Annotated in this window: 56 protein-coding genes, 2 tRNA genes, 1 pseudogene and 2 other annotated features (1 of these 61 running past the window's edge); of the genes and pseudogenes, 51 read left to right on the top strand and 8 right to left on the bottom strand. The window is 37.0% G+C overall.

From position 1 onward, the window contains the following. The 5 genes from rph to BAQ49_RS13805 form a co-directional block, all read left to right on the top strand. Window positions 1-573, top strand: the 3' portion of a protein-coding gene (rph, locus tag BAQ49_RS13825; RefSeq protein WP_001261778.1) for a ribonuclease PH. Its footprint begins 165 nt before the window's first position; 573 of the gene's 738 nt are visible here — the last part of the coding sequence; its start codon lies beyond the left edge, outside the window; it ends in the stop codon at window positions 571-573. Window positions 574-584: 11 nt separating this feature from the next. Further along, entirely contained in the window at window positions 585-1193 is a 609-nt protein-coding gene (locus BAQ49_RS13820; RefSeq protein WP_061674627.1) for an XTP/dITP diphosphatase, read from the top strand. Between the two features lie 13 nt (window positions 1194-1206). Next, window positions 1207-1710, top strand: coding sequence for a metallophosphoesterase (locus tag BAQ49_RS13815; protein ID WP_071745785.1), 504 nt, complete (start codon window positions 1207-1209; stop codon window positions 1708-1710). Between the two features lie 104 nt (window positions 1711-1814). After that, window positions 1815-1888: transfer RNA gene (locus BAQ49_RS13810), tRNA-Gly, on the top strand. A 1-nt stretch (window position 1889) separates the two neighbouring features. Then, window positions 1890-1963, top strand: a tRNA-Arg gene (locus tag BAQ49_RS13805). A 158-nt stretch (window positions 1964-2121) separates the two neighbouring features. Here the strand turns inward: BAQ49_RS13805 and BAQ49_RS13800 are convergent. Further along, the gene (locus BAQ49_RS13800; RefSeq protein WP_071745784.1) at window positions 2122-2481 is read right to left on the bottom strand and encodes a DUF6572 domain-containing protein; all 360 of its coding nucleotides are present in this window, start codon (window positions 2479-2481) and stop codon (window positions 2122-2124) included. Between the two features lie 85 nt (window positions 2482-2566). Between BAQ49_RS13800 and BAQ49_RS32655 the strand changes: the two genes are divergently transcribed. Beyond that, entirely contained in the window at window positions 2567-2803 is a 237-nt protein-coding gene (locus tag BAQ49_RS32655; protein ID WP_131802718.1) for a hypothetical protein, read from the top strand. Window positions 2804-2841: 38 nt separating this feature from the next. Here BAQ49_RS32655 and BAQ49_RS13795 read toward each other — a convergent pair whose 3' ends face one another. Beyond that, on the bottom strand, window positions 2842-3198 hold the full coding sequence (locus BAQ49_RS13795; RefSeq protein WP_071745783.1) for a DUF6572 domain-containing protein: 357 nt from the start codon (window positions 3196-3198) through the stop codon (window positions 2842-2844). 462 nt (window positions 3199-3660) lie between these two features. Between BAQ49_RS13795 and BAQ49_RS13785 the strand changes: the two genes are divergently transcribed. Then, on the top strand, window positions 3661-3861 hold the full coding sequence (locus tag BAQ49_RS13785) for a cytoplasmic protein (RefSeq protein ID WP_071745806.1): 201 nt from the start codon (window positions 3661-3663) through the stop codon (window positions 3859-3861). Between the two features lie 322 nt (window positions 3862-4183). On the opposite strand, the gene BAQ49_RS13780 is transcribed toward BAQ49_RS13785, so the two are convergent. After that, a complete protein-coding gene (locus tag BAQ49_RS13780) occupies window positions 4184-4798 on the bottom strand; it encodes a PH domain-containing protein (protein WP_000473869.1) in 615 nt (204 codons plus the stop codon). 315 nt (window positions 4799-5113) lie between these two features. Between BAQ49_RS13780 and BAQ49_RS13775 the strand changes: the two genes are divergently transcribed. The 7 genes from BAQ49_RS13775 to ysxC all read left to right on the top strand — a co-directional run bounded on the left by BAQ49_RS13775 (window position 5114) and on the right by ysxC (window position 14551). Further along, window positions 5114-5362 carry a hypothetical protein gene (locus BAQ49_RS13775; protein WP_071745782.1) on the top strand — a complete coding sequence of 83 codons (249 nt, stop codon included), beginning with the start codon at window positions 5114-5116 and terminating at the stop codon, window positions 5360-5362. A gap of 197 nt (window positions 5363-5559) precedes the next feature. Continuing rightward, on the top strand, window positions 5560-6558 hold the full coding sequence (locus tag BAQ49_RS13770) for a hypothetical protein (RefSeq protein ID WP_071745781.1): 999 nt from the start codon (window positions 5560-5562) through the stop codon (window positions 6556-6558). A 309-nt stretch (window positions 6559-6867) separates the two neighbouring features. Beyond that, window positions 6868-8145 carry a trigger factor gene (gene tig, locus BAQ49_RS13765; protein ID WP_071745780.1) on the top strand — a complete coding sequence of 426 codons (1278 nt, stop codon included), beginning with the start codon at window positions 6868-6870 and terminating at the stop codon, window positions 8143-8145. 263 nt (window positions 8146-8408) lie between these two features. After that, the gene (gene clpX / locus BAQ49_RS13760) at window positions 8409-9668 is read left to right on the top strand and encodes an ATP-dependent protease ATP-binding subunit ClpX (protein WP_071745779.1); all 1260 of its coding nucleotides are present in this window, start codon (window positions 8409-8411) and stop codon (window positions 9666-9668) included. Window positions 9669-9774: 106 nt separating this feature from the next. Further along, the gene (lonB, locus tag BAQ49_RS13755; protein ID WP_071745778.1) at window positions 9775-11445 is read left to right on the top strand and encodes an ATP-dependent protease LonB; all 1671 of its coding nucleotides are present in this window, start codon (window positions 9775-9777) and stop codon (window positions 11443-11445) included. 182 nt (window positions 11446-11627) lie between these two features. Next, entirely contained in the window at window positions 11628-13958 is a 2331-nt protein-coding gene (gene lon / locus BAQ49_RS13750) for an endopeptidase La (protein WP_071745777.1), read from the top strand. Beyond that, complete coding sequence (gene ysxC, locus BAQ49_RS13745; RefSeq protein ID WP_000869121.1) at window positions 13955-14551, top strand: ribosome biogenesis GTP-binding protein YsxC; 597 nt, start codon at window positions 13955-13957, stop codon at window positions 14549-14551. Before lon ends, ysxC begins: the two co-directional genes overlap by 4 nt. 32 nt (window positions 14552-14583) lie before the next feature. On the opposite strand, the gene BAQ49_RS13740 is transcribed toward ysxC, so the two are convergent. Both BAQ49_RS13740 and BAQ49_RS13735 read right to left on the bottom strand, forming a co-directional pair. After that, complete coding sequence (locus BAQ49_RS13740; protein ID WP_000359781.1) at window positions 14584-15000, bottom strand: organic hydroperoxide resistance protein; 417 nt, start codon at window positions 14998-15000, stop codon at window positions 14584-14586. A 2-nt stretch (window positions 15001-15002) separates the two neighbouring features. Continuing rightward, window positions 15003-15455, bottom strand: a complete 453-nt coding sequence (locus BAQ49_RS13735) for a MarR family winged helix-turn-helix transcriptional regulator (RefSeq protein ID WP_071745776.1) — start codon at window positions 15453-15455, stop codon at window positions 15003-15005. Between the two features lie 417 nt (window positions 15456-15872). Between BAQ49_RS13735 and hemA the strand changes: the two genes are divergently transcribed. The 33 genes from hemA (at window position 15873) to BAQ49_RS13570 (ending at window position 49919) form a co-directional block, all read left to right on the top strand. Continuing rightward, window positions 15873-17204 (top strand): glutamyl-tRNA reductase, encoded by a 1332-nt coding sequence (hemA, locus tag BAQ49_RS13730; RefSeq protein WP_071745775.1) that lies wholly within the window; start codon window positions 15873-15875, stop codon window positions 17202-17204. 17 nt (window positions 17205-17221) lie between these two features. Continuing rightward, a complete protein-coding gene (locus tag BAQ49_RS13725) occupies window positions 17222-18055 on the top strand; it encodes a cytochrome c biogenesis protein (protein ID WP_000009002.1) in 834 nt (277 codons plus the stop codon). Window positions 18056-18070: 15 nt separating this feature from the next. Beyond that, entirely contained in the window at window positions 18071-19000 is a 930-nt protein-coding gene (gene hemC, locus BAQ49_RS13720) for a hydroxymethylbilane synthase (protein ID WP_071745774.1), read from the top strand. Window positions 19001-19002: 2 nt separating this feature from the next. After that, entirely contained in the window at window positions 19003-19755 is a 753-nt protein-coding gene (gene hemD / locus BAQ49_RS13715; RefSeq protein ID WP_071745773.1) for a uroporphyrinogen-III synthase, read from the top strand. Window positions 19756-19775: 20 nt separating this feature from the next. Further along, window positions 19776-20765, top strand: coding sequence for a porphobilinogen synthase (hemB, locus tag BAQ49_RS13710; RefSeq protein ID WP_071745772.1), 990 nt, complete (start codon window positions 19776-19778; stop codon window positions 20763-20765). Next, window positions 20765-22054 carry a glutamate-1-semialdehyde 2,1-aminomutase gene (hemL, locus tag BAQ49_RS13705; RefSeq protein WP_071745771.1) on the top strand — a complete coding sequence of 430 codons (1290 nt, stop codon included), beginning with the start codon at window positions 20765-20767 and terminating at the stop codon, window positions 22052-22054. The genes hemB and hemL overlap by 1 nt, the downstream gene beginning before the upstream one ends. Before the next feature lie 79 nt (window positions 22055-22133). Further along, window positions 22134-23147, top strand: coding sequence for a stage VI sporulation protein D (gene spoVID, locus BAQ49_RS13700; protein ID WP_071745770.1), 1014 nt, complete (start codon window positions 22134-22136; stop codon window positions 23145-23147). Window positions 23148-23219: 72 nt separating this feature from the next. Then, window positions 23220-24245: a spore coat protein YsxE gene (ysxE, locus tag BAQ49_RS13695; RefSeq protein WP_071745769.1), complete on the top strand. Its 1026-nt coding sequence runs from the start codon at window positions 23220-23222 to the stop codon at window positions 24243-24245. Window positions 24246-24379: 134 nt separating this feature from the next. Next, window positions 24380-24611 (top strand) — a binding site (T-box leader). 38 nt (window positions 24612-24649) lie between these two features. Next, window positions 24650-27295, top strand: coding sequence for a valine--tRNA ligase (locus BAQ49_RS13690; protein WP_071745768.1), 2646 nt, complete (start codon window positions 24650-24652; stop codon window positions 27293-27295). A 94-nt stretch (window positions 27296-27389) separates the two neighbouring features. Then, the gene (locus BAQ49_RS13685) at window positions 27390-28691 is read left to right on the top strand and encodes a bifunctional folylpolyglutamate synthase/dihydrofolate synthase (RefSeq protein WP_071745767.1); all 1302 of its coding nucleotides are present in this window, start codon (window positions 27390-27392) and stop codon (window positions 28689-28691) included. Window positions 28692-28855: 164 nt separating this feature from the next. Next, on the top strand, window positions 28856-29791 hold the full coding sequence (locus tag BAQ49_RS13680) for a stage II sporulation protein B (RefSeq protein ID WP_071745766.1): 936 nt from the start codon (window positions 28856-28858) through the stop codon (window positions 29789-29791). A 212-nt stretch (window positions 29792-30003) separates the two neighbouring features. Further along, window positions 30004-30579 carry a Maf family protein gene (locus BAQ49_RS13675; RefSeq protein ID WP_071745805.1) on the top strand — a complete coding sequence of 192 codons (576 nt, stop codon included), beginning with the start codon at window positions 30004-30006 and terminating at the stop codon, window positions 30577-30579. A gap of 49 nt (window positions 30580-30628) precedes the next feature. Next, a complete protein-coding gene (gene radC / locus BAQ49_RS13670) occupies window positions 30629-31306 on the top strand; it encodes a DNA repair protein RadC (protein WP_071745765.1) in 678 nt (225 codons plus the stop codon). A gap of 158 nt (window positions 31307-31464) precedes the next feature. Continuing rightward, a complete protein-coding gene (mreB, locus tag BAQ49_RS13665) occupies window positions 31465-32484 on the top strand; it encodes a cell shape-determining protein MreB (protein ID WP_000466738.1) in 1020 nt (339 codons plus the stop codon). Between the two features lie 41 nt (window positions 32485-32525). Further along, window positions 32526-33377: a rod shape-determining protein MreC gene (gene mreC / locus BAQ49_RS13660; RefSeq protein ID WP_071745764.1), complete on the top strand. Its 852-nt coding sequence runs from the start codon at window positions 32526-32528 to the stop codon at window positions 33375-33377. Window positions 33378-33391: 14 nt separating this feature from the next. After that, entirely contained in the window at window positions 33392-33937 is a 546-nt protein-coding gene (gene mreD, locus BAQ49_RS13655) for a rod shape-determining protein MreD (protein ID WP_071745763.1), read from the top strand. A 35-nt stretch (window positions 33938-33972) separates the two neighbouring features. After that, entirely contained in the window at window positions 33973-34659 is a 687-nt protein-coding gene (gene minC, locus BAQ49_RS13650) for a septum site-determining protein MinC (RefSeq protein WP_071745762.1), read from the top strand. 2 nt (window positions 34660-34661) lie between these two features. Further along, window positions 34662-35459, top strand: coding sequence for a septum site-determining protein MinD (minD, locus tag BAQ49_RS13645; RefSeq protein ID WP_000503308.1), 798 nt, complete (start codon window positions 34662-34664; stop codon window positions 35457-35459). Window positions 35460-35593: 134 nt separating this feature from the next. After that, window positions 35594-36340 (top strand): M23 family metallopeptidase, encoded by a 747-nt coding sequence (locus tag BAQ49_RS13640; protein ID WP_071745761.1) that lies wholly within the window; start codon window positions 35594-35596, stop codon window positions 36338-36340. After that, window positions 36333-37193 (top strand): M50 family metallopeptidase, encoded by an 861-nt coding sequence (locus BAQ49_RS13635; RefSeq protein WP_071745760.1) that lies wholly within the window; start codon window positions 36333-36335, stop codon window positions 37191-37193. The genes BAQ49_RS13640 and BAQ49_RS13635 overlap by 8 nt, the downstream gene beginning before the upstream one ends. Before the next feature lie 67 nt (window positions 37194-37260). Further along, window positions 37261-38649, top strand: a complete 1389-nt coding sequence (locus BAQ49_RS13630) for an Rne/Rng family ribonuclease (RefSeq protein WP_071745759.1) — start codon at window positions 37261-37263, stop codon at window positions 38647-38649. Window positions 38650-38726: 77 nt separating this feature from the next. Continuing rightward, window positions 38727-38805 (top strand) — a sequence feature (ribosomal protein L21 leader region). A 14-nt stretch (window positions 38806-38819) separates the two neighbouring features. Beyond that, entirely contained in the window at window positions 38820-39128 is a 309-nt protein-coding gene (rplU, locus tag BAQ49_RS13625; RefSeq protein WP_000270907.1) for a 50S ribosomal protein L21, read from the top strand. 11 nt (window positions 39129-39139) lie between these two features. Then, window positions 39140-39484 (top strand): ribosomal-processing cysteine protease Prp, encoded by a 345-nt coding sequence (locus BAQ49_RS13620; protein WP_001973720.1) that lies wholly within the window; start codon window positions 39140-39142, stop codon window positions 39482-39484. A gap of 3 nt (window positions 39485-39487) precedes the next feature. Beyond that, a complete protein-coding gene (gene rpmA / locus BAQ49_RS13615) occupies window positions 39488-39778 on the top strand; it encodes a 50S ribosomal protein L27 (RefSeq protein WP_000944957.1) in 291 nt (96 codons plus the stop codon). A gap of 63 nt (window positions 39779-39841) precedes the next feature. Continuing rightward, window positions 39842-40390 carry a sporulation initiation phosphotransferase B gene (locus tag BAQ49_RS13610; RefSeq protein ID WP_071745758.1) on the top strand — a complete coding sequence of 183 codons (549 nt, stop codon included), beginning with the start codon at window positions 39842-39844 and terminating at the stop codon, window positions 40388-40390. Then, entirely contained in the window at window positions 40390-41676 is a 1287-nt protein-coding gene (gene obgE, locus BAQ49_RS13605) for a GTPase ObgE (protein WP_000497121.1), read from the top strand. The genes BAQ49_RS13610 and obgE overlap by 1 nt, the downstream gene beginning before the upstream one ends. A 260-nt stretch (window positions 41677-41936) precedes the next feature. Next, window positions 41937-42644, top strand: a complete 708-nt coding sequence (locus BAQ49_RS13600; protein ID WP_071745757.1) for a response regulator transcription factor — start codon at window positions 41937-41939, stop codon at window positions 42642-42644. Continuing rightward, window positions 42634-43716, top strand: coding sequence for a HAMP domain-containing histidine kinase (locus BAQ49_RS13595; protein WP_071745756.1), 1083 nt, complete (start codon window positions 42634-42636; stop codon window positions 43714-43716). The genes BAQ49_RS13600 and BAQ49_RS13595 overlap by 11 nt, the downstream gene beginning before the upstream one ends. 93 nt (window positions 43717-43809) lie before the next feature. Continuing rightward, complete coding sequence (locus BAQ49_RS13590; RefSeq protein WP_000114521.1) at window positions 43810-44586, top strand: ABC transporter ATP-binding protein; 777 nt, start codon at window positions 43810-43812, stop codon at window positions 44584-44586. Further along, on the top strand, window positions 44561-46483 hold the full coding sequence (locus tag BAQ49_RS13585) for an ABC transporter permease (protein ID WP_071745755.1): 1923 nt from the start codon (window positions 44561-44563) through the stop codon (window positions 46481-46483). The genes BAQ49_RS13590 and BAQ49_RS13585 overlap by 26 nt, the downstream gene beginning before the upstream one ends. Window positions 46484-46532: 49 nt before the next feature. Beyond that, on the top strand, window positions 46533-48446 hold the full coding sequence (locus BAQ49_RS13580; protein ID WP_071745754.1) for an ABC transporter permease: 1914 nt from the start codon (window positions 46533-46535) through the stop codon (window positions 48444-48446). Between the two features lie 96 nt (window positions 48447-48542). Next, a complete protein-coding gene (gene pheA, locus BAQ49_RS13575; protein WP_071745753.1) occupies window positions 48543-49394 on the top strand; it encodes a prephenate dehydratase in 852 nt (283 codons plus the stop codon). 21 nt (window positions 49395-49415) lie between these two features. Next, on the top strand, window positions 49416-49919 hold the full coding sequence (locus tag BAQ49_RS13570) for a GNAT family N-acetyltransferase (RefSeq protein ID WP_071745752.1): 504 nt from the start codon (window positions 49416-49418) through the stop codon (window positions 49917-49919). 30 nt (window positions 49920-49949) lie between these two features. Here BAQ49_RS13570 and BAQ49_RS13565 read toward each other — a convergent pair whose 3' ends face one another. From BAQ49_RS13565 to BAQ49_RS13555, 3 genes are all read right to left on the bottom strand, one after another. Beyond that, window positions 49950-50597: an MOSC domain-containing protein gene (locus BAQ49_RS13565; RefSeq protein ID WP_071745751.1), complete on the bottom strand. Its 648-nt coding sequence runs from the start codon at window positions 50595-50597 to the stop codon at window positions 49950-49952. 90 nt (window positions 50598-50687) lie between these two features. Next, window positions 50688-51230 carry a transcription repressor NadR gene (locus BAQ49_RS13560; RefSeq protein WP_071745750.1) on the bottom strand — a complete coding sequence of 181 codons (543 nt, stop codon included), beginning with the start codon at window positions 51228-51230 and terminating at the stop codon, window positions 50688-50690. After that, the gene (locus BAQ49_RS13555) at window positions 51230-52372 is read right to left on the bottom strand and encodes an IscS subfamily cysteine desulfurase (RefSeq protein ID WP_071745749.1); all 1143 of its coding nucleotides are present in this window, start codon (window positions 52370-52372) and stop codon (window positions 51230-51232) included. The genes BAQ49_RS13560 and BAQ49_RS13555 overlap by 1 nt, the downstream gene beginning before the upstream one ends. Before the next feature lie 153 nt (window positions 52373-52525). Here BAQ49_RS13555 and nadB point away from each other — a divergent pair, with 153 nt between their 5' ends. The 4 genes and pseudogenes from nadB to exsA form a co-directional block, all read left to right on the top strand. Beyond that, window positions 52526-54055: an L-aspartate oxidase gene (gene nadB / locus BAQ49_RS13550; RefSeq protein ID WP_071745748.1), complete on the top strand. Its 1530-nt coding sequence runs from the start codon at window positions 52526-52528 to the stop codon at window positions 54053-54055. 19 nt (window positions 54056-54074) lie between these two features. Further along, complete coding sequence (gene nadC, locus BAQ49_RS13545) at window positions 54075-54908, top strand: carboxylating nicotinate-nucleotide diphosphorylase (protein ID WP_071745747.1); 834 nt, start codon at window positions 54075-54077, stop codon at window positions 54906-54908. 30 nt (window positions 54909-54938) lie between these two features. After that, window positions 54939-56045, top strand: coding sequence for a quinolinate synthase NadA (gene nadA, locus BAQ49_RS13540; RefSeq protein ID WP_071745746.1), 1107 nt, complete (start codon window positions 54939-54941; stop codon window positions 56043-56045). 342 nt (window positions 56046-56387) lie between these two features. Further along, window positions 56388-57671: pseudogene (exsA, locus tag BAQ49_RS13535) on the top strand (spore coat assembly protein ExsA); the annotation flags it as partial.

Raw genomic sequence — 57671 nt, 5'->3', positions numbered from 1 at the left:
AAAGGCTGGGTAACAGCAGAATACTCAATGATTCCACGTGCGACAGAGCAACGTACAATCAGGGAGTCAAGCAAAGGGAAAGTAACAGGGCGTACAATGGAAATCCAGCGTTTAATTGGACGAGCATTACGTGCGGTTGTTGATTTAGAAGCGCTTGGCGAAAGAACGGTTTGGATTGACTGTGATGTAATTCAAGCGGATGGCGGAACGAGAACAGCTTCAATTACAGGTGCTTATGTAGCGATGGTATTAGCTTTTGAAAAATTATTGCAAGCAGATAAAGTATCTAAAATTCCTGTAAAAGATTATTTAGCGGCAACGTCAGTAGGTGTTGTTGAAGAACAAGGTGTCGTTTTAGATTTAAATTATGCCGAAGATTCTAAAGCAGATGTTGATATGAACGTTATTATGACTGGAAAAGGTCAGTTTGTTGAAGTACAAGGAACTGGAGAAGAAGCGACGTTTAGCAGAGCGGAATTAAATGAACTACTGGATGCTGCGGAACAAGGGATCTTCCAACTTGTTGAAAAGCAAAAAGAAGCGTTAGGTGACATCGTATCTCATATAGAGTAGAGGTGGAAAATATGAAGCAAGTTGTTGTAGCGACGAAAAATCTTGGGAAAGTACGTGAGTTTGCTGAGTTATTTGAGAGATTTGACTTAGAAGTGAAATCTTTACACGATTTTCCTCATATTGAAGAAGTCGAAGAAACTGGTGAAACATTTGAAGAAAACGCAATTTTGAAAGCGGACAGTCTTAGTAGACAGTTGAATTCCATCGTAATTGCGGATGACTCTGGTCTTATTGTAGATGCCTTAAACGGGAAACCAGGTGTATATTCAGCTCGTTTTGCTGGAGAGCCGAAAGACGATCAGGCGAATATCGATAAAGTGTTACAAGGGTTAACTGACGTCGATTTAGAAAAACGTACAGCTCGTTTTTACTGTGCGCTAGCGGTTGCTTTCCCTGAAGCAGATAAAGAGCCTGTTATTGTAAACGGAACGTGTGAAGGAAAAATCTTAGAACAGCGCCGCGGGGAAAATGGTTTTGGATACGATCCGATTTTTTATGTAGAAGAATATAAAAAGGCAATGGCTGAGCTAAGTTCGGATGAGAAAAATGCCATTAGCCACCGTGGACGCGCTCTTCGTAAATTAGAAGAGAAAATCCCAGAATGGTTTTTAGAAGAATAAGGGAGAGAGATTGATGAAAGCTTTAATCGTAAGCGATAGTCATAGCTCTGTGAAGGAATTACAGCAGTTAAAAGAGAAATATGAAGGGAAAGTAGATATCATGATTCATTGTGGTGATTCAGAGCTAACGCCTGCTCACGAAGAGCTACAAGGTTTTCATGTTGTAAAAGGGAATTGTGATTATGCTAACTTTCAAGATGAAATTGTAACTGATGTAGATGGAATTTGTTTCTTAGTTGTACACGGTCATCGTCATAATGTGAAAATGACGTTACAAACGTTAGCGTATCATGCAGAAGAAGTAGGAGCGCAAGTAGCGTGCTTTGGACATTCTCATGTATTAGGGGCAGAATTACTTGATGGGATTTTATTTATTAATCCAGGAAGTATTTTGCTCCCGCGCTCTCGTGTGGAAAAGACATTCGCTTTATTAGAAATGGATGAAAATCAAATAGAAGTTCGTTTTGAAACATTAGACGGACAACTAGTTGAACAAGCAGTTTTTAAAAGAGGATAAGAAAAATTATCCTCTTTTAAAAAAGGTGTTGACTTTATGTATGGTTATACATATAATAAATATTGTCGATAGGGCAACAGTGCTATCGAAGAAAAATAAAATATGCGGGTGTAGTTTAGTGGTAAAACAAGAGCCTTCCAAGCTCTGGTCGAGAGTTCGATTCTCTTCACCCGCTCCATGTCCCAGTAGCTCAGCCGGATAGAGCATACGCCTTCTAAGCGTACGGTCGGGAGTTCGAATCTCTCCTGGGACGCTAAAAAAACCTTGTTATCTTTTGATAACAAGGTTTTTTGTTTGTCTACAAATTGATGTATGTGCAAGAGGTTTAAAAATATTATAACGGGATATATGATAATGAGTATATGTAACAGATTAAAGTGCATTAAAAAGAGCGTTTAAAAACGCTCTTTGCTAGTCAGTTATATTATTTGTTTGTTCAGGCTCATCAAATGGTTTATGCACGTATTGAAAACCGTATCCAGCTTCAACGAGAACCTCATCAACCTTTTCTAAAAATTCTTTGCCCCATTCAGTAAAAAGATATTTCCCGAATATCTTAATAACAAAACCATACCCTTTTACTTCAGGATACCTTTCGTAAACCTCGTCACTTTCTATAAAGCCCAAATACAAATTGATTTTTTCTTGCAGTAATTCAATATGTTTTTCCTCATCAGACCAGTCTAATTCATCAGCGATGACTAAATAGGCTATTTTTTCTTCTTTATTGTAGCCCATAAAATCAACTTTTTCTAATTCGTATACAGACATAAGTACACCTCTTATCTATTGTTTTCTTCTAATTTCAACTTTAGTTGGAGGTATTTCTGTACCGCCTACAAAAGGTGGTTTCCCTTTGCCTACAACTGTTGCGCCATATTCTTCAATTTCAGGAATCGCAATTTTTTGTTTTTTAGTAAGGGGAGCAGTTGGTGAACCTTTTGCTTCAACTATTCTTATATCTTCTAGATCTTTATTGGCTCCTAGAAAATCAAGTCTTGTCTTTGTTCCTGTTTTATTAGTCTTTAAAGTTATTTGTTCTACTACTGTATCTACCTCTTTTGAGAAGTCCTTATGTACTTCTTTTTCTTAAATAAAAAGAGTACCATTTATGCGCCCTATTCCTCTTATTTAATTTAAAGAATCAATAGGCTTATGGTGGAACTTAAATCCATATCCAGATTCTCCTAATTGTTCACTTACAATATTATAAAACTTTTTCCCGTAAAAACTAGGTTCATTCTGCGAATACACTTGTATAATGAATTGTGTTCTACCTATTGTACTTGGAACTTTTTCATAGATTTCATCACTTTCAATGAATCCTAAATATGTATTGATTTTGTCTTGTAAAAGTAAAATGTGTTCATCGTCAAGTTCTTCGCTTTTATTCCACTCTAAAGCATCAAAGATTGTTAAGTATACATTATCTTTATTATCCTCATCTATTAAAACTAAATCGACTTGATCCGTATCATGTAATGCCATATAAAGGCCTCCTTATTCTTCTTTTCTTATTACATTTATTTTCGTGGGTGGAATCTCTTCTAAATGTTCAAATGGTGGTTTGTTCCTACTTTTAACTATTGCACCTGATTCCGCAATTTCGGGGGAAGGCTTTTTTCTGATTTTTAGTAAGAGGTGCAGTAGGTGACGATTTTAACTCTACTAAGTCAATCTTACCATTTGCGCCCTATTCCTCTTATTTAATTTAAAGAATCAATAGGTTTATGATGGAACTCAAATCCATATCTGTATTATCCCAATTGTTCACTTAGAATGTTATAAAACTTTTACCATTCTAGTACGATTGAACAGCCGTTATCGGAACTTATCCCCGACAGTGTGTTACAATTAGTCGAAGTGGAAAGCGAGGATCTCCAATTGACTGGACGTGTGATTGATTGGACAGTTTTAGAAGGTTGTATAAAAAAGGGAGATGGCGCAAAGATGGCGAAATCTAAAGAGAATGATTTAACGGAGAAATTGGCAGAAGGTCACCGAAAATATGGTGACGGCAACTTTACAGTACAGAACATCGGTGATGAAACTAACCCGAATTGGACTGTCGTAAAAAATGTGAGGAAGGGATCGGCAGGCATTCGCGAAGAGGCAGATATATTAAGACTGCAATCAAAATATATAAAATAGTGCGGAAAGGTACGCCGAGATTCGCATTTTAAGACGATTGTTTTTTATTCCGTGGATAGGGAAATAGCATCTAAATGCGTCAGAATTTTCGATAGGGAATCGATAGAACAAAAAGCATTCAACATTGGCGTAGAACTACTATATAGCGTATAATATTAATTAATAAAAACGGTCAGTTGACCGCACAAATGAACGTTCAGCAAGCGATGAAAGAATTGTTTATATATCATAGGTAATTGACGGGTCGGGAGTTCGAATCTCTCCTGGGACGCTAAGGAAACCTTGTTATCTTTGGATAACAAGGTTTTTTGTTTGTTTTAAATTAGTTATTAATAAACTTTTCAAATACAAAACCATAATCTTTCACATTATATTGTTTCTTTGTATCAACAAGCCAGTTAAAAGCGATCTCGTTCATCTCTTTAAATTGCTCTGCTAAGTTTACTTGTGCGTTTGAAATACGGCTGAAAGCGTTAGATGCCATATCTAAACTTTTATGTGCATATTGTAATGTAATGTCGTTGTCGTATGAAATTTCTTCGATTTTAAGTAAAGCCTTATATAAATCTTTTAATTCTTCAATATGTTTTTTATGAACATCAATTGAGTAATGCTCATCTCCCATTTGAAACTTAATTTCTACATCCAAATCAATCGTTCCCGCAGTTTCAAGTGCTACGTTTTTAATTTGATATTTACTATAACTAAAGCGGCGCAGTGTACGTTTTTTGCTTGTTGCACTTGTACCGTCTAGGTGGATTAATCCTTTGTTTGTGAAACAATATTCATCTGATTTTGATTTAATAAGAAAATATATTTTCTCCCCATCTTCATGCATGACGTAATCATCAGCATCGACCTTATCATAATCTTTCGGAGTGATAACGGAACCTACATCGCTTAGTCCTAAAACATCAGCTGCCATTTTTTTGAACATATAAAATCCCCCTTGTAAATTAAATTCTTAATTGTACAAAAATATATTAACATGATTTTAAACTTATTTTGAAATCTTACAATTCTGTAAGGTAACTGTAAGGAAGTTCGATGGTAACAAATTACGAATCCTCTATAATGAAGGTAACAACGATAAAACGAGGAGGAAGAAATGATGAAAGGATTAATCGTAACAGGTTTAACAGTAGCTTTTGGGTTTGTAGCGTATGAGAAATTAACGTATGTAGTTGATGTTGTAAAACATTTAATCGCTTAGAGAAAACTGCCATGAGAGGGAAAGGGAATGAGTGAATGAATGGAATGGTTATTTGGAATTATAGGTACTTGTAGTGTAGTTTTATTGTTCTTTGTCCCGAGTGGTATACTTAGTTCGACAACGAGTTTGTTCTTCTTAAGTTTGTTTGCTTGTACGATGCTTATCATTATGTTTTTAATGAAGCGAAGTAAACCAATCTTCTACTTTAGCATGATTGTTATGGCAATTATTGTTCTCCAAATTATTACCCTTGTTATATCCCCCACAATTATAAATGCTTTCCATTAATGATGAATCCTCTGCTTCTGTTGCTGAGGGTTTTTGTTTGTGGAAAATGAATTTCATTTAAAAAGTTGTTGATTTCCTAATATGAAAATTAAATATTCCTATATTTCAAACGAATGGTTTTGGAATGTTGTGTTCTCATTACGCATTTGATATATTTACTTTGAAGATAATTAAAATCTAGAAAAAGAGGCGAACGTATGGATAAAAAAGAAAATACGGTCGTATTGTTTCCGCAACTATCAGAACGCTATATTGATGAAGGTTTTTTAGCGTTGAAAGAGCGGAAATTCGAAGATGCATTGCGCTGCTTTGAAATATTACGTCAGTATAATGCGGAAACGGAACAAACAGAATTAGCCTCAGTTATTTGTTTGTTAGAATTAAAGCATATGGAAGAAGCGAAAGATAAATGTGAGCAGTTACTTGAAACAGGAGCTGTATTATTTGGTGACATTCTTGAAACGTATGTGACTATTTTAGTTCAAACAAATGATTATGAAGGCGTTATTGAAACCGTTGAAAAAGTTTTGCAAACGAAAGATATAATGCCTGAGCAAAAGGAAAAATTAGCACAGCTCGCTTTATTTGCAGAAGGTATGCTAGATGAAGCAGACATGTCGCTAGTGGATTCGAATTTCGAATTAGAAGAATTTACCGATGAGCTTTTTGGAGAAAACTTTGGTCAAAAGCTAAGAGTGATCCAAAAACTTTCATTAAAAGACCTGGATCTCGCACTTCCTGCTTTAAAGAAATTTTTAATAGAGGAAAAGCAGCACCCTTATTTGAAAACTTCTATTTTGTATAAGATGGTAGAAAATCAAATAGAAGAAGAAATAGAAGTAGAGAAGTTTGGAAATACGATAAGAGTGATACCAGCATTTACGGGTCATAATGAGGAGCAATCCGATAAAATAATACATAAATTATCAAGCCAATTAGAGCAAAATTATCCGGATATATTTAGTGCGATGGTCACTTACTGGAAAGAATTACAAATTAGCATTTTCCCATTCCCTCTATTAATGGATAAAGTAGAAATTTGGGCTGCCGTCTTAGAGAGAATTGGAAGAAAGCGTTTCGGATTGGCTATTGATGAAGAAGAACTTATGACAGCATACAATATCGAGTTAGAGGAATTTCATATCGCCTATCAATGGTTACTACGCATTGAAAGAGAAGGATATTTGCCCGTATAATTATGAAAAAGAATCGTTCAGTTATTGAAACGAGCATATTCTATGTTATAATGTAAGGGTTGCAAAAGGCAGAAATCTGCCTGTTTGTAAGAGAAGAGGAGTATAATTCTCTTACTTAATATGTTTCATATTAGTCTCGAACAAAATATACCGTAGTTGTCTTTTAGACAATTAGTAGATTGGAACATTATATCTGAAAGCTTTTGCTAGAGGGTTATTTGTACATTTGTTATTTCAAAAAAGAGATAATGAATATTTTAATCTATAGAGGTATGTGCATACATTATTATAGTTGGAGGGAAAGAATAAATGTCTACAAAATGGGAAAAATTAGAAGGTAACGTTGGCGTTTTAACAATCGAAGTTGATGCTAAAGAAGTAAACAACTCTATCGACGCTGCGTTCAAAAAAGTAGTAAAAACAATTAACGTACCAGGTTTCCGTAAAGGGAAAATGCCTCGTCCGTTATTCGAACAACGCTTTGGTATCGAGTCTTTATACCAAGATGCTTTAGATATCATCTTACCAAAAGCATACGGTGAAGCAATCGATGAAGCTGGTATCTTCCCAGTTGCTCATCCTGAAATCGACATCGAGAAGTTCGAAAAAAATGCTAACCTTATCTTCACTGCAAAAGTTACAGTGAAACCTGAAGTTAAATTAGGTGAGTACAAAGGTTTAGCAGTAGAAAAAGTTGAAACAACTGTAACTGACGAAGATGTAGAGAACGAAGTAAAAGCTTTACAAGAGCGTCAAGCTGAACTAGTTGTTAAAGAAGAAGGAACTATTGAAAATGGTGATACAGCTGTAATCGACTTCGAAGGTTTCGTTGATGGCGAAGCATTTGAAGGCGGAAAAGGCGAAAACTATTCTCTTGCAATCGGTTCTGGTACTTTCATCCCAGGTTTCGAAGAGCAAGTAATTGGTCTTAAATCTGGTGAGTCTAAAGACGTTGAAGTATCATTCCCAGAAGAGTACCATGCTGCTGAATTAGCTGGCAAACCAGCAACATTCAAAGTAACAATTCACGAAATCAAAACAAAAGAACTTCCTGAGTTAAACGACGAGTTCGCTAAAGATGCTGACGAAGAAGTTGCAACTCTTGATGAATTAAAAACAAAACTTCGTACAAACTTAGAAGAAGGCAAAAAGCACGAAGCTGAGCACAAAGTACGTGACGAAGTAGTAGAATTAGCTGCTGCAAACGCTGAAATCGACATTCCAGAAGCTATGATCGACACTGAGTTAGATCGTATGGTTCGTGAATTCGAGCAACGTTTAAGCCAACAAGGTATGAACCTTGAGCTTTACTACCAATTCACAGGTACTGACGCTGACAAATTAAAAGAGCAAATGAAAGAGGATGCACAAAAACGTGTAAGAATCAACCTTGTTCTTGAAGCTATCATTGAAGCTGAAAACATCGAAGTTACTGAAGAAGAAGTAACTGCAGAAGTTGAAAAAATGGCTGAAATGTACGGTATGCCAGTAGACGCTATCAAGCAAGCTCTTGGAAGTGTAGACGCTTTATCTGAAGATCTTAAAGTGCGTAAAGCTGTAGACTTCTTAGTAGACAACGCTGCATAATAAAATAACAAGGCGCGATTTTAATCGTGCCTTGTTTTATAAATATAGAAATATATTTATAAAACTTTTCGATGAAGAAGGAAAAGTTTCTTCATAAGTCGAATATACATACTTCAAAAGTTTTAAAATTTTTTATTTGTACATAACTAGTCATATTATTTGTATTTCTCGCCACGTAGTGACATAATATGTATTTACATACGATACATTTATCGTGTACATACGAAGGCAAGAGGTTAGCACTTTGTAAGGGGTGTGAAAATATGTTTAAATTTAATGATGAAAAAGGTCAATTAAAATGTTCTTTCTGTGGTAAAACACAAACGCAAGTTCGAAAGTTAGTTGCAGGTCCAGGTGTTTACATTTGTGACGAGTGTATCGAGCTTTGTACTGAAATTGTACAAGAGGAGCTTGCGAAGGACGAAGAAGTAGAATTCAAAGATGTACCGAAACCGGTAGAAATTCGTGAAATCTTAGATGAGTATGTCATCGGACAAGATAACGCGAAAAAAGCACTAGCGGTAGCGGTATATAACCATTACAAACGTATTAATTCTAACAGCAAAATTGATGATGTAGAATTAGCGAAGAGTAATATTTCACTTATTGGGCCAACTGGTAGTGGTAAAACATTATTGGCACAAACATTAGCGCGTATTTTAAATGTTCCATTTGCAATCGCGGACGCAACATCTTTAACTGAAGCTGGATACGTTGGGGAAGATGTAGAAAACATCTTACTAAAACTAATTCAAGCGGCTGATTATGATGTAGAGAAAGCGGAAAAAGGAATTATTTATATTGATGAGATTGATAAAGTGGCACGTAAGTCCGAAAATCCATCAATTACACGTGATGTATCTGGTGAAGGTGTACAGCAGGCACTTCTGAAAATTTTAGAAGGTACTGTAGCGAGCGTTCCACCTCAAGGTGGTCGTAAGCATCCGCATCAAGAGTTTATTCAAATTGATACAACGAACATCTTATTCATTTGTGGTGGAGCGTTTGATGGCATCGAGCCAATTATTAAACGTCGCCTTGGTGAAAAAGTAATTGGATTTGGTTCTGAGAAGAAAAATGCTGATGTAAATGAGAAGCATGTTTTATCTCACGTATTACCAGAGGACCTTTTAAGATTCGGTTTAATCCCAGAGTTTATTGGTCGTCTTCCAGTTATTGCGAACCTAGAGCCGCTTGATGAAGATGCTCTTGTAGATATTTTAACTAAACCGAAAAATGCACTTGTTAAGCAATTCCAAAAATTGTTGGAGCTTGACGATGTTGAGTTAGAGTTTGAAGAAGGTGCACTAGTTGAGATTGCGAAAAAAGCAATTGAACGTAAAACAGGTGCTCGTGGCCTTCGTTCTATTATTGAAGGCTTAATGCTTGATGTAATGTTCGAACTCCCATCTCGTAAAGATATCGAGAAGTGTATTCTTACAAAAGAAACAGTAGCTGATAATGCACCGCCAAAATTGGTGTTACAAGACGGTACTGTACTTGATACAAAAACATCTGCATAATGCGAAGAAGAAACAGCAATTTTTATAATTGCTGTTTTTCTTTATGTTTAGCACTATTCCTCCCAGGAAATACTAAAAGATAAAACATAGCGGGAGGAAATGAATTATGAGCTGGACAAATATATTTTTACTTGTTCAACTTGTTTTTGGTGTAATTGTCGGATTGTACTTTTGGCATTTACTTCGAAATCAGCGAACACAAAAAGTTTCAATTGATCGAGAATCGAAAAAAGAATTAGAGCAGCTTCGTAAAATGCGTGAGGTTTCTTTAACAGAGCCACTTGCGGAAAAGGTGCGTCCTATATCCTTTTTAGACATTGTGGGGCAAGAAGACGGGATTAAGTCGTTAAAAGCGGCTCTTTGTGGTCCTAACCCGCAACATGTGATTATATATGGTCCGCCAGGTGTCGGAAAGACAGCGGCAGCACGCCTTGTATTAGAAGAAGCGAAACGAAACCCAAAATCTCCATTCCGTACGAATGCAACATTTATCGAACTTGATGCGACGACAGCTCGGTTTGATGAACGTGGTATTGCAGATCCTTTAATTGGTTCAGTCCATGATCCAATTTATCAAGGAGCGGGTGCAATGGGGCAAGCTGGTATCCCGCAGCCGAAAAAAGGGGCTGTAACAGATGCACATGGAGGTATTTTGTTTATTGATGAGATTGGTGAATTACATCCGATTCAAATGAACAAAATGTTAAAGGTGTTAGAAGATCGGAAAGTATTTTTGGAAAGTGCGTACTATAGTGAAGAAAATTCGATGATTCCAACGTATATACATGATATTTTTCAAAAAGGTTTACCAGCCGATTTTCGCTTAGTTGGTGCAACGACGCGTTCGCCAGAGGAAATTCCTCCTGCAATTCGGTCGCGGTGTTTAGAAGTGTTCTTCCGGGAGTTAGAAACAGAAGAAATTCAAAAAGTAGCGAAGAATGCAGCTGACAAAGTGGAAATGCAAATAGGTGAGAACGGTATTGAAATGATTGGAATGTATGCAAGAAATGGACGGGAAGCGATTAATCTCGTACAAATTTCTGCTGGTATGGCGATAAATGAAGAACGTTCTTTCATTAAAGATGAAGATATAGAGTGGGTTGTTCATTCGAGCCAACTTACACCAAAGTACGAAAAGCGCATTTATCCAATTCCAAGGATTGGCCTTGTGAACGGGCTTGCTGTATATGGACCGAATACAGGCGCTTTATTAGAAATTGAGGTAACAGCAATCAAGGCGAAAGATAAAGGATCAGTAAATGTAACTGGTATTGTGGAAGAGGAAAGTATTGGTAATCAAACGAAATCAATCCGCCGTAAAAGTATGGCGAAAGGTTCTGTTGATAATGTGTTAACAGTACTCCGTTCTCTAGATGTACTTCCAGAAGGCTACGATATACATATTAACTTTCCAGGCGGTATCCCGATTGATGGTCCTTCGGCAGGGATTGCTATGGCAACGGGTGTTTATTCAGCGGTGCATCGTACATATGTGAATAATGAAGTAGCGATGACAGGTGAAATAAGTATCCACGGAGAAGTGAAGCCTATTGGTGGTGTGTACGCAAAAATAAAAGCCGCGAAAAAAGCGGGAGCTAAAAAAGTCATTATTCCGGCTGAAAACATGCAACCATTTTTGTATACAATAAAGGGAATTGAAATCATTCCTGTCCGCAAATTAAAAGAAGTATTTGAATTAACATTTATGCAGGAAAATATGCATCGTGAGATTGATGTACAGACTGCTTTGGACGAAACAGATGCACAATCAATGTAAGAATAAACGATAATAAAATTTGCCAGACTTCGTTTAAGTTTGTATGCTTAAGCGGAGTCTTTTTTCTTTTCATAAGGGAGAAAAACAAGATATTTACAATTGCGGAGAATCTCTGCAATTGCATCTAGATGTATTGTAATATAAAATAGTTGAACAGGAGTTTAATTTATTATGGAGGTGCTATGTCTAGTATGAATACGAACGAAAGAATTGTGCCCCTCCTACCATTAAGAGGCGTTCTCGTATATCCAACGATGGTTCTGCATCTTGATGTAGGACGTGATAAATCGATACAAGCACTAGAGCAGGCGGCAATGGATGAAAATATCATCTTTTTAGCAATGCAAAAAGAAATGAATATCGATGATCCGAAAGAAGATGACATATATAGTGTAGGTACAGTGGCGAAAGTGAAGCAAATGCTAAAATTGCCGAACGGTACGCTTCGTGTCCTTGTGGAAGGTTTACATAGAGCAGAAGTAGTAGAGTTTATCGAAGAAGAAAATGTAGTGCAAGTTTCTATTAAAACGGTAACGGAAGAAGTGGAAGATGATTTAGAAGAGAAAGCTCTTATGCGTACGTTACTAGAGCATTTCGAACAATATATTAAAGTTTCGAAAAAAGTTTCAAATGAAACATTTGCAACGGTAGCTGATGTAGAAGAACCGGGAAGACTAGCTGATTTAATTGCTTCTCACTTGCCGATTAAAACGAAGCAGAAACAAGAGATTTTAGAGATTGTATCTGTAAAAGAACGACTACATACACTTATTTCAATTATTCAAGATGAACAAGAGTTGCTTAGCCTAGAAAAGAAAATTGGACAAAAAGTGAAACGTTCAATGGAGCGCACACAAAAAGAATATTTCTTACGTGAGCAAATGAAGGCGATTCAAACAGAACTTGGTGATAAAGAAGGTAAGGGCGGAGAAGTTGAAGAACTTCGTGAGAAAATTGAACAGTCAGGAATGCCTGAAGAAACAACGAAGGCTGCGCTGAAAGAATTAGATCGTTATGAAAAGTTACCAACAAGTTCTGCGGAGAGCGGTGTTATTCGCAATTATATTGACTGGTTATTAGCCCTTCCGTGGACAGAAGCGACAGAGGATATGATTGATCTTGTTCATTCTGAAGAGATTTTAAATAAAGATCATTACGGCCTTGAAAAAGTAAAAGAGCGAGTGCTTGAATATTTAGCTGTACAAAAATTGACTAACTCATTAAAAGGCCCTATTCTTTGTTTAGTAGGACCTCCTGGGGTCGGAAAAACTTCGTTAGCTCGTTCTATCGCAACATCATTGAATCGTAACTTTGTCCGTGTATCCCTTGGCGGTGTACGTGATGAATCTGAAATTCGTGGTCACCGCCGTACGTATGTTGGAGCAATGCCAGGACGCATTATTCAAGGTATGAAAAAGGCGAAAACAGTTAATCCAGTCTTCTTATTAGATGAGATTGATAAAATGTCTAACGATTTCCGTGGAGATCCATCAGCAGCATTACTTGAAGTGTTAGATCCAGAACAAAACCATAACTTTAGTGATCATTACATTGAAGAGCCATATGATCTATCGAAAGTTATGTTTGTAGCAACTGCTAATACACTTTCAAGTATTCCAGGTCCGTTGCTTGACCGTATGGAAATCATTTCGATTGCTGGCTATACAGAACTTGAAAAGGTACACATTGCTCGTGAACATTTACTGCCGAAACAATTAAAAGAGCATGGCTTACGAAAAGGTAATTTACAAGTACGTGATGAAGCGCTTCTTGAAATTATTCGTTATTATACACGTGAGGCTGGTGTTCGTACACTAGAGCGTCAAATTGCAAAAGTTTGTCGTAAAGCAGCAAAAATCATTGTTACAGCAGAACGCAAGCGAATTATTGTAACGGAGAAAAATGTTGTTGATTTACTTGGTAAGCACATATTCCGTTACGGACAAGCTGAGAAGACAGACCAAGTTGGTATGGCGACTGGTTTAGCTTACACTGCAGCTGGTGGTGATACACTGGCTATTGAAGTGTCTGTAGCGCCAGGTAAAGGGAAATTAATTTTAACAGGGAAACTTGGGGATGTTATGAAAGAATCAGCACAAGCAGCGTTTAGCTATATTCGTTCTCGTGCAGAAGAGCTGCAGATCGATCCGAATTTCCATGAGAAAAATGATATTCATATTCATGTTCCAGAAGGAGCAGTTCCAAAAGATGGACCGTCAGCAGGTATTACGATGGCAACGGCACTTATTTCGGCACTAACAGGTATTCCTGTAAGTAAAGAAGTAGGTATGACAGGTGAAATTACACTTCGTGGTCGTGTATTACCAATTGGTGGTTTAAAAGAAAAAACATTAAGTGCTCACCGCGCAGGCTTAACAAAAATTATTTTGCCAGCAGAAAACGAGAAAGATTTAGATGATATTCCAGAGAGCGTAAAAGAAAACCTTACGTTTGTGCTTGCATCTCATTTAGATGAAGTATTGGAGCACGCATTAGTAGGAGTGAAACAATGAAAGTAACAAAAGCAGATATTGTAATTAGTGCTGTTAAACCAGAACAATATCCAGACAGTGATTTACCAGAAATTGCATTAGCAGGTCGTTCAAATGTCGGGAAATCTTCCTTCATTAATAAAATTTTAAATCGTAAAAAGTTAGTACGTATTTCTTCTAAACCAGGAAAAACGCAAACACTGAACTTTTTCTTAATCAATGAGATGATGCATTTTGTTGACGTTCCAGGTTATGGATATGCGAAAGTATCTAAAACGGAGCGCGCGGCATGGGGCAAGATGATTGAAACTTACTTTACAACACGTGAGCAATTAGACGCAGCTGTATTAGTAGTTGATTTACGTCACCAACCAACAAAAGATGACGTGATGATGTATGATTTCTTAAAGCATTATGAAATCCCAACAATTATTATTGCAACGAAAGCCGATAAAATTCCGAAAGGGAAATGGCAAAAGCATTTAAAAGTTGTAAAAGAAACGCTTGCTGTTGAAATTGGCGATGAAATCGTTCTATTCTCTTCTGAAACAGGACTTGGAAAAGAAGAGGCATGGAAAGCAATTCATAAAATGACAAAAACAAAAAACGCGTGACGAATGTCGCGCGTTTTTTTCTTTATACACTTTTAGCGTACGTTTAATGTTACTTCAATATTCCCTCGTGTTGCTTTAGAGTACGGACACACCCCGTGAGCAGCTTCTACAAGTTCTTGTGCTTCGCTATGTGAAACGCCGGCGACATGTACATCAAGTACAGCAGATAGACCGAAACCACCATCTGTATCTTTTCCGATAGAAACGTGAGCAGTTACTTCTGTACTTTCCACTTTCACACGTTTTGTACGAATGACAAGTTGTAATGCACTATCAAAGCAAGCGGCATAACCAGCAGCAAATAGTTGTTCTGGATTTGTTGCCTCTCCGCCTGCACCACCTAGTGCTTTCGGCATTTTTACATCAAGGTTTAATATGCCATCATCTGAAACTACTTTCCCGTTTCTTCCACCTGTTGCTGTTACTGAAGCAGTATATAATTTATCCATGTTTATTCCCCTTTTCTATCATTAATGGTTTTCATTGTTTCAATTAGTGTATTTAATTGAATTAATAAAGAACGATATTCTCGCTCTGTAATTCCTAAATTTGTAGCCATCGTTGTCGGTAATGAGCAAGCCTTTTCTTTTAAATCTTTACCTTGTTCTGTTAATTCAATACAAACTTTTCGCTCGTCTTCTTTTGAGCGAACACGTTTTACAAGTTTTAATGATTCCATTCGTTTTAACATAGGTGTTAACGTACCAGAATCTAAAAATAGGCGTTCGCCAATTTCTTTCACTGTTAGTCCATCTTGCTCCCATAGTACGAGTAACGTAATGTACTGGGGATACGTAATGCCCATTTCTTCTAAATAGGGCCGATAAAAACGGGTAACCTCTTTAGAACAAGCGTAAATAGAAAAACAAAGTTGGTTATCTAGATGTAAAGGATTTTCTTTCATAAGCAACTCCTTATATTTTTAAATTGTGCACAATTTAATTTTGTGAAATCAATATAACGAAAAATAAATACAATGTCAAATGCATTGCATTGAGAAAGTGAGTACTATATTTTGGAACAATCATACATATTTTCCTTCATGATGAAAGAAGATAGAAAAGATGATGTTATAATTAATATGGAATAGTTTCCAACACTTGATTATGAGGACTTTTTTTGGTAACGTACAAATAGAGTTGTTATTTTATAATCATTATAAAGTAGAGAGTTCTTTGTTAATTTTACTGAAGCTCCTTTATTACATATGGAGAATAAATAAAAAATAATCAGTTGTTCACACGATTGTCAGATTCATAAGAGGAAAGTTGTATTATGATAGTAGATAAAGTGATAAAACGGGTGAAGGGGGACATGCTGCGTGCATATTCTTGTTGTTAGTGTAAATTATCGAACAGCCCCTGTAGAATTTCGTGAGAAACTCACATTTCAGGCAGCAGAGCTAGAGCAAGCAATGACTACATTACAAAATCAAAAGAGCGTGCTAGAAAACGTCATTGTATCAACTTGTAATCGCACTGAGATTTACGCTGTTGTCGATCAATTACACACGGGACGGTATTACATTAAGAAGTTTTTAGCTGATTGGTTTCAGCTTGAAATAGAAGAGGTCGCACCATATTTAACTATTTTTGAACAAGATGGTGCAATAGATCATTTATTCCGCGTAACGTGCGGTTTAGATTCTATGGTAGTTGGAGAGACGCAGATTTTAGGTCAAATAAAAGATAGCTTTTTAGAAGCGCAACAAGTAAAAGCGACAGGCACAATTTTTAATGAATTGTTTAAGCAAGTGGTTACGTTAGCAAAACGTGCGCACTCAGAAACAACAATTGGTGGAAGTGCGATGTCTGTTAGTTATGCTGCTGTTGAGCTCGGAAAGAAAATATTTGGCGATTTAACAGATTGTCATATACTTATTCTTGGTGCGGGTAAGATGGGTGAACTTGCACTGCAGAACTTATACGGAAGCGGTGCTCGTAAAGTAACAGTTATGAATAGGACGCTTACGAAAGCGGAAGTGATGGCTGAGAAATATATGGGACATGCAAAGCCTTTAAGTGAATTGCAATGTGCATTATTAGAAGCGGATATTTTAATTAGTTCAACGGGTGCATCAGAATATGTTATTACGAAAGAAATGATGACGAAAGTAGAGAGAATGCGCTCTGGTCGTCCGTTATTTATGGTTGATATTGCAGTGCCACGTGATATTGATCCTGCGATTGACAAATTAGAAGGCTCTTTCTTATATGATATCGACGATCTGCAAGGTGTAGTTGAAGCAAACCGTGCTGAACGTTTAAAAGAAGCAGAGAAGATTCAATTTATGATTGAAGAGGAAATGGTTTTATTTAAAACGTGGTTAAGTACGCTTGGTGTTGTGCCGTTAATATCGGCTCTTCGTGATAAAGCGCTAGCAATTCAAAGTGATACGATGGAAAGTCTTGAGCGGAAAATACCAAACCTAAGTGATCGTGAGAAAAAAGTAATTAGTAAACATACGAAAAGTATTATTAATCAATTGTTAAAAGACCCAATTTTAGTAGCTAAAGAACTAGCTGTTGAAGAGGGAGCCGACGAAAAATTAGCTTTATTTGCGAAGATTTTTGATTTAGAAGTAGAAGAAGCGGGAAATACGGAAGAAGTAGAACATAAAAGAGCGTGGACACCATCCGTTCCATCTTTATAATTTGGAAGGATGATCGGATGAGTTTTTTAAATAACAGTATTATTTATCATATTGCAATTATTTTATATGCTTGTAGCATTAGTTTATATTTTATAGATTATTTCCAAAGTAACCGAAAGGCGAACCGATTTGCTTTTTGGTTACTTTCGATTGTATGGGTATTGCAGTCTATTTTTATGTTGCTTAGGGCGACAGATTCAGAAACGAATCCCATTTTGACTTTATTATCAGGGATTTATTTTTATGTTTGGTTATTGATTACGATGTCGTTAGTCATCAATCGATTTATGCGCGTTGACTTTCTAGTCTTTTTTACAAATGTTGTTGCATTTGGCGTAAGCGCTTTTTCGATTTTTACACCGCTCGGAAAGATGTCGCCAGTACTTGCAGAGCAATTGGTTTCAGAACTTGTATACGTGCATGTCGGAATGGCGATTATTTCTTATGCAACGTTTACTGTATCGTTTATTTTTTCTATTATGTATTTACTGCAATATCGCCTATTAAAAAAGAAAAAGTGGAATGCGAGATTAAGAAGGTTAGGGAACTTGCCGAAGCTTGAATCTACGTCTTACGGATTAAATTTATTTTCTGTGCCATTCTTCTTACTAGCAATTTTATTAGGATGCATATGGGGATATACAAAATTGGACAATTTCCATTGGTATGATACGAAAGTAATCGGTTCGTTTGTTGTTCTATTTGTATATTGTGCGGGCTTGTATTTACGAGCGGCAGATGTGTTGCAAGGTAAGAAAATTGTACTGTGGAATGTAGGGGCATTTCTCGTAATGCTAGTTAACATTTTTCTATTAAGTAGTTTATCTAATTTCCACTTTTGGTATTTATAATGAGGAGAGAGAATTATGCGCAAAATTATTGTAGGTTCACGAAAGAGTAAACTAGCATTAACACAAACAAACTGGTTTATTGATCAGTTAAAAGCACTTGGTTTACCATATGAATTTGAAGTGAAAGAAATTGTCACTAAAGGTGATGTGATTTTAGATGTTACTCTTTCAAAAGTAGGCGGAAAAGGTTTGTTCGTTAAAGAAATTGAACATGCGTTACTTACGAAAGAAATCGATATGGCTGTACATAGTATGAAAGATATGCCGGCCGTACTTCCAGAAGGATTAATGATTGGTTGTACACCAAAGCGTGTTGACCCTCGTGATGCTTTTATTTCTAAAAGCGGAGAATCGTTTAAAGATTTAGCAGAAGGTGCAATCTTAGGGACGAGTAGTTTGAGACGTAGTGCACAACTACTAGCTGCGAGACCAGATTTACAAGTGAAGTGGATTCGCGGAAATATCGATACACGTTTACGTAAATTAAAAGAAGAAGATTACGATGCGATTATTTTAGCGACAGCTGGATTACAAAGAATGGGCTGGGACGATGAAGTTATTACAGAACATTTAGATGAAACGTTATGTGTACCAGCTGTAGGACAAGGTGCATTAGCGATTGAATGTCGTGAGGACGATAAGGATTTACTTCAGTTGTTAGCACATATTAATGATGCAGTAACAGAAAGAACAGTGGCTGCTGAACGAGTATTTCTTCATAAACTTGAAGGTGGATGCCAAGTTCCAATCGCTGGATATGCAACTCTTAAAGAAGATGATGCAATCGAATTAACAGCGCTTGTCGGTTCTATGGACGGTTCTGTTTTGTTGAAAGAGACAGTAGTAGGCACTGATCCGAAGCAAGTTGGATTAGAGGCTGCAGACCGTTTAATTAAACAAGGAGCAAAAGAGCTCATTCTTGCTGCAAATAAGGAGCAACAATAAATATGAACGCTCTCGCTGGCAAAACAGTATTGATTACACGTGCCCAGCACCAAGTGAAACAAATGAGTGTAGCAGTGAAAGAAAGGAGCGGAATTCCATTGGAAATTCCGCTTTTGCGTATGGAAGGTATGTCTCATAGGGAAATTCAACATATAGCAGGACAGCTACATTCGTATGACTGGGTTATTTTTACGAGTAAAAATGGTGTAGCTTTTTTTCTAGATAGTTTGAGAAAGAAGCTCCCCGGACCGATTAAAATTGCTGCAGTAGGCGTGAAAACAAAGTTAGAGTTAGAAAAGCGAGGCTATCAAGTAGATTTTGTTCCCACAGCATTTGTTGCAGAAGTATTTGCAGAAGAGTTTGTAAAAAAACTAAGTGGAAACGAATGTATTTTATTTCCGAAAGGGAATTTAGCAAGAGATGTTATCCCAGTTAAACTCCGGGAAATGGGTGTTTCTCTAGAGGAGCTAATCGTATACGGTACGAAAGAAAATGTAATGAAAAAGCAAGAGCTTATAGTAGCATTAGAAGAAGGGAAAGTAGACATTATTACATTTACGAGCCCTTCAACTGTCACTAGTTTTGTTCGTTTACTTGAGGGTACAAACTGGAGAGAATGGACAAAAAAATGTACAATTGCTTGTATAGGGCCTATTACGGAAAAAGAGGCGAGCCTTTATTTTTCGCATGTTATTGTGCCAAAAGAGTACACTGTAGAAGCATTACTACAATGCATTTGTGAATCTATAAAATAAAAGAATGGGGATAGAAATCTATGAACTCTTTACAATTTAATCGTCATCGTCGCTTAAGACAAAGCGGTAACATGCGTGCGCTTGTGCGTGAAACGTTTTTACATACGGAAGATTTTATTTACCCTATTTTTGTATTAGAAGGTGAAAATGTTCGTAATGAAGTTCCTTCTATGCCAGGCGTATATCAAATGTCTTTAGATTTATTGCAAGCTGAAATGCAAGAGGTTGTTGACTTAGGTATTCGTTCTGTTATTGTATTTGGTTTACCTGCTGAAAAGGATGAAGTTGGGTCATCAGCATATTGTGATCATGGAATTGTGCAACGTGCAATTAAGCAAATTAAAGGTGATTTTCCTGAGCTAGTAGTAGTTGCAGATACATGTTTATGTCAATTCACAAGCCATGGTCATTGCGGTGTGATTGAAGATGGTATTATTTTAAATGACGAGTCTCTTGCAGTTCTTGCGAAAACAGCTGTAAGCCAAGCGAAAGCGGGAGCGGACATTATTGCGCCGTCAAACATGATGGACGGGTTCGTAACAGCAATTCGCCATGCATTAGATGAAAATGGTTTTGGTCATGTGCCAGTTATGTCGTACGCTGTGAAATATTCATCAGCATTTTACGGACCATTCCGTGATGCGGCGCACGGTGCACCACAATTTGGTGATCGTAAAACATATCAGATGGACCCAGCGAACCGTATGGAAGCGTTCCGTGAAGCAGAATCAGATGTAATGGAAGGGGCAGATTTCTTAATTGTAAAGCCAGCTCTTTCTTACTTAGATATCGTTCGTGATGTGAAAAATAACTTTAATTTACCAGTCGTTGCTTATAACGTAAGCGGTGAATATTCAATGATTAAAGCGGCGGCGCAAAATGGTTGGATTAATGAAAAAGAAGTTGTACTTGAAAAATTAATTAGCATGAAACGTGCAGGAGCAGATTTAATTATTACGTATCATGCAAAAGATGCAGCAAGATGGTTACAAGAAGGAGGTGCTAAATAATGAAAAAGTTTGATAAGTCGATTGCGGCGTTTGAAGAGGCACAAGACTTAATGCCTGGTGGCGTAAATAGCCCTGTTCGTGCCTTTAAATCTGTCGGTATGAATCCGTTGTTTATGGAGCGTGGAAAAGGTTCTAAAGTATATGATATCGATGGAAATGAATACATCGATTACGTATTATCGTGGGGTCCTTTAATTCATGGTCATGCAAACGATCGTGTTGTGGAAGCCTTAAAAGCTGTCGCTGAAAGAGGTACAAGCTTCGGTGCACCAACAGAAATTGAAAATAAATTAGCAAAACTTGTTATTGAGCGCGTACCATCAATTGAGATTGTACGTATGGTTAACTCTGGAACAGAAGCGACAATGAGTGCACTACGTTTAGCTCGTGGTTATACAGGCCGTAACAAAATTTTGAAATTCATTGGTTGTTACCATGGTCATGGCGATTCGTTATTAATTAAAGCAGGCTCTGGTGTGGCGACGCTAGGTTTACCAGATAGCCCTGGTGTACCAGAAGGTGTAGCGAAAAATACGATTACAGTAGCGTACAACGATTTAGAAAGTGTAAAATATGCTTTCGAACAATTCGGTGATGACATCGCTTGTATAATTGTAGAACCAGTGGCAGGGAATATGGGTGTTGTTCCTCCGCAACCAGGATTTTTAGAAGGACTTCGTGAAGTAACAGAGCAAAACGGTGCACTACTTATTTTTGATGAAGTAATGACAGGATTCCGTGTTGCTTATAATTGTGGACAAGGTTACTACGGTGTAACACCTGATTTAACTTGTTTAGGTAAAGTAATCGGTGGTGGCTTACCGGTAGGAGCATACGGTGGTAAGGCAGAGATTATGCGTCAAGTTGCACCAAGCGGGCCGATTTACCAAGCTGGTACTTTATCAGGTAACCCGCTTGCGATGGCAGCAGGTTATGAAACGTTAGTACAATTAACGCCAGAATCATATGTAGAATTTGAGCGTAAAGCTGAAATGTTAGAAGCTGGTTTACGTAAAGCGGCTGAAAAACATGGCATTCCGCATTGTATTAACCGTGCTGGTTCTATGATTGGTATTTTCTTCACAGATGAGCAGGTTATTAATTACGATGCAGCAAAATCTTCAAACTTACAATTCTTTGCGGCTTACTATCGTGAAATGGTAGAACAAGGTGTATTTTTACCACCTTCTCAATTTGAAGGTTTATTCTTATCAACAGCACATAGTGATGCAGATATTGAGGCGACAATTGCGGCGGCCGAAATTGCAATGTCAAAATTAAAAGCATAATTTCTTAGAGAAAATCGCTCTCCATAAGGGGAGCGATTTTTTTTATTCATAAAGTAGCCTTAGGGAACATAAATCTGTAATGACATATAGTTTGGGAGGGGGAAAAGAAGTGGCACTAGATCATTCATTACGATTTTCATTAAAAGAATCTGTTTGGTTCCAAAAAGGACAGGAAGTCGAAGAACTTTTGTCAATTTCGTTAGATCCAGACGTTGAGATAGAAGAGCTTGATCATGAAGTTATCGTGAGAGGGCAGTTAGATTTAACGGGAGAGTATGTTGCAAGGCAAGATGATTCAGCTTATTCATTAAGAGAGCTATCACCAGCAAAGGCAATTGATTATGTAGAAACAAGGGAAGACGGGGTTAATGAGCTTGTCCATTCCTTTCCGCTTGAAATATCAATTCCAAGAAATCGAGTGAAAGTAATTGAAGAACTATATGTATCAATTGAGGAATTTGATTATGAATTAAAGGAAAATGGTTGCTTACAATTGTTAGCGGATATATCTATTACAGGTTTATGTGACGAGGAAAGAATTGAGGAAGAGGAAGAAGAGGACGACACGACATATGCTGAGTTAGAAGATGATTCAGAACAAGAGGATGAAAATAGACCCGTACCATATGTAGAAGAACCATCTTATAAGGAATCAGATGAGTGGGAAGATTACGCATTTGAACCGTTTCAACTAGAGGAAAGAAAAGAGCAGGAAGTAGAGGAAGAGGAAATAGAAGAACATGAATTTGTGGAGCGTGTAGAGGAGAAAGAAACAACGCCACAATTTGAATTGTTCGGCCGAAAAGATTTCAAGAAAGAGAAAGCGAAAAAGCAAGAAGAGCAAGAAGAAGAAGCGTACTCACAGCGAGATGAAAATGCGCTTTATTTAACGAAATTATTTACGAAAGAACCGGAAGAAGAATTTACAAAGTTAAGAATGTATTTCGTGCAAGAAGGGGATACGATCGAATCTGTTGCAGATCGTTATGAAACGTCTGTACAAAACTTATACCGTGTAAATCAATCGGAAGATATATATTTGACTACAGGGCAAATTATATATATTCCCGTTTCAAAAGCAAAAGTGAAATAAGTGAGTGAGTTTTTTCACTCACCTCTTTTCTTTTCCTAGAAGTTATGTTTTGAACAAGAAAGGGTCATTCGTATGGATATTGAATTACGAAATCGCTATGAACCCATTGTCAGGCAATATAGATTGGATACGCAGCATATGGAAGAGCACGGAAGTGTAATGAAAATTTATACGAATCAAGGTCCGTATGCGTTAAAGAAAATACAAGATAGAAAATTAGAGCGGAATAATTTTTTGCATCACATTCAATATTTGAAAGAGAAAGGTTTTTCGAATTATGTACCTATTTATCATGCGACGGACGGAAATTATGTCTTAAGTGATGGGACATATAGTTATTATTTAATGCCTTGGTTAGAGCGTGCGGAAGGAAACGGTGAGGATAACGATCAATATCACAAAATGTTTCAGACGCTCGGAACGTTGCATCAAAAAACGGTGAAAGAGGAGACGTATACAGAAGAAGAGTTAGAAAAACATTATACAAATATATCCGACCGTTGGGAAAATGATGGTGAGATGTTAGAAGAGTTTCTTGTAGAATCTGAAGCGAAGTGGTATATGTCTCCGTTTGAATTACAATATTGTACGTATTATCACCATGTTATGAGAGCTCGCGAGTTCGCAACAAAGCAATTAAATGAATGGCATGATGCGATGAAAGAAAAGGAAACAACACGTACTACTTTCGTTCATGGGAATGTCTCGCTTAATCATTTTTTATTTGATTATGAGCGAAACGGCTATTTTATTAGTTTAGAAAAATCGCAGTTTGCAACGCCTGTGCAAGATATAGTAGGTTTTTATTCGCGGTCTTTAAACACATATCCAATTGCACGGAGTGACCGCTTTGAATGGTATCAAATGTATCAAAAAAATTTCCCGTTTTCGAAAGAGGAGCAGCTTCTTATGTTTGCATATATGACGTATCCGTCGCATTTTATTCGGCAAATTCAGTCGTATACGAAAAGAAGAAAGAGTCGTAATGAAGAAAATGAGCTCCGCGGGGTGAAAAGTCTGCAGCAATCGCATTGGCTCGTTAGCAATACAGAATATTTCCTTTCGCAATTACAAGCTGCCCAGCAAGGGAACGGATGAAAAAGATAAGTAGGGAGAACCCTGCTTATCTTTTTTTATTAGTTCCATAAAGAGATAAAAGCCGTAGTTTCAAATTTATCTTGACGAATAAGGTTTCGTTTTTTACACTATTGTATATAATAATTAACAATCATATAAATGCATTGAAGGGGAAGAGTATAACATGAAACGTCTTCAGAGAGGAGAATCATTAGCTGGGAGATTCTCTAGATAGTTATGTTAGAAGGTAGCCCTGGAGCATCTTTTCTGAACGGAATAGTTCTCATTAGGAAAAGACGGATTTGTCCGTTATCAAATTAAGAGTATAAGCAAATTCTGAATTTGTTTGTAAATAAAGGTGGTACCGCGATGTCCCTCGTCCTTTTTTGGATGAGGGGCATTTTTTATTTTAAGGAGGGAAAATAATGTCAAACACGGAAAAGAATTTACCAACTAAATATGATCATATGTCCGTTGAAGAAGGCCTTTATCAATGGTGGCTTGAAGGCAAATATTTCGAAGCAACAGGAGACGAGAAGAAACAACCGTATACAATTGTAATTCCACCTCCGAACGTAACTGGTAAGTTACACTTAGGTCATGCTTGGGATACAACTCTTCAAGATATTTTAACTCGTACGAAACGTATGCAAGGTTACGATGTACTGTGGCTTCCAGGAATGGACCATGCTGGTATCGCAACGCAAGCGAAAGTAGAAGGGAAACTTCGTGAAGAAGGTATTTCACGTTACGATCTTGGCCGTGAGAAATTCCTTGAAAAAGCTTGGGAATGGAAAGAAGAATACGCTTCTCACATTCGTCAACAATGGGGAAAAGTTGGTTTAGGACTAGACTATTCTCGTGAACGTTTCACATTAGACGAAGGTTTATCTAACGCTGTTAATAAAGTATTTGTTCAATTATATGAAAAAGGTTTAATTTACCGCGGTGAGTATATTATCAACTGGGATCCAGCAACACGCACAGCTCTTTCTGATATTGAAGTAATTCATAAAGAAGTTCAAGGTGCATTCTACCATATGAATTATCCGTTAACAGATGGTTCTGGTCACATTCGTCTTGCAACTACTCGTCCAGAAACGATGCTTGGAGATACAGCGGTAGCAGTTCATCCAGAAGATGATCGCTACAAACATTTAATCGGAAAAACAGTTACACTTCCAATCGTAGGCCGTGAGATTCCGATTATTGCTGATGAATACGTAGAAAAAGACTTCGGAACAGGCGTTGTGAAAATTACACCAGCTCATGACCCGAATGACTTTGAAGTAGGTAACCGTCATGACTTACCACGTATTTTAGTAATGAACGAAAATGGAACGATGAACGAAAAAGCTGGCAAGTATAACGGTATGGATCGTTTCGAATGTCGTAAAGAGTTAGTGAAAGACTTACAAGAAGCTGGCGTATTAGTAGAAATCGAGCCTCATATGCACTCAGTAGGTCATAGTGAGCGTAGCGGTGCAGTTGTTGAGCCTTACTTATCAACACAATGGTTCGTAAAAATGGCTCCACTTGCAGAAAAAGCGGTAGAACTTCAACAAAAAGAAGAAGAAAAAGTAACGTTCGTACCAGAGCGTTTTGAAAACACATACTTACGCTGGATGGAAAACATTCATGACTGGTGTATTTCTCGTCAATTATGGTGGGGACATCGCATTCCAGCTTGGTATCATAAAGAAACTGGTGAAATATACGTAGGTACAGAAGCACCAACGGATATTGAAAACTGGAATCAAGATAATGACGTACTTGATACATGGTTTAGCTCAGCGTTATGGCCATTCTCAACACTTGGCTGGCCAAATGAAGAGGCAGCAGACTTTAAAAAGTTCTATTCAACAGATGCACTAGTAACTGGTTATGACATCATCTTCTTCTGGGTATCTCGTATGATTTTCCAAGGTTTAGAGTTTACAGGAGAGCGTCCATTTAAAGATGTATTAATTCACGGTTTAGTTCGCGATGAGCAAGGACGTAAAATGAGTAAATCTCTTGGTAACGGTATTGATCCTATGGATGTTATCGAGAAATACGGTGCAGATGCAATGCGTTACTTCTTATCAACAGGAAGTGCACCAGGCCAAGATTTACGCTTCAGCATGGAGAAAGTAGAATCTACTTGGAACTTCATTAATAAAATTTGGAACGCATCACGTTTCGTATTAATGAACATGGATGACATGAAGTATGAAGAAATCGATTTAACTGGTGAAAAATCAGTTGCAGATAAGTGGATTTTAACTCGCTTAAACGAAACAATCGAAAGTGTAACACGTAACATGGATAAATATGAGTTCGGTGAAGCTGGTCGTTCATTATACAACTTCATTTGGGATGATTTCTGTGACTGGTACATTGAGATGGCGAAACTGCCACTATACGGTGAAGATGAGACAGCTAAGAAAACAACTCGTTCTATTTTAGCTTACGTATTAGACCAAACAATGCGTCTATTACACCCGTTCATGCCATTCGTAACAGAGAAAATTTGGCAGCATTTACCGCATGAAGGCGAGTCTATTACAGTAGCAGCATGGCCAACAGTTCGCGAAGATTTACAAGATAAAGAAGCGGCAGCAGAAATGCACCTTCTAGTTGATATCATTCGCTCTGTTCGTAACATCCGTGCAGAAGTAAATACGCCAATGAGCAAAAAAGTTCAAATGCAAATTAAAGCCAAAGATGAGGCAGTACTAGCTCAACTTACGAAAAACAGCTCTTACATTGAGCGTTTCTGTAACCCAAGTGAATTAACAATTAAAACAGATCTACAAGCGCCAGAAAAAGCGATGACTGCAATCGTATCAGGTGCAGAGTTATTCTTACCGTTAGCTGATCTTATCAATCTTGATGAGGAAAAAGCTCGTCTTGAAAAAGAACTTGAGAAGTTCGATAAAGAAGTAGAACGAGTACAGAAGAAACTTTCAAACCAAGGTTTCGTAGCGAAAGCTCCTGCAGCAGTTATTGACGGAGAGCGTGCGAAAGAGCAAGATTACCTAGAAAAACGTGAAGCGGTTCGTCAACGTCTAGCGGATCTTGAGAAATAAAATATTTTTTCAGAGACTCACTATATTGGTGAGTCTCTTTTCTTTGCGTATAATAGAGGTATGAAGGTTGTCTTTTGAAAGGGGAATAACATACGTGATACATACATACGAAGAAGCGATAGGATGGATTCATAGCCGATTGAAATTTGGGATAAAACCAGGATTAGAAAGAATGCAATGGATGTTAGAAGAGCTCGGAAATCCAGAGCGTCATATAAAATGTGTTCATCTTGCGGGTACAAATGGAAAAGGTTCAACTTTAACATACATGCGCAACATGTTAGAGGGCGCGAAATATAAAGTAGGAACATTTACCTCTCCTTATATCGAAACATTCAATGAACGTATTAGTGTGAACGGAACACCAATTGCAGATGAAGAGATTGCGGAACTTGTAAATATGGTAAAGCCGGTCGTTGAAAAACTAGACGAGACGGATTTAGGAGAAGCGACCGAGTTTGAAATTATTACTGTTATGGCAATTTGCTATTTCGGTAAAGTTAATTTCTGTGATGTTGTTTTATTTGAAACAGGGCTTGGGGGAAGGTTTGATTCTACAAACGTTATTCATCCTGTTCTCACTATTATTACGAATATCGGTCACGATCATATGCATATTTTAGGGAATACACTAGGAGAAATTGCATATGAAAAGGCAGGGATTATTAAATCAGGTGTTCCAGTAATTACTGGTGTACAAGATGAAGAAGCATTGCAAGTCATTCAAAAGGTTGCGAAGGAAAATCATGCAAACGTATATGAACTTGGCAAACAGTTTACATCACTACATAAACATTCTAATGAAGATGGAGAACATTTTGATTTTGCTTGTCCATTCGCCTCATTTGAAGATGTTCGGATTTCGATGAAAGGTATTCATCAAGTAGGCAATGCTACAGTAGCGCTTATGGCCGTAATGTATTTAAAAACATATTTATCATTTTTAATTAATGAAGAGGAAATGAAAGTTGGATTACAGGAAGCGTACTGGATTGGCCGATTTGAAAAGCTACAAAGTAACCCGGATATTATTATAGATGGTGCTCATAATCCAGAGGGTATTGAAAGCCTTGTGAAAACAGTAGAGGCACATTACAAAGATAAAAATGTAGTAGTTTTATTTACTGCTCTTGGTGACAAGCAGTTACATAACATGGTAGGGCAATTAGAAGCCATTGCCGATGAAATTATTTTTACAACATTCGCCTTTGATCGTGCTATTTCTGCTGACAAACTTGCATCGTATTCACAAAAAGAATCAAAATTAACTTTTGAAGATTGGAAAGAGGCAATTGATACGAAGATTGAAATGATAGGAGAAAATGATGTTTTCATCATAACAGGTTCTCTATATTTCATTTCCGAAGTTCGAAAATATATTTGCGAAAAAAACTAGATAGTATTTGCTATCTAGTTTTTTGTTCTACAAATGAAGTCAAATGCATACATATAAGATAATTATATAGGATAATTTGGCGAATTCCTCTGACAAATATCTCGTTTTTTTGTGAAATGAATATGATATGATGCGGACAACGATAAGAGGTGAGGTGTGAGTGTATGGACAAGCAATCACGAACGATCTCGGTGAAAGTAAATGGAACAGAAGCGAAGTATGAAGAAAAGAAGAAAGATGAGTTTGAATGGATGGTAGTCGAAAGTGAAAGACCGCAAAACGTTGTACCTTTTAAAAAAGAAAAGACATCGTCTATGGCACAATACCGAAAGAAATGGAGTACAACAATAATCGCAATCGTTGCAACTGCAATTATTATCGGTACTGTATTTGGGATGGGGATAATTCATTTATTAACTGGACAAGGGACAACAGGGGAAGGTACGGTAACGGCTTCGAAGCAGACAGGTAATGAGGAACAAAAGGTGGACGGAACGGTAGAACAAAAAGCGCAGGTAGGAGCTGCATTAGAACCAATGAAACTATTTTTCGTTCAAGGAGGGCTATACTCCTCTGAAGAAAAGGGACAGGCAGCTATTGAAGAGTGGAAAAGTAATGGAGGCGTGGCTGCTTTGAAACCGAGTGGTGATAAGTATGCGTTAGTTGTTGGTGTTGCAAGTGATGAACAAGCTGTGAATCAATTAATAGGCCAGTATAAGCAAGATGGTGTTTCAGTTTTGAAAAAAAATTGGGATATTACAGATAAAGCATTACTCAAAAATGATAAAGAAGTGGGTGGGTTTTTAGCGAAAATACAGCCATTGTATACTCATTTTGAAAAATACGTTTTCGGTGTGCAAACTAGTGGAAAGAGTAACCCAAAAGATATAGAAGCAATCACAAAAGAGTGGAAAGCGATTGAAAAAGAAGGGAAAAGTATGAAGCGTGAAGATGCGAAGAAGCTTTATACGTACACGTCAGTAGCCGTGCAAACAATTAAGGAAGGGAAGAGTGATAAGGAATCTGTAGCTAAATTAAATCAAGTTATTATTGATGGCTTACTTTCATATGAAAAAATAGTTTCACAAAAAGTGAAATGATAATAAGATGAAGGAGAAAGAAGTATTTATACTTCTTTCTTTTCTTTTGAATTTAGAACAAAGTGCTTTCTTTGTGGGCAGAGTATAATCGTATTAAAAAAATTATTATTTTAATTAGAGAAAATGATATTTCTCTAATTTGTGGGAAAACTATTCCTTTGATACGATTGATAGGAATTGTTCTGCTTCATATGAGAAAGGAAGGAGAAAACATGAAAAAAATTATTTTAGCTTCAGGATCACCTCGGAGGAAGGAACTGCTTGAATTAGCTGATGTGCCATTTGAAGTTGTTGTTAGTGAAGTAGATGAGACGATTGGTGCATATTCATCACCTTCTGATATTGTTATGTCGCTTGCTTTACAAAAAGCATCTGCCGTAGCAGAAAATTATAGTGATGATATTGTATTAGGTGCAGATACAATTGTTACATATGAGTCACGTATTCTTGGAAAGCCGTCTAATGGGGCTGAGGCGAAAGAAATGTTACAATTATTATCAGGGAAAACACATGAAGTATATACTGGTGTTGCGATTATATTAAAAGAGAAAACGGTAACTTTTTATGAGCGTACAGAAGTGACGTTTTGGGAATTAACAGAAGATGAAATTGACGCATACGTTGCATCGAAGGAACCACTTGATAAAGCAGGAAGTTATGGGATCCAAGGGAAAGGATCTATTTTTGTTCAGCACATTCAAGGGGATTATTATAGTGTGGTAGGCTTGCCAATTGCACGTCTTGTTCGTGAATTAAAACAGTTTGATAGCGATGTAACCCATGCGTAAAATTGCATGGGGTTTTCTTTGAGAGAACTAATAAAAAAGAGGTGAAGAAATGAACGGTATTCGTGATGTTGTGAAAGAGGAACAGCCACGGGAGCGTTTATTGTTAGAAGGAGCTGGAAGTTTATCGAATCGAGAGCTTCTTGCAGTATTACTCAGAACAGGTTCTAAAGAAGATACAGTTTTAACGTTATCAGATAAAATTTTACACCATTTTGATGGTTTACGAATGTTGAAAGACGCAACATTAGAAGAGCTAATAAGCATTCATGGTGTTGGAATCGCAAAAGCGTCGCAACTTATGGCTGCTTTTGAATTAGGGAGAAGAATGGTTCGTTTAGAATATCGGAATAGATATAGCATTCGAAGCCCGGAAGATTGTGCGAGTTATATGATGGAAGAGATGCGTTTTTTACAGCAGGAGCATTTTGTGTGTTTATATTTGAATACAAAAAATCAAGTTATACATAGGCAAACGATTTTTATTGGAAGTTTAAATACGTCGATTGTGCATCCGAGGGAAGTTTTTAAAGAAGCATTCCGTCGTGCAGCAGCCTCTATAATATGTCTTCATAACCATCCCTCAGGAGATCCTACGCCGAGCCGAGAAGATATTGAAGTAACAAAACGTTTAGTAGAATGCGGCCAGATTATCGGAATTGAAGTGCTCGATCATATTATAATAGGTGACCATAAATTCGTGAGTTTAAAGGAAAAAGGTCATATTTAAGACTATGCTTTTTACTTATTTTGTTTTATAATGTGATTTATGAGTTTTTTGTAGAAAATTATCTACAAAAAGGATACAGATATAAAAAAACGTACTGTTTTTATCATATAAAGTAAGAGAAAATGAGTCCGTGAAAACAAGAAAGGAAGATAAATAATATGTTTGGATTTGGTGGCTTTACTCGCGATCTTGGAATAGATTTAGGAACTGCGAACACGCTTGTATATGTAAAAGGAAAAGGTGTAGTTTTACGTGAGCCTTCAGTAGTAGCATTACAAACTGATACGAAACAAATCGTTGCAGTAGGTAGCGATGCAAAACAAATGATTGGTCGTACACCAGGAAACGTAGTGGCACTTCGCCCTATGAAAGACGGTGTAATTGCTGATTACGAAACAACAGCAACAATGATGAAATATTACATTCAACAAGCTCAAAAATCAAATGGATTCTTCTCACGTAAGCCATACGTAATGGTATGTGTACCATCTGGTATTACAGCTGTAGAAAGACGTGCAGTAATCGATGCAACTCGTCAAGCTGGTGCTCGTGATGCATATCCAATTGAAGAGCCATTTGCAGCAGCAATTGGTGCGAACCTACCTGTTTGGGAACCAACTGGTAGTATGGTTGTTGATATCGGTGGTGGTACAACAGAAGTTGCAATTATTTCTTTAGGTGGTATTGTAACAAGTCAATCAGTTCGTGTTGCTGGTGATGATATGGATGATTCAATCATTCAGTACATTAAGAAAAGCTACAACTTAATGATTGGTGAAAGAACAGCTGAAGCATTAAAATTAGAAATCGGTTCTGCAGGCGAGCCAGAAGGTATTGAACCTATGGAAATTCGCGGTCGTGATTTAGTAAGTGGTTTACCAAAAACAGTATTAATTCAACCAGAAGAAATTGCAGATGCATTAAAAGATACAGTAGATGCGATTGTAGAATCAGTTAAAAATACATTAGAGAAAACTCCACCTGAATTAGCGGCAGATATTATGGACCGTGGTATCGTATTAACGGGTGGCGGGGCATTACTACGTAACTTAGATAAAGTTATTAGTGAAGAAACAAATATGCCAGTTCTTGTTGCAGAAAACCCATTAGATTGCGTAGCGATTGGAACGGGTAAAGCATTAGACAATATCGACCTTTTCAAAACTGCTGCTCGATAATATTGCAAAATAAAAATCAATGAAATTAAGAGGGTGTGAACGTGCCACAGTTTTTCTTAAACAAAAGATTAATTGTTTTGTTAGTTAGTATTATTCTTCTCGTGGCATTGATTGGAATCTCATTGAAAGAACGGAACAGTTTAACATGGCCCGAGCAGTTTATAAAAGATACTGTCGGTGTTGTAGAACGTGTATTCCAAAAGCCAGCGAATTATGTTGCCGGATTCTTCGAAAACGTAGAAGATGTAAAGCGCACGTATGAAGAGAATAAAGAATTAAAAGCAAAATTAGATAACTATGCAAAGTTATCAGTTGACGTAAAGCAATTAGAAGATGATAAAAAGAAACTACAAGAGTTAACTGGTAAAACAGCGTTAAATAGCGGTTATACTGAAATTCCAGCTACTGTTGTTTCTCGTAATCCCGACAAATGGTACGATCTAGTTGGAATTGATAAAGGGGCACAACAAGGAATTAAAAAAGATATGGCGGTAATAACTTCACAAGGTTTAGTTGGACGAGTGAAAAGTGTATCTCAGTTTACATCATCAGTAGAGTTGTTAAGTTCTATGAGCCGAACAAACCGTGTTTCTGCTATTGTACAAGGACAAGAAAAAATCTTTGGGTTGATTGAAGGTTACGATAAAGAAAAACAATTACTTCTTTTCACAAAGATTGGCTCTGATGTACCAGTACAAAAAGATCAACTAGTTGTAACATCTGGACTTGGTGATATTTTCCCGAAGGGTCTTGTAATCGGAAAAATCGTTGATGTTCAGCCTGATCCATACGGTTTAACAAAAACAGCTTATGTAAAACCTGCTGCTGATTTAAATGACGTAGAGCATATTACGGTTGTCAAACGTGACACGCCTTCGGCACCGTTAGAATAGGGGGGGAAGAAGAGATGATGAAAGTTTTAAAAAGAGCAGCTCTTCCTCTTTTGCTCCTTTTTGTTTTTTTATTTGAAAATATGTTCTCTACTGTTGTTCCAATAGACGTCTTTTGGAAAGACAGTATAGCAGCACCTCATTTCTTTATAATTGTGTTATGTTTTATTACAGTGTACTATGGTCTGGTTCAAGGGATTTACTACGGACTATTATTTGGTTTCTTATTTGATACCGTATACACAGAACTTGTTGGTATATATATATTTGCTTATCCAATTTTGACATATTTAGTTTATAGTGCGATGAAGGTATTGCAATTGAATTTATTTATTGTTGTTTCTATCGTATTAGCTAGTATTGCAGCATTAGAGTATTATGTGTATGGATTTTTAACTTTGTTAGGGCGTACTCACATGTCGGCGTATGTCTTTTTCACTGATCGTCTCCTTGCTACTTTATTGCTAAATGGAATTTTCTTATTGATAGTTTGTTTCCCACTGAGACGATATTTAGTGCGTCTTTCAAAAGCGATGGAAGAAAAAGAAAAAAGGATTTTCTAATTTTATGTCGAATTGAATCGGTGGGGTGAACTTTAGTGGAAGAAAAAAAGCAACAAAATGTAACGATAAAAGGGACAAAAGATGGAATAACACTTCATTTAGATGATTGCTGTTCATTCTCTGAACTATTAAAAGAATTGGATGAAAAGCTTTCTACACATTACTATGATGGTGACGGACGTTCTTTGATTGAAGTGCGTGTTAAAGTAGGAAATCGTTATTTAACAGAAGTACAACAAGAAGAGATTCGTACGTTAATTCGCAATAAGAAGAATCTTGTTGTGGAATCAATTGATAGTGATGTTATAACAAAAGCAGAAGCAATAGCTTGGAAAGAAGAAACAGAAATTGTCCCTATTTCCAAAATTGTTCGCTCTGGACAAGTTTTACATGTAAAAGGAAATTTATTATTAATTGGAGATGTTAATCCAGGCGGAACGGTTATCGCTGGGGGGAATATTTTTGTCGTGGGATCACTAAGAGGGGTTGCACATGCGGGGTATGATGGAGATTCAGAAGCTGTTATTGCTGCATCTATTATGAACCCTATGCAACTCCGAATTAGTGATGTGACAATGCGGGCTCCGGAAGAGAAAGAGGACGGAGCGGAGGCGGCCGAATGTGCGTATATTAATGAGAACAATCACATTGTTGTCGATCGCCTGCAACTTCTCACTCATCTTAGACCTAATTTAACAAAGTTAGAAAGGGGAATTGTATAGCTGTGGGAGAGGCAATAGTAATTACATCTGGAAAAGGCGGCGTAGGTAAAACTACAACGTCTGCGAACATTGGTACAGCCCTTGCGTTATCTGGAAAGAAAGTGTGTTTAATTGATACAGATATCGGTTTACGCAATTTAGACGTAGTAATGGGGCTGGAAAATCGTATTGTATTTGATCTTGTTGATGTCGTTGAAGGGCGTTGTCGTTTACCTCAGGCTCTTATTAAAGATAAGCGTTTTGATGATCTTTATTTATTACCTGCAGCACAAACGAGCGATAAATCGGCGGTAACACCTGAACAAATGGATGAATTAATACAAGTATTACGTCAAGATTATGATTACATATTAATTGATTGTCCTGCGGGGATTGAGCAGGGATTTAAAAATGCTGTAGCAGGTGCGGATAAAGCAATCGTTGTAACAACACCAGAGGTATCCTCAATGCGTGATGCGGATCGTATTATCGGGCTTTTAGAGAAAGAGGATATTGAACCGCCGAAACTTGTCATTAACCGTGTGCGTAGTCATATGCTTCATGAACAGGATATGTTAGATGTTGATGAAATCGTACGTACATTGTCAATCGAGCTTCTTGGTGTTGTCGAAGATGATGATGAAGTTATTCGTGCTACGAATACAGGCGAACCTGTAGCGTTGCAACCGAGCGGAAAAGCAGCAATAGCTTATCGCAATATTGCAAGACGTTTGTTAGGTGAGAATGTGCCATTACAAGCATTTGAACAAGAAAAAGTATCGGTATTTACAAAGATGAAAAATTTCTTTGGAATTCGTTAAAAGCACTTCGCATAAATGCGGAGTGCTTTCTTTTTTTCTTCGCATGAATATCTTTCTTCCATAACTCATACATATGTACAAACTGTATATAACTGTTTCTATTTGAATAAGGCTCACTAAAGAAAGGAGACAGTATGAAGAATAGACGTGTGGAAGAAATTAAAAAGCGGATTGCGAAAAGGAAAGCAGAGCAAGAAAGGATGGAGGAAGATCAGTATTTTGCTGGAGGAGACTTTGATAGTGACACGGTATTTATTGAAGAAGGAGAGAAGGAAATTCACCCTCTATTTCGAAAAGAAGTTTTTCTCTTCAAAGTTTTGCTGTCAGCAATATTAGTTCTCTCAGTTGCTATTTTATTTAAGAATGCACCTTCTTCTTTTGATGGTACTAGAGCTGTCACAGAAAAAGTTATGCAAGAAGAGTTTCAATTTGCTACTATATCGAAATGGTATGAAAAGCAGTTTGGAAAACCTCTCGTTTTCTTTTCTCCAAATGAGAAAAAAGAAAAGGCTATTCAGCAAAAGGATTATGCGATTCCTGCCTCTGGAAAGGTGATGCAAGGGTTTCAAAAAAATGGCCAAGGTGTATTTGTTCAAACGGCTACAAATGCAACGGTTGAGTCAGTGAATGAAGGTGTAGTTGTTTTTGCGGGCAAGAAAGAGGAACTTGGAAATACAGTTCAAATTCAACACGCTGATGGCACGGAGTCTTGGTATGGAAATTTAAACGATATGTCAGTGAAGTTATATGATTACGTTTCAAAAAAACAAAAAATCGGAACGGTGAATAGCGACGAAAATAATAAAAACGGCAAATTTTATTTCGCGATGAAAAAGAATGAAAAATTTATTGATCCGATTCAGGTGATTTCATTTGATTAAATATAGAGAGGTTTTAACAAAAATTACAGTACATCCATTGTTTTGGGTTATTATCATTATTGGTATTTTCACGGCACGCTTTAAAGAATTAATATTACTATTTTGTATCGTTCTAGTTCATGAACTTGGGCATGCTTTTGCAGCTGCATATTATAATTGGCGTATTAAACAAATTCAGCTTTTGCCCTTTGGTGGCGTAGCTGAGCTCGAAGAACATGGGAATAAGTCATTAAAAGAAGAATTAATTGTCGTTATAGCGGGGCCAATTCAGCATATATGGATGATTGCAGTCGCTTATATTTTGTATCAAGCGGGTTGGGTAACTGATGATTTGTATCATTTCTTTGTGTGGAATAATGTCGTTATTTTAGGTTTTAATTTATTGCCTATTTGGCCACTTGATGGTGGAAAAGTATTATTTAATGTATTATCATATCGTTTTCCTTATTTACAAGCACATGAAAAGATGATGAAATTGTCATGTGTTTTTTTTAGTGTAATATTAGGGTGGCAGTTATTTTGGAATAGTAATAACATTATGATGTGGGTATTACTTGTTTTTCTAGCGATTTCTTTGTATCAAGAATGGAAACAAAGACGGTACGCATTTATGCGCTTTTTATTAGAACGTTATTATGGGAATAAAAGAGATATTGAAAAAATTGCACCTATTGAGGTGAATACAGAAGATCGTTTATATACGATTTTCACGAAATTTCGTAGAGGATACAAACACTCTATTATCGTCCATGGAAAATATAAAGAGCATTACACATTGGATGAAAATGAATTGCTCTATGCGTATTTTGCTGAAAAACGAACAACGTCATCTGTTGAAGAATTGATAGGTTAGTGTTGACGATAACACTAACCTTTTATTATTGTAAAAGCAAAGAAAATTATAAAGTGAGGAAAGAATTTTGAAGACGTTATATATTAATTACACTGGTTCGGAAAAGCGTGTTGCGATAGAAGAGAAGCGAAAAGTTGTCGAGCTATTATGGAAACGTAATGAAGAGCAGGAAATTGTCGGACATATTTATGTTGGACGTATCGTAAGAACAATTGCTGGAATGAATGCGGCCTTTGTAAATATCGGATTAGAAAAACATGCATATCTTTCATACGATGATGTACCACCTTCATATCGCATACATGAGGGACAAGCAATACTTGTACAAGTTGTCAAAGAGGCAATTGATACGAAAGGGCCAAAGTTAACGGCGAAGATAGAATTTACTGGGAAATATGTCGTGTATATGCCGTATGATGAAATGCGTGCTGTTTCTCGGAAAATAAAAAATAACAAGAGAAGACAAGAATTACTTCATATTGAAGTGGAAGGGACAGGAGGATATATATTCCGTTCTGCTTCTGAAAAAGGAACAATCGATGAAATACAAGCTGAAATGCAAGGGTTGCAACAACTATATGAAGAATTAAAAAGAAAAGAAGATCAGGGGAAGGCACCGTTACTACTTCATCGACCAGCGACGTTTTTAGATCGTGTATTTCAGGAGAACCCAATTGAAACGATTGAAAAAGTAGTTGTAGATACAAGAAGTGTGGTAAAAGAATTAGAAGAAAAAGTAGGGAAAGAAAGAGTATCCTTTTATAATGAAAAATCTTCGATGTTTAATCATTTTGGAATAGAACGTGAAATTGAGAAAGCACTTCAAAAAATTGTTTGGCTCCCAAATGGTGCCTATCTAATCGTGGAACAAATGGAGACAATGACTGTAATTGATGTGAATACGGGTAAGTTTACTGGAAAACAAAATTTACAAGATACAGTACTTCGTACAAATGAAATGGCTGCTGAAGAGATTGCTCGTCAATTAAGACTTCGTGATATTGGCGGAATGATATTAATTGACTTTATTAATATGAAAAGACGAGAAGATAAAGAAAAGGTAAGGGAAAGTCTCATAGCTGCTATGCAAGATGATCGCACTTATACGAGAGTGCTTGGGTTTACTGAGTTAGGGATTTTGGAGATGACGCGAAAACGTAAGAAACATTCGTTACGTGACGTATTATTAGAAGAATGTGCACCTTGTAAAGCGACGGGGTATGTTATGTCTTATGAAACGATTGCGTATGAGTTAGAGAGAGAACTAATTACATATGGCAATATAGAAGATGAAGCAGTATTAATCGCTGCACCGAAAATTTTGCAAAAGCATTTTCTACAAAAAGAATTACAAAAAAATCTTCCATTTGAAATTTATTTTAAAGATGATATTATCGAAAAGTACGCTATTATCCGATTTGGAAGTAAGAAAGAAATTGTAGAACGGAAAAAATAGTTAGCAGAACATTTATTGACAATAGTCTATGATTCATGATAACATCTTTATGTTATAGTTTATAGCACCTAAACGGCTATATGCTACAACCGCACAAGACAGGTTCCCTAAAGACATTTTATGTCTACCTCGTTTTTGGCGAGTCTTAGTAATTAAGAGGAGGTGCAAGTATGTACGCAATTATCGAAACAGGTGGAAAACAAATTAAAGTTGAAGCTGGTCAAGCAATCTACATTGAAAAATTAGATGTTGAAGCTGGTGAAACTGTTACTTTTGACAAAGTTCTTTTCGTTGGTGGCGAAAACGTTAAAGTTGGTAGCCCAGTTGTAGAAGGCGCAACAGTGACTGCTAAAGTTGAAAAACAAGGTCGCGCTAAGAAAATCATCGTTTTCAAATACAAAGCGAAAAAGAACAATCGTAAGAAACAAGGTCATCGTCAACCTTACACTAAGCTAGTTGTTGAAGCTATCAACGCTTAATTCAGGTTAACATGATTAAAATTACGATAAGTCGCACGAAATTAGGAAGTATCCAATCATTTAAAATGACTGGACATGCCGATTATGCGCCACATGGACAAGACCTTGTCTGTGCTGGAACTACAGCGGTTGTGTTTGGTTCTATAAATGCAGTGGAAGAGCTTTGTAATGTGCAGGCAACTATTGAACTCGGAAGTGATGGTGGATTCTTAACGTATGAATTGCCTAATGATTTAGACGTTCATGCAGCAGAAAAAGCACAAACGCTTTTAGAAGGATTGGTTGTTTCGCTAAAGACGATCGAACTTGATTACGGAAAGTATATCCGTTTAATAGAAAAAGTGCAGGAGGTGTAACGTATGTTAAGATTAGATCTTCAGTTTTTCGCATCTAAGAAAGGTGTAGGTAGTACAAAGAACGGTCGTGACTCTCAGTCAAAACGTCTTGGTGCTAAACGCGCAGATGGTCAAACGGTTTCAGGTGGTTCAATTCTTTACCGTCAACGCGGTACAAAAATTTATCCAGGTGTTAACGTTGGTCGTGGTGGCGATGACACTTTATACGCGAAAGTTGACGGCGTAGTACGCTTTGAGCGTCTTGGCCGTGACCGCAAACAAGTGAGCGTATATCCTGTTGCTCAAGAAGCATAAGAACTCACGGAAAACTCTAACCTGAGTGCAGGTTAGAGTTTTTCTATATTAAGGGGTATCTAAATGAATGAAAAATGGACAATTATAGATGCGTTGAGCCACTCAAGACATGATTGGCTCAATCGTTTGCAGATGGTTAAAGGAAACCTTTCCCTTGGAAAAGTGGAAGAGATTCATAGGCTCATCGATCGTTTTGTCCAAGAAGCGAGACAAGAATCCAATCTGATGGGGCTATCAATGCCTTTATTTTCAGAGTGGATTTTAACATATAATTGGAAACAGCAGCCGTGCTTATTGGAGTACGAAGTATTAGGGAAATTACATAACTTATCTCATCTAGATGAGACTGTATGTACATGGACGAATCAATTTTTCTCAATGCTTCAGCATAGTTTAGACGTATATGTTGAAAATTATGTTTGTATCACAATTGAATGTGACGCGGAGAATGCTCGTTTCTTTTTTGATTTTCGTGGTAAGCTAACGAGTGTAGAAGAACTACAGAATTGGCTTGCGAACCAAAACAATAAATGGTATTCCATTTCTTATACAGTACGAGACGAAGAAGTCTCAGTTATATTACAACTAATCGAAAAAAGTGTGGTGAAATAATGTTTGTAGATCAGGTCAAGATATATGTAAAAGGCGGCGACGGTGGTAACGGAATGGTTGCGTATCGTCGTGAGAAGTATGTACCTAAAGGTGGCCCAGCAGGTGGCGACGGTGGTAAAGGTGCAGATGTTGTTTTTGTTGTTGAAGAAGGCTTACGTACATTAATGGATTTCCGCTACCAACGTCATTTCAAAGCTGATCGCGGTCAGCACGGAATGAGTAAAGGTCAGCACGGTCGTAAATCTGAAGATTTAATCGTAAAGGTTCCACCAGGAACAATAGTAAAAGATGAAAAAACAGGTCAAATTCTTGCCGATTTAGTAACGCATGAACAAACAGCTGTAATCGCAAGAGGTGGCCGTGGTGGCCGTGGTAACTCACGTTTCGCAACAGCAACGAACCCAGCGCCAGAAATCGCTGAGAACGGGGAACCAGGTCAAGAACGTGATGTTATTCTAGAACTTAAAGTACTAGCAGACGTTGGACTTGTTGGATTCCCAAGTGTAGGTAAATCTACATTATTATCTGTTGTATCATCAGCACGTCCGAAAATTGCAGAGTATCACTTTACAACAATCGTTCCGAATCTTGGAGTTGTTGAAACTGGTGATAACCGCAGCTTCGTTATGGCTGACCTTCCTGGACTAATTGAAGGCGCACATGCCGGCGTTGGACTTGGACACCAATTCTTACGCCATATTGAGCGTACACGTGTAATCGTGCATGTTATTGATATGTCTGGTTTAGAAGGCCGTGAGCCATATGAAGATTATGTCACAATCAATAATGAATTAAAAGAATACAATATGCGTTTAACAGAGCGTCCACAAGTTGTTGTAGCAAACAAAATGGATATGCCAGATGCAGAAGAAAACTTACAAGCATTTAAAGAGAAAGTGGGAGACGAAGTAAAAATCTTCCCAATCTCAGCTGTAACGAAACAAGGTGTTCGTGATTTACTATTTGAAGTAGCGAACTTATTAGAAACAACACCAGAATTCCCAATGTACGATGTTGTCGAAGAGTCTGAAGCAAGTGTAATGTACAAATTTGATGCTGAAAGTCTTAAATTTGAAATTACACGTGAAAGTGACGGCACGTTTGTTATTTCTGGTTACGATATCGAGAAGACATTCAAAATGACGGACTTCTCACGTGATGAATCTATACGTCGTTTCGCTCGTCAAATGCGTGGAATGGGTATTGATGAAGCGCTTCGTGCACGTGGTGCAAAAGACGGAGATATTGTCAAAATTCTTGAATATGAATTTGAATTTATCGATTAAGACTGCCGAAATATGGCGGTCTTTTTTTTATCCCGCTATTTGTGGGCAGTAAAACTCCCATCTCAAAATTCAGCTGGGGCAAAGAAGTTAGGTGGGATCCTTACTGCCCGTAAACGCCAGATTGGTGAAGGTGGATTAAAGTTTCACTTTATATCGTAAAAGTCCGATTCTTATAGGAAAAAATCCCCACTAATTAAATTTTCAATTTATAATAGAAAAAGGAGTAATTTTAGAAGAATATTTATGGGGAGAAAGAGTACATGTATAAAATATTAATTGTGGAAGATGATGAGAAAATCGCGGGAATATTAGAGGAGCATTTAGAAAGGTATGGCTATCAATCATTTAGAGTAAGTGATTTACGTCATATAAAAGATGAGTTCGTAAAAATAAATCCACATCTAGTGTTACTCGATATTAATTTACCGTACTTTGATGGTTTCTATTGGTGTCGTCAAATTCGCACAGTATCGAATGCACCGATTATTTTTGTCTCCGCCAGAACAGGTGAAATGGATCAAGTGATGGCGATTGAGAATGGTGGGGATGATTATATTACGAAGCCATTCCATTTAGATATCGTAATGGCAAAGGTGAAGAGTGCACTTCGCCGTGGATATGGTGAGTATGCTTTGGCAGCGGAAAGTGATTGTTTAGGTGTCAATGGGTTGTTATTATTCCCATCACAGCACACAGTAGAGTGGAAAGGGCAACAAACGGAACTTACAAAAAATGAGTTTTATTTATTAGAATGTTTAATGAAACAAGCGAATCAATACGTAACGCGTGAAGAGTTGTTAGAGGCTTTATGGGATGAAGTAGCATTTGTTGATGATAATACATTAACTGTAAATGTGAAACGTGTAAGGAAGAAGCTAGAGGAGCTAGGCATTAAAAATGCAATTGTAACGAAACGTGGATATGGTTATGCGCTTCTAACTGAGTGGGGCGAAGGGCATGAAGGTTAAAAGTTACCTCATAGATCGTTTTTCCCTAATCCTTTCTTACATTATAAGCCTTTGTTTATTTGGGGTCGTATTGCAGTTGCAAAGTCTTTTAGAAAAGCGATCACTTGACTGGAGTACGTGGTTATATGGCCTTTTATTGGGGACAGTTGTGTTTAGTGTATACCTTATTTACGATTACCGAAAACGAAGTGTGTTTTTAAAGAGAATAGAAAAGTATATTGCCGGTGGACATACGTTACACGATTCGTTACTTATAGATGCTTCTTACACATTAGAGCAAGAAATGGTCGTTGAATCGTTTACGTTATTAAGGCGGCAATATATGAATGAAGTTCATAAACAGCATACGAAAGAGCAACAGCAAATGATTTTTATGAACCAATGGATTCATCAAATGAAAACCCCAGTATCTGTTATTGAATTATTGTTACAGAAATATGGTAAGGAACATCGTGAGGCAAGGGGAACGATTGAAAGTATTCGTGAAGAAAATAACCGTATTTTAAATGGCTTAGATTTAGCGTTACATATGGCAAGATTAGATCAGTTTGCGAAGGATTATAAAGTAGAAGTAGTAAATGTTATAGATGTCATTCGAGATATTATTAATGAAAATCGAAAGTCATTCATTCAATCTTCTGTATTTCCGAAACTGATGGTTGAAGAAGAGGTTTGTATGATTGCGTCTGATAGAAAGTGGCTTAGTATCGCTATGAGTCAAATTGTCGTGAATGCAATTAAGTATACAAAAATTTCGGAGGCAGAGAAAAAGGAAATTCAATTTCAAATTGAAGAGAAAGACCAAAAAGTGTTATTACACATTAAGGACAATGGAATTGGTATTCCAGAGCAAGATGTAAAGCGCATATTTGATCCATTCTTTACGGGGATAAATGGCCGTAAAACGAGAGAAGCGACTGGAATGGGTTTATATATTACGAAGGAAATTTGCGATAATTTACATCATGGAATGTATGTGCAATCGGCTGAAGGAGAAGGAACGACATTCACGTTCCAATTTGCAAAAGATGAAGAATATCATACATTGATGAGAAAAATGACAAAACTGTAAGATAACAAAACGTTTTGTAAGGGAAATCACTCGTTTCTTTTTCTTATTTTTCTTATAGTAAATGTAAGAAGAAAACACATAGGGGGATTAGAAATGAGTGTTCTTGAAGTAAAGGGATTAACAAAGGTGTACCAATCAAAAGGCTCAGTAGCGACGACTGCTTTACATGATATAAATTTTAAAATTGAAGAAGGCGAATTTGTAGGAATTATGGGGCCTTCAGGGAGCGGGAAAACAACGCTTTTAAATTTATTAGCAACAATTGATAAACAAACTTCAGGTCATGTGCTTGTAAATGGTGAAGAAATTAATCAAATGCGTGCTGCAAAATTAGCAGAGTTTCGTCGTACACATTTAGGATTCATTTTCCAAGATTTTAACTTACTTGATACGTTATCGATTAAAGAAAATATTATTTTGCCTCTTGTAATGGCGAAGAAATCTGTAAAAGAAATTGACGCGAAAGTACTTGAAATTGCGAAGTTTTTAAACATCGAAGAAATTTTAAATAAAAAAGTATACGAAGTATCAGGTGGACAACAACAACGTGCAGCTGCTGCGAGAGCGATCATTCATGAACCGACGTTAATTTTAGCAGATGAGCCGACTGGTAATTTAGATTCGAAGTCAGCAAAATCATTAATGGGTGCGTTGCAAGACTTACATGAACAAAAGAAAGTGACAATTGCAATGGTAACGCACGATCCAGTAGCGGCTAGTTATTGTGAACGCATACTTTTCATACGCGATGGAGAGATTTTCTCAGAAATACATAAAGGAAGAACGAAGCAAGCCTTTTTCCAAGAAATTCTAGACGTACTTGCGATGCTAGGAGGAGAATATCATGAACTTTCGCCAGCTCGCGCTTAATAACGTAAAAGGAAATTGGCGTAATTATAAAGCGTTTCTTATTAGTAGTTGTTTATCGATTGTCGTATTTTTCATGTATGCTTCCTTCATTTATCATCCAGATGTCGTCAGCGGTAATATTAGTATGAAGACGATGATTACAAAAGGGTTAGAATCAATGAATTACATCGTAGTCATCTTCTCAGCACTCTTTATTTTATATGCAAATTCAACGTTTTTACGAGCAAGAAAAAAAGAATTCGGTTTATTAACATTAATAGGTGGAACAAAGTCTCAACTTGGCAGAATGATTATATTAGAACAACTTATGTTAGGTAGTATTGCAATTGTAGTAGGTATCGGGATTGGAATGCTTTGTTCAAAACTATTTTTCCAAGCACTCAGTGTCTTACTAAAGGTTGATAAAGCATTGCCGCTTGTGTGGAATGGAAAAGCAGTTCTGATTACAGCTGGCATATACTTTATCCTCTTTTTAATCCTATCATTGTTTAGTGTTTGGACAGTAGGACGTTTGCAAATTATTGATTTATTAAGGGAAGCTAGAAAACAAAAAGTAGAGCCGTTTGCATTTACATGGTTATGTGTAGCAGGAATAGGATGTATTATTGCTGCGTATGTCCTTTGTTTCCAAGTAACAATTATGAATTTTATAATGTATTTCTTACCAATCGTCGGACTGACAATTGGAGGAACGTATTTACTATTTACACAAGGTAGTACAGTCGTATTAAAAGCATTGCAAAAAAGAAAACAATCATTTTATACATATCCAAACATGTTCGTCCTTAGCAATCTTATTTATAAAATGAAAGATAATGCGCGTTTTCTATTTGTTATTTCTATCATTACAGCTGTTGTTTCTTCAGCAGTTGGTACGCTTTATGTATATTTTGAAAATATGAGTGCGAAAACGATAGATCTTACGCCACATGCTATTTCATATGAGGAAAAGGGTATAAATACGCATACCATTATTAACGAGGAAAAAGTACAGGTATTATTAAAAAAGAATGGATTTGAAGATGCACGAAAAATAACCTACGTAAAAATACCTGCAACGCAGAAAATAACGTTTTTTAACAGTGAACATGAAGTGCCAACAGCGATTATTGCAGAGAAAGAATATAATGCGGAAGTGCGTAAACAAAAAAGGGAAGAAGTTAGAGAAGTTCATAATGCACCAGGTAGTGCGACGATGATCATGAGTGATATGACAAATGATCTAGTGAAGATAGATCGTACGAAGCCATATGAAATTACAATTAATGGGCAAAAACAGTCTGTTCAGTTAAATGAACCAACTTCATATTCTGTTTTTAATGATGATGAATATCTCATTGTGAATGATCAAGATTTTGAGAAATACGCAAAACTCGTACCAGATGAAGAAAAGACGAAATATTATGGTTATTATATTGAAGATTGGAAGAGTACTGAAGACCTTGTGTTAGATTTGAAAAAGGAAATTGCGCCAGAAAAGCAAGGAGAACTGAAGAATTCAGTGTTTGCTTATAAAGATATAAGAGAATCAGGAGCAATTACAATGTTCATCGGTTTTTTCGTAGCAGTACTGTTCTTCTTCTTCGCTTGTAGCATGACATACTTTAAATGGTTTAACGATAAAGAACAAGACCGTATTCAATTTAAATCATTAAAGAGAATCGGTATGACAGATAAAGAAATTCGTAAAATTGCAATTCGTCAAATGGGTGTTATCTTCTTTATCCCGATTTTAATCGGTGCAATTCATAGTGGATTTGCTCTTCATACGTTAGGGAAAATGCTTTATATTGATTTATGGAAATCAGGTGCGATTGTAATTGGCGCATACATTGTAGCTTCTGCCATTTACTTTATGATCGCGCAAAGAGGATATTTAAAACACGTAAAAAGCTAGGGAAACCTCTAGCTTTTTGCCTATGTAGTAAGTTACAGGGGGACGATAGATGAACATTCGGCAACTAGCGCTGCAAAATATAAAGGGAAATTGGCGTAATTATAAAGTGTTTTTCTTAAGTAGTTGTTTTGCAATATTTGCGTCTTTTGCATATATGTCTGTCATTGTACATCCGTATATGCAAGAGACGATGTGGTATCAAAATGTACGCTGGGGTCTTATCATATGTAACATTATAATTATTTCTTTTTTTATCATATTTATTTTGTACTCTACTTCTATTTTCATAGAAGCACGTAAGAAAGAACTAGGGTTATATATGTTAATGGGAGCAACGAAATCTAACGTAATAGGAGTGATTATGACCGAGCAAATATTAATTGGAATGTTTGCTAATATTTTCGGTATTGGGCTTGGCATGATCTTTTTAAAGCTCTTCTTCATGGTGTTTAGTATGTTACTTTGTCTCCCGAAAGAACTCCCTGTCATATTTGACGTGAGAGCAATTGGGGGAACGTTTATTGCGTATATGGTCGTATTTGCTGTTTTATCTTTTATAAGTGCTTTACGAATATGGAATATAAAAATCATTCGGTTATTGAAAGAATTTCGAACGGATAAAAAAGAGCGGAAAACATCAAAGTGGCTCTGTTTATTCGGTTTTGCTTGTTTAGGGATAGGATATACGTTATCGCTACAAGCGACGATGCCAACGATAGCATTATACTTTTTTCCTGTTGTTATATTAATTTCTTTTGGAACGTATTTCTCATTTACACACGGCGTTACACAAATATTAGAAATGATAAAACGAAATAAAAAGATTATGTATACATATCCGTATTTATTTATAGTAAACCAATTGTCACATCGAATGAAAGAAAATGGTCGCTTTTTCTTTCTGATGTCTATGGCAACGACGTTTGTAGTTACGGCAACCGGTACGGTGTTCTTATATTTTTCTAGTATGCAAGATATGTGGAGGGACGGAGGGGTACACTCATTTTCGTACATAGAGAAAGGTACTTCTGCTCATGAAGTCTTTGAGGAAGGTACGGTTGAAAAACTGCTGCATCAATATGGGTATGATGATTTTCAATACATGAGTTTTGTTGGAGTGTATGCATCTTTTCAGTCCAATAAGGGGGAAACAGAAGTAACGCCGCTTATAAAGGAAAGTGAATACAATCAAGAGGCAAGAAAACAAAAGCAGAGAACGTATCATCCTAAAAAAGGAACAGTTACACTTGTTTATTATAATAAGCGGAATCATCCGAATTTATATGATCAAAAAGGGATTCAATTACAAGTAATGAATCAAACGCATCAATTGGTATTTAACGGTCAGAAGGAAGGGGTACAATTTAACTATCACCCTTCATACATTAATGGTCTGTTTTTCGTCATGAATGATGAAGATTTTAACAGTATAGCAAATACAATTCCGGATTCTGAAAAAATGATATATAGAGGCTACACATTACCAAATATCGAAAATACAAAGAAATTAAATGCAGATTTACGTAAACATATGAAACAAGATAATAATAATGCATTTCGAAGTAATATGGAATTCTATGTGAGTATGAAAGAAGGCGGTGATATTACTCTATTTGTAGGTTCATTCATTAGTATATTATTCTTTCTTACTTCATGTAGTATCGTATATTTTAAATGGTTTCATAATATTGCATCGGATCGTAAACAGTATGGTGCGCTCTCCAAACTTGGAATGACGAAGGAAGAAGTGTGGAAAATTTCTCGTTGGCAATTGTGTATGCTATTTTTTGCGCCAATTATAGTAGGAAGTATGCATAGTGCAGTTGCGTTATATACGTTTCATAATACTTTCTTTATGGACGGTTCATTAAGAAAAGTAGGTTTGTTTATTCTGTATTATATCGCTGCATGCATCATTTATTTCTTTTTTGCTCAAAGAGAATATAGGAAACATTTAGACTAGCGGATGTTAGTCTTTTTTTAATATTCGAAATTTACATAGAAGAATATAAAAAAGTATGGTATAACAGTAAGAAAACGAAAAAGAGGGGAAAAGACGATGATTCGAGTAGGATATTTAGGACCAGAAGCAACATTTACAAATATGGCGGTGAGTCGTTTTTTTCCGGAAGCGGAGCATGTACCGTATCGAACGATTCCAGATTGTATAGATGCAGCTGCAAATGAAAATGTGGACTTCGCAGTTGTACCGTTAGAAAATGCGATTGAAGGTTCAGTAAATATAACTGTCGATTACCTTGTACATGAGCAACCACTTTCTATTGTAGGAGAAATTACAGTACCGATTCAGCAACACTTACTTGTACATCCCCGGTATGCAGAAGTGTGGGAAGAAGTATATGCTGTACATTCTCATCCACATGCTATTGCACAGTGCCATAAATTTTTAAATGAGGAATTAAAAGGGGTAACCGTTCGTGATATGACATCAACAAGCGCTGCTGCGCAATATGTGAAAGAACATCCTGAAGAAAAAATCGCCGCCATTGCAAATGAAGCAGCGGCAGAAAAATACGGATTAACAATTGTAAGGCGTGACATTCATACGCATAAAAACAATCATACGCGTTTCCTTGTTCTGCATAAGAAAAAGAAAGCAGTACTCCCAAACAACGGAGAAAATCGCGGAGAGAAAACGACACTTATGATAACGTTACCTGCGGATTATGCAGGAGCGCTATATCAAGTGTTATCAGCTTTCGCATGGAGAAAATTGAACTTATCAAAAATCGAATCTCGCCCAATGAAAACAGGTCTTGGAAATTACTTTTTCTTAATCGATGTCGATAAAGCATACGATGACGTATTATTGCCAGGCGTAACGATGGAACTTGAAGCGCTCGGTTTTTCTGTTACTGTGCTGGGGAGTTATTCTTCTTATTGGTTGTAAAAAGCGAGGAGGCTGTTAAACTTGCTTGAAACGAAACGTTGTTTATTAAATACAGTTCATGAATTAGATTACGAAAGTATAAAAGAACTATATTTAAATGAAGAAGTGAGAAAATATCTTGGTGGACCGCGTGAAGAAGAGTCGATTAGAGATGTTTTGAATGATATGTTGCATCCGGAAGAAAACTGTTGGTATTGGATTGTTAAAGAGAAGGAAACAAAAGCATTTTTGGGAGTAGTATCGCTCGATCCAAATGATGTTAATAAAGATATTGAAGTATCTTATCAATTTTTACCGATGTACTGGGGAGTTGGCTATGCAACAGAAGTTGTTCAGGCTTTAATTCAGTATGGTTTTCGGGAATTACATTTATCAAAAGTAATTGCAGTAACACAAATGGCTAATATACCTTCGCGTAAACTTTTAGAACGGTTACGTATGAAATTAATTCAAACGTATTATCGGTTTGGGGCAGAGCAAGCTGTCTATTCTATTGAATCAACGGAGATAATTTTGCTAGATTAATAAAATCCCACCTGCAGAAGGTGGGATTCTTTATTTTAACTTCGCAAGCCGATCCTCTAACTGACCACGCCAAATGTCTGCTAGTTCTGGTACAGCAAGAATCTTCTCAATGCCATCTCTATCTTTTCTATTATGGAAATAGATTTCGTTAGAGAAAAGAACAGAAACATTACTCGGTTGACGCTCTAGTAATGTCATTTTAGAATCTTTACGTACAGCACCTTCTTGAAGAACGCGGCATAAGTATCCAGTATATCCAGTTGCTACAATGCGAGGAAGTATGCCAGGAATACCGAGGCGTTTTGAAATAGTGCTACAAGGTACTCTCGATTGTGTTACTTGAATGATTGCTTCACCTAGTTGATATGTATCTCCGATGCAAACATCACGCTCTAACATATTTGTTACGGTAATGTTTTCGCCAAATGTGGAAGCTGGAAGTGTTGTTTGGAATTCTTCTTCCCATAGTGCGTAATGTTCGTATGGATACACACAAACAGCGCGGTCAGGTCCCCCGTGATGTTTTAAATCTGCTACATCATCACCACGGAATCCATCTTTTGAGAGAAAGGCCTCTTCTGTAGGATCTTTACATATACCTGTTATCATTTCTTTATCTTCGCCATATTTCATTTGTTTCGGTTTACCGGTGCTAAAGTGAACGAGTTCAATTCCCATATTTGACCTCCTTTACAATTGATTACAATATTATATCATTTACAAAATAAAAGCACAGAGAATGATGAAAAACTCTGTGCTTTACATTAATTAATAAACGAGAAATCCAGCACGGTCTAGTGCCTCACAAGCAGCATCTAATTTCTCTTTAGAATCTGCTTCGATTGTATGTAAGTGAATACCATCTGTTAGTTGCGAAAGGTAGGAAGCGTTTGTGTTCTCGATTTTTTGTAAATATTGCTCTACATCAAAGCGATTACTTACCATGATCGATGCTGTTAAATCGCCGTATACAGGATGCTCAACTTTTACGTCTTTAATCGTAACACCGTGGTCCACTAACATTGTAAGTTCTTGGCGTACTTCGGCTGGTTTGTGTTGGCATACGATTACGCGTTCAAAAGCTTGTTGCTTCGCTTGTGGTTTTAAATATAAATATCCTTGAGCAGTCGCAATAATGGGTTCATTTCGTGCTTTTAGTAAGGAAATATCTTGTACGATAACTTGCCTACTTACATTTGTTTTTTTAGATAACTCACTCCCCGATAATGGTTCATTTGCAGCGAGAAGCCATTGAAGAATAAGCTGACGTCTTTCTTCACCTAAAATCTTTTTTTGATCATTTTGTTTCATTATGATTTAACACCTCTATAAAATTGATTTCCAATTGTGTGTAGTGCATGAATAGTTGTATCAATTTGTTCTTTCGTTGTGTGATGTCCGAAAGAAAAGCGGACATATTGTTTTGCCTCTTCATACGTTTTTCCAATTGCGACCATTGTTTTTGAAGGTTCTTGTTTACCGACTTGGCAAGCACTTCCGGTGGAAATGGCAATACCATGACGATTACATTCTAGCATTGTATATTGACCTTCTATTCCTTTTATTGTAACCCCAATAATATGTGGTAAACAAGAAGTAGAATGACCTTCTACTTCAATTTCTAGAGGAAGTGTTTGTAATTGCTTTAAAAAATAGGATCGTAACTCTTGAAAACGGAAGCTCTCTTTCTTTTGATTTTTTAATATATGCTCTGCAGCCGTTAAAAAAGCAGCGATGCCAGGAACGTTCACTGTACCAGGGCGAAACCCTTTTTCATGAGAAGTTCCCGGAAATACTTGTTCCCAGCGCATTTGCGGATTTATATAGCAAGCGCCGACACCTTTTGGGCCGTATATTTTATGTGCTGAAACAGAAAGGCTATCAATCCCCATCTCAAAAACATGGATAGGCAGTTTACCAAATGTTTGCACACAATCCGTATGAAATAAAACATTATATTTTTTTAAAAGTGCCCCGATTTCTGTAATGTTTTGAACGGTTCCGATTTCAGAGTTTCCATGCTGTATGCTTGCTAGAACAGTATTTTCCGTAATAGTTGCTTCTAAATCTGCTAAATGAATTAGCCCACTTTTATCAACAGGAATTTCAGTAATTGTATAGCCTTGCGATTGTAAGGATTGAAAATAACTTCGAATCGATGCGTGTTCCATAGGTGTCGTAATAATATGTTTCTCATTTCTAGCATTTAGAAGTGATTGAATCGCAAGATAGTTAGACTCTGAACCACCGCTTGTGAAGAATACACCTTGTTCCTTCCCACCGATCATTTCTGCAAATGTTTCTCTACAAACTTGTAATAAAGAAGATGCACTTCCACCAATATCGTGTAAACTTTGTTCATTTCCGAAATATGTTTTCGTCGCTTGTATATATGTTTCTAAAGCTTCTTCGCTCATAGGTGTTGTTGCTGCGTAATCAAGATATATCATCATGTGAATTCCTCTCTTCAGTAAGAGTGATGTTTATTTTCGTTTTGAGAATGATATTGAAAATAAGAATTGTAAAAAAACTCTTGTCATTATTTTAAAACTATGTAAATATAGGTGTCAAGACAGTTGAAAAGTGTAAAGTAGGAGGCAACAATTATGCCAAGTGCAGATGTCTTGATTATTGGAAGTGGCGTTGCGGCACTTCGTGTTGCAAAAGAGCTTTGTCACGAAAAGAATGTGATAATTATCACAAAAAAAACAGGACGCAATAACAATACATATTTAGCTCAAGGGGGAATTGCAGCGGCTGTTGCTGCATATGACGATCCGAGTGGGCATTTTGAAGATACATTAGTGGCAGGTTGTCATTATAACAATGAAGAGGCAGTTCGGTATTTAGTTGAAGAGGGGCCGAAAGAAATAAATAAGCTTATTACAAATGGGATGAAATTTGATGGGGATGAAAAAGAGCTCCACCTTGGTAAAGAAGGAGCGCATCGAAAACGTCGTATTTTACATGCGGGAGGAGATGCAACTGGTAAAAATTTATTAGAACATTTAATTCAAGAAGTAGTTCCGTACGTTACTGTTGTAGAGCAAGAGATGGTGCTCGATTTTATGATAGAAAATAATAAATGCATAGGGGCTTTAACACGAAATAGTGAAGGAGAGCTGAAGCGTTATTATGCTGATTATACGGTGTTAGCATCAGGCGGAATAGGTGGTTTGTATGCCTTTACGTCGAATGACGAGACAATTACAGGAGATGGACTTGCGATGATATATCGAGCTGGTGGTGAACTAGTTGATCTAGAATTTGTACAATTTCATCCGACAATGTTATACGTGGGCGGGCGATGTTGCGGTCTCGTTTCTGAAGCAGTCCGCGGGGAAGGAGCTGTCCTTATAAATGAAAAGGGACAGCGTTTTATGATGGATATACATCCCGGGAAAGATCTTGCTCCGCGTGATGTAGTGGCAAGAGCTATTCATGAACAACTTCTTGCGGGTGAAAAAGTGTACTTAAACATCGAAACTATTCAAAACTTTGAACAGCGTTTTCCGACTGTTTCATCATTATGTAAAAAGAATGGCGTTGACTTAAAAGAGAACCTTATTCCGGTCGTACCGGGTGCTCATTTTCATATGGGCGGCGTGAAGACGAATTGTGATGGGGAGACGTCCATTTCCAACTTATATGCGGTCGGTGAAGTGGCGTGTAATGGAGTTCATGGTGCGAACAGATTGGCGAGTAATTCATTATTGGAAGGTCTTGTGTTCGGAAGGCGGATAGGGAAACACATTTTAGCTAGACCAGCACAAGAAAGAAAAAGTATATCAGAAGAAAGAGAAAAAAGTTTTATAGCTCTTAATGATTTACCTTTGAAAGAAGAAATACAAGAATACATGATGAAGTATGTTGGGATTGTGCGAACAGAGAAAAATTTATCATATGCTATGAGATGGTTTAGTAGATACGGTGTGAGAAATATGATATTACAATATGATGCTCTTACAGATGAAGAGATTACGCTTATTAATATGTTAACAGTTTGTGAGCTTATAACAGTATCAGCATTGCAAAGAGAAGAAAGTATTGGTGGTCATTATCGCAGTGATTATCCAGAAAGAAATAAAGTAAGGAAAGAGATTATTCGAGTGAGAAGAAAACTACAACTGGTTTAATGAGGAGAAGAGGGGTTTTATGAACACATTAAAAATTAAGGAAGCGCTAAATAGATTTTTTCTAGAAGATATAGGAGAAAGAGATGTAACATCGCAGCTTATCTTTCCCGATAATGCAATTGCAAAAGGAACGTTTCTTGTAAAGGATACAGGGGTCTTTGCGGGGAGTTTAGTGATAGAAGAGGGTTTTAAACTAATTGATGAAAAAATTGAAGTTACACTCCATAAAAAAGATGGGGACTTAGTAGAAAAAGGTGAAATTATAGCAACAGCTAAAGGGCCTATTGCATCTTTATTAACAGCGGAGCGCGTTATATTAAATATTATTCAGCGTATGAGCGGGATAGCAACGATGACTCGTAAAGCAGTACTTACGTTAGATAGCAATCATACGCGTATTTGTGATACGAGAAAAACGATGCCGGGACTACGTATGTTTGATAAATATGCGGTAGTGTGCGGAGGTGGATTTAACCACAGATTCGGTTTGTATGATGGTGTCATGATTAAAGACAATCATATTACGTTTACTGGATCGATTACAAAAGCTGTTACATCGGTGAAAGAAAGATTGGGACATATGGTGAAAGTAGAAGTCGAAACAGAGACGGAGGCGCAAGTGAGAGAAGCGGTAGAGGCCGGCGCAGATATTATCATGTTCGATAATCGCACGCCAGATGAGATTCGTGAGTTTTCAAAAATTGTACCGAGTGCCATCGTTACGGAGGCTTCAGGTGGCATTACAATTGAAGATTTATCGAAATACGGAAAAACAGGAGTGGATTATATTTCACTTGGGGCGTTAACACATTCAGTGAAAGCACTTGATATTAGTTTTAATATTGAGGCGTGATGAGAGTGGTTTAGAGGGGGAGAATCATAAATGGGTATTTTAGAGAAAGTGCAGCCAATCGAAGTAATGTTACCAGAGCGTTATCAAACGGCGTCTACATTAGAAATGGAAGAGCGTGTTCGCGAAATTAAAGAAAAAATGGGTGAATTGCTATTTATCCCAGGGCATCATTATCAAAAAGATGAAGTGGTACAATTTTCAGATGCGGCAGGGGATTCGTTGCAACTTGCACAAGTTGCGGCGAGTAATAAAGAGGCGAAATATATTGTGTTTTGTGGTGTGCACTTTATGGCGGAAACAGCAGATATGTTAACGACAGAGGATCAAGTTGTCATCTTACCAGATATGCGTGCAGGGTGTTCAATGGCGGATATGGCAGATATTGAACAAACAGAAAGAGCGTGGAAAGAGCTCGCGAAATTATTTGGGGATACGATGATTCCACTAACGTATGTAAATTCAACAGCTGCTATTAAAGCATTTTGCGGTCGTAATGGAGGGGCAACAGTAACCTCTTCTAATGCAAAACAAATGGTGTCTTGGGCGTTTACACAAAAAGAACGTCTCGTCTTTTTGCCAGACCAACATTTAGGAAGAAATACAGCGTACGACTTAGGCATCCCATTAGATAAAATGGCAGTATGGAACCCGCATACAGATTCATTAGAGTACGATGGAGATCTAGAAGGAATTCAAGTGATTTTATGGAAAGGTCATTGTTCTGTTCATCAAAATTTTACTGTGAAAAATATTGAAAGTGTGCGAAAAAATCATCCGGATATGAATATTATTGTTCACCCTGAATGTTGTTATGAAGTTGTTGCTGCATCCGATTATGCAGGATCAACGAAATATATTATTGATATGATTGAAGCTGCTCCAGTGGGAAGTAAGTGGGCGATTGGTACAGAGATGAATTTAGTGAACCGAATTATTCAGCAACATCCAGATAAAGAAATTATGTCGTTAAATCCGTTTATGTGTCCGTGCTTAACAATGAACCGAATTGATTTACCTCACTTACTATGGGCGCTTGAGAATATAGAAAGAGGAGAAGAAATTAACGTTATTCGTGTAGAAAATAAAGTAACCGAAGAAGCAGTTCTGGCATTAAATCGTATGTTAGAACGCGTTTAAAGCAACGGGATTTCCGTTGCTTTTTTTGTACATATAATCATAACAAGAATGAAATAGGCATACATTGTGTTGAGGAAATCATTGTGATTTTTTTATCCCGCTATTTGCGGGCAGTAAAACTTCTCACTTCAAACTTCGGCTGATGCAAAGAAGTTTGGTGAGGGCTAATAATCAGTGCGGGAGAACACCCCACTGATTAAAGTTTCACTTTATGCTTATTCCACTTCAAATGATATTGAAAATCGAAGAAGTGATGAAAGTGAAAAGAAGTTAATGTTATTTAGAAAGGGTTACTTCATGAGATTTGTTACTTATAGATAAGTTATACAGGAGGGGGAAAATTTGAAAATTCATATCGTGCAAAAAGGGGATACCCTTTGGAAAATTGCAAAAAAGTACGGAGTGGATTTTGACACGCTGAAAAAAACAAATACACAGCTTAGTAATCCAGATTTAATCATGCCAGGTATGAAAATTAAAGTGCCATCAAACGGCGTTCATGTGAAACAACAGCCTGGAGCGGGTTCTACGCCGCCAAAACAATATGTAAAAGAGGTGCAACAAAAAGAGTTTGCATCAACATCAACTCCACTTGGAATAGAAGATGAAGAGGAAATTACGTATCAATCAGCACCTATTACACAAGAGCCAGCTATGCAACAAACGCAAAAAGAAATGCAGGTAAAACCGCAAAAAGAAATGCAGGTAAAACCGCAAAAAGAAATGCAAGTGAAACCACAAAAAGAAATACAGGTGAAGCCGCAAAAAGAAGTACAACAAGAAAAGCCGATTCAAAAAGAAAAACCAGTTGAAATGCCGTCTGTTATTCAAAAACCACCTGTTATAGAGAAAGTAGAAAAGCAAAAGCCAACTACGAAGGAGAATACTAAATTTTCCATTAATGTATTGCCACAGCCACCGCAACCGCCAATTAAAGCGAAAAAAGAATATAAAATTTCAGATGTAATAAAAAAGGGAAGCGAGTTAATTGCTCCTCAAATTAATAAAATGAAACCTAACAACGTCATTTCTCCGCAAACGAAAAAAGAAAATATAGGAAATGTCTCACCACAAGTGAAAAAAGAAAACGTAGGAAACATAATTTCACCGCAAGTGAAAAAAGAAAATATAGGGAACATAGTCTCACCGCAAGTGAAGAAAGAAAATGTAGGGAATATAGTCTCACCGCAAGTGAAAAAAGAAAATATAGGGAACATAGTCTCACCGCAAGTGAAGAAAGAAAATGTAGGGAATATAGTCTCGCCACAAGTGAAAAAAGAAAACATAGGGAATATAGTCTCACCGCAAGTGAAGAAAGAAAATATAGGGAACATAGTCTCACCGCAAGTGAAGAAAGAAAATGTAGGAAATATAGTCTCGCCACAAGTGAAGAAAGAAAATATAGGGAATATAGTCTCACCAAACGTATCAAAAGAAAATGTTACTATCCCGCAAGTAATACCGCCAAATATACAAGTGCCGAACATAATGCCAATAATGGATAATAACCAACCACCAAATATAATGCCAATAATGGATAACGACCAACCGCCAAATATAATGCCAATAATGGATAACAACCAAATGCCGAATATAATGCCAATAATGGATAACAACCAAATGCCG

The sequence above is a fragment of the Bacillus proteolyticus genome (genome assembly GCF_001884065.1).
GTDB lineage: Bacteria > Bacillota > Bacilli > Bacillales > Bacillaceae_G > Bacillus_A > Bacillus_A proteolyticus.
The sequence above is the reverse complement of the archived record's forward strand: the minus strand, read 5'-3'. Positions and strand labels throughout refer to the sequence as shown.

Bases quoted from the DNA above. Each gene is read 5' to 3' on its own strand.
- BAQ49_RS13580 (WP_071745754.1), top strand. From the start codon at position 46,533: ATGAACATTCGGCAACTAGCGCTGCAAAATATAAAGGGAAATTGGCGT.
- rpmA (WP_000944957.1), top strand. From the start codon at position 39,488: ATGTTAAGATTAGATCTTCAGTTTTTCGCATCTAAGAAAGGTGTAGGT.
- BAQ49_RS13815 (WP_071745785.1), top strand. From the start codon at position 1,207: ATGAAAGCTTTAATCGTAAGCGATAGTCATAGCTCTGTGAAGGAATTA.
- spoVID (WP_071745770.1), top strand. From the start codon at position 22,134: ATGACATATAGTTTGGGAGGGGGAAAAGAAGTGGCACTAGATCATTCA.
- BAQ49_RS13585 (WP_071745755.1), top strand. From the start codon at position 44,561: ATGAACTTTCGCCAGCTCGCGCTTAATAACGTAAAAGGAAATTGGCGT.
- hemB (WP_071745772.1), top strand. From the start codon at position 19,776: ATGAACTCTTTACAATTTAATCGTCATCGTCGCTTAAGACAAAGCGGT.
- nadC (WP_071745747.1), top strand. From the start codon at position 54,075: ATGAACACATTAAAAATTAAGGAAGCGCTAAATAGATTTTTTCTAGAA.
- BAQ49_RS13555 (WP_071745749.1), bottom strand. From the start codon at position 52,372: ATGATGATATATCTTGATTACGCAGCAACAACACCTATGAGCGAAGAA.
- nadB (WP_071745748.1), top strand. From the start codon at position 52,526: ATGCCAAGTGCAGATGTCTTGATTATTGGAAGTGGCGTTGCGGCACTT.
- BAQ49_RS13620 (WP_001973720.1), top strand. From the start codon at position 39,140: ATGATTAAAATTACGATAAGTCGCACGAAATTAGGAAGTATCCAATCA.
- radC (WP_071745765.1), top strand. From the start codon at position 30,629: ATGAACGGTATTCGTGATGTTGTGAAAGAGGAACAGCCACGGGAGCGT.
- clpX (WP_071745779.1), top strand. From the start codon at position 8,409: ATGTTTAAATTTAATGATGAAAAAGGTCAATTAAAATGTTCTTTCTGT.
- ysxE (WP_071745769.1), top strand. From the start codon at position 23,220: ATGGATATTGAATTACGAAATCGCTATGAACCCATTGTCAGGCAATAT.
- BAQ49_RS13795 (WP_071745783.1), bottom strand. From the start codon at position 3,198: ATGGCATTACATGATACGGATCAAGTCGATTTAGTTTTAATAGATGAG.
- BAQ49_RS13640 (WP_071745761.1), top strand. From the start codon at position 35,594: ATGAAGAATAGACGTGTGGAAGAAATTAAAAAGCGGATTGCGAAAAGG.
- tig (WP_071745780.1), top strand. From the start codon at position 6,868: ATGTCTACAAAATGGGAAAAATTAGAAGGTAACGTTGGCGTTTTAACA.
- hemC (WP_071745774.1), top strand. From the start codon at position 18,071: ATGCGCAAAATTATTGTAGGTTCACGAAAGAGTAAACTAGCATTAACA.
- hemL (WP_071745771.1), top strand. From the start codon at position 20,765: ATGAAAAAGTTTGATAAGTCGATTGCGGCGTTTGAAGAGGCACAAGAC.
- BAQ49_RS13800 (WP_071745784.1), bottom strand. From the start codon at position 2,481: ATGTCTGTATACGAATTAGAAAAAGTTGATTTTATGGGCTACAATAAA.
- BAQ49_RS13560 (WP_071745750.1), bottom strand. From the start codon at position 51,230: ATGAAACAAAATGATCAAAAAAAGATTTTAGGTGAAGAAAGACGTCAG.
- BAQ49_RS13780 (WP_000473869.1), bottom strand. From the start codon at position 4,798: ATGTTCAAAAAAATGGCAGCTGATGTTTTAGGACTAAGCGATGTAGGT.
- BAQ49_RS13725 (WP_000009002.1), top strand. From the start codon at position 17,222: ATGAGTTTTTTAAATAACAGTATTATTTATCATATTGCAATTATTTTA.
- rplU (WP_000270907.1), top strand. From the start codon at position 38,820: ATGTACGCAATTATCGAAACAGGTGGAAAACAAATTAAAGTTGAAGCT.
- BAQ49_RS13785 (WP_071745806.1), top strand. From the start codon at position 3,661: ATGGCGAAATCTAAAGAGAATGATTTAACGGAGAAATTGGCAGAAGGT.
- BAQ49_RS13595 (WP_071745756.1), top strand. From the start codon at position 42,634: ATGAAGGTTAAAAGTTACCTCATAGATCGTTTTTCCCTAATCCTTTCT.
- hemD (WP_071745773.1), top strand. From the start codon at position 19,003: ATGAACGCTCTCGCTGGCAAAACAGTATTGATTACACGTGCCCAGCAC.
- BAQ49_RS13675 (WP_071745805.1), top strand. From the start codon at position 30,004: ATGAAAAAAATTATTTTAGCTTCAGGATCACCTCGGAGGAAGGAACTG.
- lon (WP_071745777.1), top strand. From the start codon at position 11,628: ATGTCTAGTATGAATACGAACGAAAGAATTGTGCCCCTCCTACCATTA.
- obgE (WP_000497121.1), top strand. From the start codon at position 40,390: ATGTTTGTAGATCAGGTCAAGATATATGTAAAAGGCGGCGACGGTGGT.
- lonB (WP_071745778.1), top strand. From the start codon at position 9,775: ATGAGCTGGACAAATATATTTTTACTTGTTCAACTTGTTTTTGGTGTA.
- BAQ49_RS13740 (WP_000359781.1), bottom strand. From the start codon at position 15,000: ATGGATAAATTATATACTGCTTCAGTAACAGCAACAGGTGGAAGAAAC.
- BAQ49_RS13590 (WP_000114521.1), top strand. From the start codon at position 43,810: ATGAGTGTTCTTGAAGTAAAGGGATTAACAAAGGTGTACCAATCAAAA.
- BAQ49_RS13565 (WP_071745751.1), bottom strand. From the start codon at position 50,597: ATGGGAATTGAACTCGTTCACTTTAGCACCGGTAAACCGAAACAAATG.
- BAQ49_RS13610 (WP_071745758.1), top strand. From the start codon at position 39,842: ATGAATGAAAAATGGACAATTATAGATGCGTTGAGCCACTCAAGACAT.
- BAQ49_RS13680 (WP_071745766.1), top strand. From the start codon at position 28,856: ATGGACAAGCAATCACGAACGATCTCGGTGAAAGTAAATGGAACAGAA.
- nadA (WP_071745746.1), top strand. From the start codon at position 54,939: ATGGGTATTTTAGAGAAAGTGCAGCCAATCGAAGTAATGTTACCAGAG.
- mreD (WP_071745763.1), top strand. From the start codon at position 33,392: ATGATGAAAGTTTTAAAAAGAGCAGCTCTTCCTCTTTTGCTCCTTTTT.
- BAQ49_RS13735 (WP_071745776.1), bottom strand. From the start codon at position 15,455: ATGAAAGAAAATCCTTTACATCTAGATAACCAACTTTGTTTTTCTATT.
- ysxC (WP_000869121.1), top strand. From the start codon at position 13,955: ATGAAAGTAACAAAAGCAGATATTGTAATTAGTGCTGTTAAACCAGAA.
- BAQ49_RS13690 (WP_071745768.1), top strand. From the start codon at position 24,650: ATGTCAAACACGGAAAAGAATTTACCAACTAAATATGATCATATGTCC.
- mreB (WP_000466738.1), top strand. From the start codon at position 31,465: ATGTTTGGATTTGGTGGCTTTACTCGCGATCTTGGAATAGATTTAGGA.
- BAQ49_RS13770 (WP_071745781.1), top strand. From the start codon at position 5,560: ATGGATAAAAAAGAAAATACGGTCGTATTGTTTCCGCAACTATCAGAA.
- BAQ49_RS13820 (WP_061674627.1), top strand. From the start codon at position 585: ATGAAGCAAGTTGTTGTAGCGACGAAAAATCTTGGGAAAGTACGTGAG.
- pheA (WP_071745753.1), top strand. From the start codon at position 48,543: ATGATTCGAGTAGGATATTTAGGACCAGAAGCAACATTTACAAATATG.
- BAQ49_RS13600 (WP_071745757.1), top strand. From the start codon at position 41,937: ATGTATAAAATATTAATTGTGGAAGATGATGAGAAAATCGCGGGAATA.
- BAQ49_RS13775 (WP_071745782.1), top strand. From the start codon at position 5,114: ATGGAATGGTTATTTGGAATTATAGGTACTTGTAGTGTAGTTTTATTG.